Source organism: Algoriphagus resistens (genome assembly GCF_001442615.1).
In the GTDB taxonomy this organism is placed as follows: Bacteria; Bacteroidota; Bacteroidia; order Cytophagales; family Cyclobacteriaceae; genus Algoriphagus; species Algoriphagus resistens.
In genome coordinates, this window is record NZ_LMXN01000014.1 from 57,672 (window position 1) to 115,342 (window position 57,671).

General features: G+C 41.8%; 51 protein-coding genes (2 of these 51 cut by a window edge). 31 read left to right on the forward strand and 20 right to left on the reverse strand.

The window, feature by feature from the left end:
* The 4 genes from AS141_RS20725 to AS141_RS20740 form a co-directional block, all read left to right on the forward strand.
* A protein-coding gene (locus tag AS141_RS20725) for a ThuA domain-containing protein (protein ID WP_057939618.1) crosses the window boundary here: on the forward strand, positions 1 to 111 show its end. Its footprint begins 624 nt before the window's first position; only the last 111 of its 735 coding nucleotides appear in the window; its start codon lies off the left edge, out of view; it ends in the stop codon at positions 109 to 111.
* A gap of 160 nt (positions 112 to 271) precedes the next feature.
* Positions 272 to 853, forward strand: coding sequence for a NifU family protein (locus AS141_RS20730; RefSeq protein ID WP_057939619.1), 582 nt, complete (start codon positions 272 to 274; stop codon positions 851 to 853).
* Between the two features lie 11 nt (positions 854 to 864).
* Complete coding sequence (locus AS141_RS20735; RefSeq protein ID WP_057939620.1) at positions 865 to 1,938, forward strand: DUF3810 domain-containing protein; 1,074 nt, start codon at positions 865 to 867, stop codon at positions 1,936 to 1,938.
* Positions 1,939 to 2,137: 199 nt separating this feature from the next.
* On the forward strand, positions 2,138 to 2,965 hold the full coding sequence (locus AS141_RS20740; protein ID WP_057939621.1) for a M23 family metallopeptidase: 828 nt from the start codon (positions 2,138 to 2,140) through the stop codon (positions 2,963 to 2,965).
* Between the two features lie 3 nt (positions 2,966 to 2,968).
* On the opposite strand, the gene AS141_RS20745 is transcribed toward AS141_RS20740, so the two are convergent.
* Together AS141_RS20745 and dusB are read right to left on the reverse strand one after the other, a co-directional pair.
* Positions 2,969 to 3,868 (reverse strand): DMT family transporter, encoded by a 900-nt coding sequence (locus tag AS141_RS20745; RefSeq protein ID WP_057939622.1) that lies wholly within the window; start codon positions 3,866 to 3,868, stop codon positions 2,969 to 2,971.
* 415 nt (positions 3,869 to 4,283) lie between these two features.
* Positions 4,284 to 5,273 carry a tRNA dihydrouridine synthase DusB gene (dusB, locus tag AS141_RS20750; RefSeq protein WP_057939623.1) on the reverse strand — a complete coding sequence of 330 codons (990 nt, stop codon included), beginning with the start codon at positions 5,271 to 5,273 and terminating at the stop codon, positions 4,284 to 4,286.
* A 37-nt stretch (positions 5,274 to 5,310) separates the two neighbouring features.
* Between dusB and AS141_RS20755 the strand changes: the two genes are divergently transcribed.
* The 6 genes from AS141_RS20755 to AS141_RS20780 all read left to right on the forward strand — a co-directional run bounded on the left by AS141_RS20755 (position 5,311) and on the right by AS141_RS20780 (position 9,930).
* On the forward strand, positions 5,311 to 6,261 hold the full coding sequence (locus tag AS141_RS20755) for a CPBP family intramembrane glutamic endopeptidase (RefSeq protein WP_057939624.1): 951 nt from the start codon (positions 5,311 to 5,313) through the stop codon (positions 6,259 to 6,261).
* Positions 6,236 to 6,442, forward strand: a complete 207-nt coding sequence (locus tag AS141_RS20760; RefSeq protein WP_057939625.1) for a putative signal transducing protein — start codon at positions 6,236 to 6,238, stop codon at positions 6,440 to 6,442. Before AS141_RS20755 ends, AS141_RS20760 begins: the two co-directional genes overlap by 26 nt.
* Positions 6,426 to 7,265 carry a phosphatidate cytidylyltransferase gene (locus AS141_RS20765; RefSeq protein WP_057939626.1) on the forward strand — a complete coding sequence of 280 codons (840 nt, stop codon included), beginning with the start codon at positions 6,426 to 6,428 and terminating at the stop codon, positions 7,263 to 7,265. The genes AS141_RS20760 and AS141_RS20765 overlap by 17 nt, the downstream gene beginning before the upstream one ends.
* Positions 7,266 to 7,335: 70 nt before the next feature.
* A complete protein-coding gene (locus AS141_RS20770) occupies positions 7,336 to 8,613 on the forward strand; it encodes a Glu/Leu/Phe/Val family dehydrogenase (protein WP_057939627.1) in 1,278 nt (425 codons plus the stop codon).
* A 72-nt stretch (positions 8,614 to 8,685) separates the two neighbouring features.
* Positions 8,686 to 9,354, forward strand: a complete 669-nt coding sequence (locus AS141_RS20775) for a phosphatidylserine decarboxylase family protein (protein ID WP_057939628.1) — start codon at positions 8,686 to 8,688, stop codon at positions 9,352 to 9,354.
* A 78-nt stretch (positions 9,355 to 9,432) separates the two neighbouring features.
* Positions 9,433 to 9,930, forward strand: a complete 498-nt coding sequence (locus tag AS141_RS20780) for a hypothetical protein (RefSeq protein WP_057939629.1) — start codon at positions 9,433 to 9,435, stop codon at positions 9,928 to 9,930.
* A gap of 63 nt (positions 9,931 to 9,993) precedes the next feature.
* Here AS141_RS20780 and AS141_RS20785 read toward each other — a convergent pair whose 3' ends face one another.
* The 4 genes from AS141_RS20785 to AS141_RS20800 form a co-directional block, all read right to left on the reverse strand.
* Entirely contained in the window at positions 9,994 to 10,467 is a 474-nt protein-coding gene (locus tag AS141_RS20785; protein ID WP_057939630.1) for a hypothetical protein, read from the reverse strand.
* 179 nt (positions 10,468 to 10,646) lie between these two features.
* A complete protein-coding gene (gene mnmD / locus AS141_RS20790; RefSeq protein ID WP_057939631.1) occupies positions 10,647 to 11,330 on the reverse strand; it encodes a tRNA (5-methylaminomethyl-2-thiouridine)(34)-methyltransferase MnmD in 684 nt (227 codons plus the stop codon).
* On the reverse strand, positions 11,327 to 11,809 hold the full coding sequence (gene ispF, locus AS141_RS20795) for a 2-C-methyl-D-erythritol 2,4-cyclodiphosphate synthase (protein WP_057939632.1): 483 nt from the start codon (positions 11,807 to 11,809) through the stop codon (positions 11,327 to 11,329). The genes mnmD and ispF overlap by 4 nt, the downstream gene beginning before the upstream one ends.
* Positions 11,806 to 13,047: a M16 family metallopeptidase gene (locus AS141_RS20800; protein ID WP_057939633.1), complete on the reverse strand. Its 1,242-nt coding sequence runs from the start codon at positions 13,045 to 13,047 to the stop codon at positions 11,806 to 11,808. Before AS141_RS20800 ends, ispF begins: the two co-directional genes overlap by 4 nt.
* Before the next feature lie 203 nt (positions 13,048 to 13,250).
* Here AS141_RS20800 and bshC point away from each other — a divergent pair, with 203 nt between their 5' ends.
* The 3 genes from bshC to AS141_RS20815 are packed head-to-tail and all read left to right on the forward strand — an operon-like array spanning position 13,251 to position 15,899.
* On the forward strand, positions 13,251 to 14,816 hold the full coding sequence (gene bshC, locus AS141_RS20805) for a bacillithiol biosynthesis cysteine-adding enzyme BshC (RefSeq protein ID WP_057939717.1): 1,566 nt from the start codon (positions 13,251 to 13,253) through the stop codon (positions 14,814 to 14,816).
* A complete protein-coding gene (locus tag AS141_RS20810) occupies positions 14,806 to 15,378 on the forward strand; it encodes a 5-formyltetrahydrofolate cyclo-ligase (RefSeq protein WP_057939634.1) in 573 nt (190 codons plus the stop codon). The genes bshC and AS141_RS20810 overlap by 11 nt, the downstream gene beginning before the upstream one ends.
* A gap of 23 nt (positions 15,379 to 15,401) precedes the next feature.
* Positions 15,402 to 15,899, forward strand: a complete 498-nt coding sequence (locus AS141_RS20815; protein WP_057939635.1) for a hypothetical protein — start codon at positions 15,402 to 15,404, stop codon at positions 15,897 to 15,899.
* A 542-nt stretch (positions 15,900 to 16,441) separates the two neighbouring features.
* Here the strand turns inward: AS141_RS20815 and AS141_RS20825 are convergent.
* Entirely contained in the window at positions 16,442 to 17,275 is an 834-nt protein-coding gene (locus tag AS141_RS20825; protein WP_232424973.1) for an IS3 family transposase, read from the reverse strand.
* Positions 17,276 to 17,747: 472 nt separating this feature from the next.
* On the opposite strand from AS141_RS20825, the gene AS141_RS20830 reads away from it, so the two are divergent.
* The 4 genes from AS141_RS20830 (at position 17,748) to AS141_RS20845 (ending at position 24,565) form a co-directional block, all read left to right on the forward strand.
* A complete protein-coding gene (locus tag AS141_RS20830; protein ID WP_057939638.1) occupies positions 17,748 to 20,540 on the forward strand; it encodes a 2-oxoglutarate dehydrogenase E1 component in 2,793 nt (930 codons plus the stop codon).
* A gap of 88 nt (positions 20,541 to 20,628) precedes the next feature.
* On the forward strand, positions 20,629 to 22,164 hold the full coding sequence (odhB, locus tag AS141_RS20835) for a 2-oxoglutarate dehydrogenase complex dihydrolipoyllysine-residue succinyltransferase (protein ID WP_057939639.1): 1,536 nt from the start codon (positions 20,629 to 20,631) through the stop codon (positions 22,162 to 22,164).
* A 147-nt stretch (positions 22,165 to 22,311) separates the two neighbouring features.
* Positions 22,312 to 23,709 (forward strand): dihydrolipoyl dehydrogenase, encoded by a 1,398-nt coding sequence (gene lpdA, locus AS141_RS20840; RefSeq protein ID WP_057939640.1) that lies wholly within the window; start codon positions 22,312 to 22,314, stop codon positions 23,707 to 23,709.
* Between the two features lie 82 nt (positions 23,710 to 23,791).
* Positions 23,792 to 24,565: a Rossmann-like and DUF2520 domain-containing protein gene (locus tag AS141_RS20845; RefSeq protein ID WP_057939641.1), complete on the forward strand. Its 774-nt coding sequence runs from the start codon at positions 23,792 to 23,794 to the stop codon at positions 24,563 to 24,565.
* 248 nt (positions 24,566 to 24,813) lie between these two features.
* Here the strand turns inward: AS141_RS20845 and AS141_RS20850 are convergent, their stop codons facing one another.
* Positions 24,814 to 25,812, reverse strand: a complete 999-nt coding sequence (locus AS141_RS20850; RefSeq protein WP_057939642.1) for an acyl-ACP desaturase — start codon at positions 25,810 to 25,812, stop codon at positions 24,814 to 24,816.
* Positions 25,813 to 26,128: 316 nt separating this feature from the next.
* The gene (locus tag AS141_RS20855; protein WP_057939643.1) at positions 26,129 to 27,010 is read right to left on the reverse strand and encodes an SMP-30/gluconolactonase/LRE family protein; all 882 of its coding nucleotides are present in this window, start codon (positions 27,008 to 27,010) and stop codon (positions 26,129 to 26,131) included.
* A gap of 334 nt (positions 27,011 to 27,344) precedes the next feature.
* On the opposite strand from AS141_RS20855, the gene AS141_RS20860 reads away from it, so the two are divergent.
* A complete protein-coding gene (locus AS141_RS20860) occupies positions 27,345 to 28,604 on the forward strand; it encodes a dipeptidase (protein ID WP_057939644.1) in 1,260 nt (419 codons plus the stop codon).
* A gap of 285 nt (positions 28,605 to 28,889) precedes the next feature.
* Here the strand turns inward: AS141_RS20860 and AS141_RS27450 are convergent, their stop codons facing one another.
* A complete protein-coding gene (locus AS141_RS27450; RefSeq protein WP_394331083.1) occupies positions 28,890 to 29,126 on the reverse strand; it encodes an ORF6N domain-containing protein in 237 nt (78 codons plus the stop codon).
* Between the two features lie 314 nt (positions 29,127 to 29,440).
* Between AS141_RS27450 and clpB the strand changes: the two genes are divergently transcribed.
* Positions 29,441 to 32,056, forward strand: coding sequence for an ATP-dependent chaperone ClpB (clpB, locus tag AS141_RS20865; protein WP_057939645.1), 2,616 nt, complete (start codon positions 29,441 to 29,443; stop codon positions 32,054 to 32,056).
* Positions 32,057 to 32,411: 355 nt separating this feature from the next.
* On the opposite strand, the gene AS141_RS26920 is transcribed toward clpB, so the two are convergent.
* Entirely contained in the window at positions 32,412 to 32,723 is a 312-nt protein-coding gene (locus AS141_RS26920; protein ID WP_057939647.1) for an ATP-binding protein, read from the reverse strand.
* 138 nt (positions 32,724 to 32,861) lie between these two features.
* Here AS141_RS26920 and AS141_RS20880 point away from each other — a divergent pair, with 138 nt between their 5' ends.
* Entirely contained in the window at positions 32,862 to 33,062 is a 201-nt protein-coding gene (locus AS141_RS20880) for a CPXCG motif-containing cysteine-rich protein (protein WP_057939718.1), read from the forward strand.
* Between the two features lies 1 nt (position 33,063).
* On the opposite strand, the gene AS141_RS20885 is transcribed toward AS141_RS20880, so the two are convergent.
* The 8 genes from AS141_RS20885 to AS141_RS20920 form a co-directional block, all read right to left on the reverse strand.
* Complete coding sequence (locus tag AS141_RS20885; protein ID WP_057939648.1) at positions 33,064 to 33,465, reverse strand: carboxypeptidase-like regulatory domain-containing protein; 402 nt, start codon at positions 33,463 to 33,465, stop codon at positions 33,064 to 33,066.
* Positions 33,466 to 33,528: 63 nt separating this feature from the next.
* A complete protein-coding gene (locus AS141_RS20890) occupies positions 33,529 to 35,763 on the reverse strand; it encodes a S9 family peptidase (protein ID WP_057939649.1) in 2,235 nt (744 codons plus the stop codon).
* A gap of 143 nt (positions 35,764 to 35,906) precedes the next feature.
* Positions 35,907 to 36,185 (reverse strand): carboxypeptidase-like regulatory domain-containing protein, encoded by a 279-nt coding sequence (locus AS141_RS20895; protein ID WP_157243545.1) that lies wholly within the window; start codon positions 36,183 to 36,185, stop codon positions 35,907 to 35,909.
* A 177-nt stretch (positions 36,186 to 36,362) separates the two neighbouring features.
* Positions 36,363 to 38,540 (reverse strand): DUF5916 domain-containing protein, encoded by a 2,178-nt coding sequence (locus tag AS141_RS20900; RefSeq protein ID WP_057939651.1) that lies wholly within the window; start codon positions 38,538 to 38,540, stop codon positions 36,363 to 36,365.
* A 102-nt stretch (positions 38,541 to 38,642) separates the two neighbouring features.
* Complete coding sequence (locus tag AS141_RS20905; RefSeq protein ID WP_057939652.1) at positions 38,643 to 41,042, reverse strand: outer membrane beta-barrel family protein; 2,400 nt, start codon at positions 41,040 to 41,042, stop codon at positions 38,643 to 38,645.
* Positions 41,043 to 41,211: 169 nt separating this feature from the next.
* Positions 41,212 to 43,359, reverse strand: a complete 2,148-nt coding sequence (locus AS141_RS20910; protein ID WP_057939653.1) for a cation:proton antiporter — start codon at positions 43,357 to 43,359, stop codon at positions 41,212 to 41,214.
* Positions 43,360 to 43,386: 27 nt separating this feature from the next.
* Positions 43,387 to 44,343, reverse strand: a complete 957-nt coding sequence (locus tag AS141_RS20915; RefSeq protein ID WP_057939654.1) for a calcium/sodium antiporter — start codon at positions 44,341 to 44,343, stop codon at positions 43,387 to 43,389.
* Between the two features lie 199 nt (positions 44,344 to 44,542).
* Positions 44,543 to 45,826, reverse strand: a complete 1,284-nt coding sequence (locus tag AS141_RS20920) for an OmpA family protein (RefSeq protein WP_057939655.1) — start codon at positions 45,824 to 45,826, stop codon at positions 44,543 to 44,545.
* Between the two features lie 175 nt (positions 45,827 to 46,001).
* On the opposite strand from AS141_RS20920, the gene AS141_RS20925 reads away from it, so the two are divergent.
* From AS141_RS20925 to AS141_RS20965, 9 genes are all read left to right on the forward strand, one after another.
* A complete protein-coding gene (locus tag AS141_RS20925; RefSeq protein WP_057939719.1) occupies positions 46,002 to 46,910 on the forward strand; it encodes an aminopeptidase in 909 nt (302 codons plus the stop codon).
* Between the two features lie 9 nt (positions 46,911 to 46,919).
* The gene (hpt, locus tag AS141_RS20930; RefSeq protein ID WP_057939656.1) at positions 46,920 to 47,465 is read left to right on the forward strand and encodes a hypoxanthine phosphoribosyltransferase; all 546 of its coding nucleotides are present in this window, start codon (positions 46,920 to 46,922) and stop codon (positions 47,463 to 47,465) included.
* An 8-nt stretch (positions 47,466 to 47,473) separates the two neighbouring features.
* Positions 47,474 to 48,046 carry an adenylate kinase gene (locus AS141_RS20935; RefSeq protein ID WP_057939657.1) on the forward strand — a complete coding sequence of 191 codons (573 nt, stop codon included), beginning with the start codon at positions 47,474 to 47,476 and terminating at the stop codon, positions 48,044 to 48,046.
* A gap of 76 nt (positions 48,047 to 48,122) precedes the next feature.
* Positions 48,123 to 49,118 (forward strand): GTPase ObgE, encoded by a 996-nt coding sequence (gene obgE, locus AS141_RS20940; protein ID WP_057939658.1) that lies wholly within the window; start codon positions 48,123 to 48,125, stop codon positions 49,116 to 49,118.
* A gap of 77 nt (positions 49,119 to 49,195) precedes the next feature.
* Positions 49,196 to 49,771 carry a nucleotide exchange factor GrpE gene (locus tag AS141_RS20945; RefSeq protein ID WP_057939659.1) on the forward strand — a complete coding sequence of 192 codons (576 nt, stop codon included), beginning with the start codon at positions 49,196 to 49,198 and terminating at the stop codon, positions 49,769 to 49,771.
* 4 nt (positions 49,772 to 49,775) lie between these two features.
* Entirely contained in the window at positions 49,776 to 50,885 is a 1,110-nt protein-coding gene (gene dnaJ, locus AS141_RS20950; protein WP_057939660.1) for a molecular chaperone DnaJ, read from the forward strand.
* A 416-nt stretch (positions 50,886 to 51,301) separates the two neighbouring features.
* Positions 51,302 to 52,189, forward strand: a complete 888-nt coding sequence (locus AS141_RS20955) for a hypothetical protein (RefSeq protein ID WP_232424976.1) — start codon at positions 51,302 to 51,304, stop codon at positions 52,187 to 52,189.
* 17 nt (positions 52,190 to 52,206) lie between these two features.
* Positions 52,207 to 53,100, forward strand: a complete 894-nt coding sequence (locus tag AS141_RS20960) for an ABC transporter ATP-binding protein (protein WP_057939661.1) — start codon at positions 52,207 to 52,209, stop codon at positions 53,098 to 53,100.
* Positions 53,093 to 54,403 carry an ABC transporter permease gene (locus AS141_RS20965; protein ID WP_057939662.1) on the forward strand — a complete coding sequence of 437 codons (1,311 nt, stop codon included), beginning with the start codon at positions 53,093 to 53,095 and terminating at the stop codon, positions 54,401 to 54,403. Before AS141_RS20960 ends, AS141_RS20965 begins: the two co-directional genes overlap by 8 nt.
* 87 nt (positions 54,404 to 54,490) lie before the next feature.
* Here AS141_RS20965 and AS141_RS20970 read toward each other — a convergent pair whose 3' ends face one another.
* Positions 54,491 to 54,961, reverse strand: coding sequence for a Dps family protein (locus tag AS141_RS20970; protein WP_057939663.1), 471 nt, complete (start codon positions 54,959 to 54,961; stop codon positions 54,491 to 54,493).
* A gap of 146 nt (positions 54,962 to 55,107) precedes the next feature.
* Here AS141_RS20970 and AS141_RS20975 point away from each other — a divergent pair, with 146 nt between their 5' ends.
* Together AS141_RS20975 and AS141_RS20980 are read left to right on the forward strand one after the other, a co-directional pair.
* Complete coding sequence (locus AS141_RS20975; RefSeq protein ID WP_057939664.1) at positions 55,108 to 56,343, forward strand: sensor histidine kinase; 1,236 nt, start codon at positions 55,108 to 55,110, stop codon at positions 56,341 to 56,343.
* 270 nt (positions 56,344 to 56,613) lie between these two features.
* Positions 56,614 to 57,671, forward strand: the 5' portion of a protein-coding gene (locus AS141_RS20980) for a peptide chain release factor 3 (RefSeq protein WP_057939665.1). The gene runs 523 nt beyond the window's last position; only the first 1,058 of its 1,581 coding nucleotides appear in the window; its start codon is at positions 56,614 to 56,616; its stop codon lies beyond the right edge, outside the window.

Consider the following 57,671-nt stretch of genomic DNA (forward strand, 5'->3'; position numbering starts at 1 on the left):
GTATTCTATACGGCACTTGGCCATGTGGAGGCAGCTTGGGAAGATCCTGATTTCTTGAAGCACCTTTATGGAGGAATCTGGTATGCTGCTACAGGCGAGCCTTACAAGTAGTAATGAAAACCTATTATCTCTAATAGTGGGTAAAAGCTACATTTGCTAACAGTCAAATCCGATTGCTCAGCTGCTGTGAGGGAAGTGATAGGAATGAAAATCCGATTTGCCGGAACTTAATCCCGATAAATGGGATTGCTAAACAAAAATCAAGAACACCATGCTACAAGCACAAGCAAGACCTGTACACCTCTATATGGAGGCCAATCCAAACCCGAATTCCCTGAAGTTTGTCGCCAATTTCATGCTGGTGGATGAGGGTGTAAGTTTTGATTTTCCGGATGCTGAAGGTGCTAAAATAAGTCCGTTGGCGCAAGAACTCTTCAATTTCTCTGCTGTAGAGCGCGTATTTATAGCTTCCAATTTTGTGACTGTCACCAAATCAGAAGAAGTGGAGTGGGCAGAGATCCAAGGTATCGTAAGAGATCACATCAAGCAGTATCTGGAAGCAGGCAAAGCACCTGTTCCGGTTGGCTTTGATAAGGATCCTCTTTTTGATGAGAATGATTCTGAAGTAGTGAAGAAAATCAAGGGAATACTTGACGAATATATCCGACCTGCTGTAGAACAAGACGGTGGAGCCATAGTTTTCCATTCATTTCACGATGGTGTGGTAAAAGTTCAGCTCCAGGGCTCATGCTCCGGCTGTCCTTCGAGTACAGTGACTTTGAAAGCCGGTATCCAAAACCTTCTTACCAGAATGCTTCCTGAGGTGAAGGAAGTGGTGGCGGAAGGAGTTTAAGCTGGATTTATATGGGTAAAAGAGATTGGTCCTGGGCGATTCTTGGAGTTATTGCTTTAGGAATACGTTATTTGGCGGCTCAAAACCCTGAAGCTACTGATGAAATTTATTCGAGAATTTTCTTTCCAGGTATTCGGAACGTCATAGATATTACGCTGGGAATGTTGCCTTTTCCCAGCGTTTATTTATTTATAGTCACTGTACTGCTGGTCATTGGCATTTATTCTTGGAGGCTTAGCAAAAAGGCAGGTTGGAAAAGCAAATGGCTTTATTCTCTGCAGGCATTGGCCAATGGACTAGGTGCATTGATATTCTTTTTCCTGGTGCTATGGGGCTTCAATTATCAGCGTACGCCTATAGTGCAGCAGCTTGGACTTCAGCCCAAAGCCATGAATCTAGAACAGGTAAAAAGGGAGGTGCAGATCACGTATCGTCTGGCACAGCAGCATAGAAATGCTGTCACGCGCGACACCGCAGCAATAGATAAAATATTGCCCTATCCTGAACTGGAAAAGCTCGTGCGTTCAAACATTGCCGAAAATCTTGATATGCTTGGGTTAAATTTTACAGGAAGACCCAGAACCAAACTCTTTCCCCCGCCGGGTTTTATGCGGAAAATGGGAATCTTGGGGATTTATTTCCCTTTTACCGGAGAAAGCTACATTGACCCCACCTTGCATGCATTGGAGAAGCCATTTACAGTTGCCCACGAAATGGCCCACAGTTATGGAGTGACAGATGAGGGCGAGGCCAATTTTATAGCTTGGGTGATCTGTACCAATTCGGATGACCCCCTATTGCGTTATTCCGGACAATTGAGGCTGCTGAACTATCAGCTGACCGATTATTATAGAATGGCTCCCGAGGAATATAGAGATTGGGTGAAAACACTGGATAAAGGTATTAGAAACGACATGATCTCTATCCGAAAAGCCAGCGAGGCAATCAAGCCATATTCATTGGAACTGAGTCGTAAAACCAACGATGTATTTCTGAAAACACAAGGGGTGAAAGCCGGAGTCAACAGCTACCAGGAATTGCCGAAGTTGGCTTTTGCGTGGAGGGAAAGGATGAAAGATTTTTAAGGAATAGGGCAGACACTATGGAAACCTGATTTTTTTGTATGTAGGGTTTTTAAAAAAATAGTATTTTAGTTTTTGAACTGGGGGCTGGTTCATTGTGATTTTCTCCAGATGATTTAATTGTTTCTCAATGCGAATTATTCTTTTCTTTCTAGCTATCCTTTTTTTCTGTCAAACTAGTATAGCCCAGATTACTATAAACATGGAGCATAAGGATGATGGGAGCATAGAGCTCTATGCAACTAATCCCGAAAAGGTGCCTTATACCATTTTAATTGATGTTACAGAACATACGAACCTCCTTCCTATCGGGTCTTCAGGGCTAGTGGTAGCCCGTCCGGGTAGATCTAAGGTGTCAACTTTGAAGCGTAGAACAGAGGGACAGAGTACTAATTTACGCTATACCTATTCATACATTGGAGGAGATTATTTTGCGAAATCCAAAGGTAAACCTATATACCTCATTCCGCTTCCGGAGGGTACAATAGCTACTGGAATACGCATGACACATATTCAAAATCGCCTTCAGCCTGAGGAGGAGAATACAGACTATGTGGGAATTTCATTCAGGTTTGATTTGCCTACGCAGATACTTGCCCCACGGAAAGGTGTGGTCACGGCGGTCAGTATGGAACAGTATGACGAGCAGCAAAATCTGGATTTTGACAGCTCAGAGAATTACATCGAGTTATTTCATGAGGATGGATCTCTCACCAAGATCATGGTTTTGAGAGCAGGGAGCCAAAAAGTGAAAGTCGGTCAAGTGGTGTTCCCTGGAGACATACTTGCTGATTCGGCCGGTGAGGAATATAATTCAGGTTTGCATGTAAGGCTAGTTAATATGAAACCAGTGAAGGATGGCACAAACAAGCTGAAATACTTGCATGAACCAATGACATTTATTTCAGAGGAAGGAGAGTCAGACTTTCCTGAAATGCAGAAAGTAGCGGTGATTTATCCCGAGGAGATTGTCACAGCTGAAATGAGCAAAAAGGAATTGAAGGCTTACAAAGCAAATGAGCCAGATTGAAAATCACTTTTTCCTATTCCCAAACCAAACGCCTAAGATCACCGCTATGATTCCAATATAGTGGCCCAAAAGCAAAACTTCCCCATCAAGTACTCCCCAAAAGATGGCCACAATAGGTATAATGTAGGTCACAGAGGCGGCAAAAACAGGTGTTGCAGTCTTCACCATAACATTGAAAATAATCAGTGCGATAGCTGTCCCCATCACGCCAAGCAGTGTGAGATATCCCAAAGCAGGCAAAGCGCCGTCTATATTTACAACTTTGTAGGAAAACTGTGTACCGGCCATCAAATAGATCAGTGCTGCCGGCAAAACCATGACCAGGGAAATCGCAGTGATTTCTATAGGTTTAAGCTTTTGGAAGCGATATTTGATAATATTCAGATTGAAACCATAGCATATACAGGCTAGGATCACATAAAAAGCATACGAGTTGATATCCGCAAAAGCTCCGAATCCACTACCTTCTTTGACAGTCACTAAAATAAATACCCCTATAAATGCAATGGCAAGTCCAATCCCATTTCTTCGGGTGATTTTCGAGCTGAAAAATAAGGCACCAATCACCACTACTGATAGTGGGGTCAGGGCATTAAGCACCCCAGTAAGTGAGCTGCTGAGCTGAGTCTGGGCTTTGGCAAATAGAAACGCAGGGATAAAACTCCCAACCAATCCAACAATAATCAGGTTTTTGATCTGGGATTTATCGAGATTCTTAATTCTCGGGATAGATAAGGGGAGCAGGAAAGCTGCGGCGGCCACAATTCTATATGCTCCCACTTCCCCGGGGGAAAATACTTCCAGCCCTCTTTTGATAAGAATAAAGGAACTGCCCCAAATCAGGGACAATAGAATAAGTAACCCCCAGTTTTTGAGATTACTGTCATTGGTGGTAGTGGACATTGGCTATGGCGGAAAATTGCCCGCATCACAAAGGAAGTAAAACCAAAGAAAAACTTCTTACCAAGTAGGGGGAAAATTGTAAGTTAGACATCAACTGACAGATTTCTACAAATTGGAAAAGTGAATGGGTTATAGTAGTTGTGTAGCAAGTCTTTGCCCATTTAATTTTATTGGAAATCCGCTAATCCCGATTTTACCGTGTCAAATTGTATGGTGTCATCTGCCAACACTCGGAACCATTTTTTAAATCCAGTTTATCATTATCTAATGCCATTGATTTCAATATAATATCAAAGGGAAGGAGATTTTGAAGGCCAAGGAAAAATTCTATTTAAGTAATGCGGGCATACTCTATGATGGATTATCAGGATAGAATGATTTCTGGTTCTTCCAACTTTTACCACTTTTCAACAATTCAAAAGACGTGATCTGCATATACATCAGAGACTTGCTCTAATATATCACAAACATGCTCGTAAGTCTCCGCGGTCACCATTTCGGCTCTGTATTGCTTGAAATTTGGCATACCTCGGAAATAATTCGTGTAGTGTCTCCTCATTTCAAGTATCCCAAGTTTGGGTCCTTTCCACTGCACAGAGAAATCCAGATGCTTTTTTGCGACAGCGATTCTTTCTTCCAATCCGGGAGCGGCAAGCTTTTCTCCCGTGGCTAGAAAATGCTTGATCTCATTGAAAATCCATGGGTACCCAATAGATGCTCTGCCGATCATCATGCCGTCCACGTTATATTTAATCTTATATTCCTGCGCCTTCTCGGGTGAATCGATGTCTCCGTTTCCAAATACAGGGATATATAGGCGTGGATTTTCTTTCACTTTGTTTAGGTAACTCCAGTCCGCCTCACCTTTATACATTTGTTTTCTGGTGCGTGCGTGTATGCTGATGGCTTGGATTCCTACATCCTGAAGCCGCTCTGCCACTTCCACGATGCGGATGGAGTCATTGTCCCATCCCAGGCGGGTCTTAACTGTCACAGGAATATTTACCGCTTTTACGATTTCTGCAGTCATAGAGACCATTTTGTCGATGTCCAAGAGAATCCCCGCTCCTGCACCTTTACATGCGACCTTGTTTACAGGACAGCCATAATTGATGTCCAGAATATCAGGCCTGGCTTCTTCTACAATGGCTGCAGCTTCACGCATCGAGTCTATTTCGTTTCCGAAAATCTGAATCCCTATCGGCTTTTCGTAATCGAAGATATCAAGTTTGGCCACGCTCTTTGCAGCGTCGCGAATCAAACCTTCTGAGCTGATAAATTCTGTGTACATAAGGTCTGCACCGTTCTGTTTGCAGACTGCTCTGAACGGTGGATCACTCACATCTTCCATCGGTGCAAGCAACAATGGGAAGTCCCCTAACTCCAAGTTTCCTATCTTAACCACTTCTTATTTTAAATTTGCGCGTAAATTTACCCCAATTATGGAGATATACGAAACGGATTCAGAAATTGGTAATAGGAAGAGTTGGCTTTTATCACTGATAGTCATTGTTTTAGTCGGGCTGGGAGTTTTGATTGTCCTTCAAGTAATTGCTCTTGCCGTCGCGCCTTTTCTGTTTAATATCTCAATAGAAGAGATAATGGCATTGATGACAGGAGATTATTCCCCTGATAATGGGCGGATGGCCATGCTTTTTGTTCAGGGAATAGGGTCAGGGATTGGTTTTTGGGTGGCGGCTTATGTAATCATGCATTTCATTGATAAAGCCGACTTACATTGGGAAATACAAATACCTCGATTTAATGCCCAAGGTGCTGGCTTGGTTTTGTTAATTACTTTAGGGGGAATGCTCTTCAATGGTTTGCTGGTCTATTTAAATTCCCAGCTGGTGCTGCCGGAGTCTATGTCGGGCGTTGAGTCTTGGATGAAGGAAATGGAGCAACAGTTGCTTGAACTTACTAAGTTTCTTACTGATTTCCAGACGATTCCAGAGCTTTTGATGGGGCTTCTGGTGATTGGAGTACTTGCAGGAATAGGCGAAGAGATGTTTTTCAGAGGACTTATTCAGCCCAAGATGCATTTATACACCGGCAATGGCCATGCTGGGGTTTGGATTACGGCTTTTATTTTCTCTGCCATCCATGTTCAATTTTATGGCTTTCTCCCACGATTGTTTTTGGGGGGGATGTTTGGTTATTTATACCTGTATTCAGGTAGCATGACTTATCCCATATTGGCCCATATTGTCAATAATGCATTTACTGTATTGATGGTTTATGCTTCAAATCAGGGAATGATAGATTTTGATATAGAATCCACCGATGCAGTTTCATATCCCGCTGCTATCCTCGGTTTATTGGTTCTTATGGCGGGAATCTTTTACTTTAAGAAAATAAATAAACCCAATGGAGAACTGGAACAAGGTGTTTGATAGTCCAATGCAAGTTAGAGCTGAGATCGTCAAAGGGGTGTTGGAAGAGCATCAGATACAAGCAGTAGTGTTAAATAAAAAAGAAACCATATATCAGATTTTTGGAAACTACGAGGTACATGTACAGCGCGGGGATATGATGATGGCAACTAACATAATCCAGAATGAGATCTCGTTTTAGTATAAACAATTACAGTAATCTGGGGCAAAGGGCCATCACCGCATTATTCGGGGCATTGATAATAGTGGGGGGGTGTATTTATTCTGACTACACCTATTTTTTGGTTTTTGCAGGAATCCTCGGCTTTTCCCAAATGGAGTTTTACAAATTGAGTGGTCTTGATGGGATGCTCCCGCTGAGGAGTTTTGGGACATTTCTCGGACTGATGATATTCTGCCTCACCTTTCTGGTGGAGAAGGAGCATCTGTCCGATAAATATTTCTATTTCATCTTTCCTATCGTCTCTCTCACTTTCTTTATCAAGCTTTACAAGAAAACTGATAAAAAACCTTTCACTGGCGTTGCCTATACTTTTTTGGGTCTATTTTATGTGGCAGTGCCCTTTTCATTACTAAATCTTGCGGTATTTTCAGTAGATGCCACTTATAATTACGAGATCATCATTGGTTGCCTTTTGATTCTATGGGCCAGTGATACTGGGGCTTATTTTGCTGGAACAAAATTTGGTAAGACTAAGTTATTCGAACGGGTTTCCCCAAAGAAGTCTTGGGAAGGCTTTTTGGGCGGGGCTTTTTCAGCAATTGGAGTAGCGTTCATTTTGACAAGATATTTTCATGTGATTGAAGATTGGAAATGGTTGGTGATTGCCGGGATTATCATTATTGCGGGAACCTATGGAGATCTGATTGAGTCGCTTTTCAAGCGATCCATTGAGATCAAGGATTCAGGAAAAGGTCTTCCCGGCCATGGGGGATTTATGGATCGTTTTGACGGATTGTTACTTTCGGCCCCATTTATTACGGCCTTTTTGAAAATATTCTAATTTGAGGCTATGCTGATTGAAAATCTGCTTAATATTGCATCGCATTTGAATAACTAAATCAAACCCGAATATGGCTTACATTGAACCGGCTCCGATCAAGGATAAAGAGAATCCTTTGGAGTCAATGATGGAAAGATTCAACATTGCAGCTGAAAAGCTCGGCCTCTCAGACGAGGTGTACAATGTTCTGAAAAATCCTGCCAAGCAAGTAATCGTATCCCTTCCTATCACAATGGATAATGGTAAAATCCAGGTCTTCGAAGGCATACGGGTAATCCACTCCAATATTCTTGGCCCCGCGAAAGGCGGGATTAGATTTGCTCCCGATGTACACATCGATGAGGTACGGGCGCTGGCCGCTTGGATGACCTGGAAATGCGCTGTAGTGGATATTCCTTATGGCGGTGGTAAGGGAGGCGTGAGATGTAATCCTAGAGAAATGTCCAAGGGTGAAATCGAGCGTTTGGTCAGAGCTTATACTATGGCAATGATCGATGTCTTTGGTCCAGACAAGGATATTCCTGCTCCCGACATGGGAACGGGGCCAAGAGAGATGGCCTGGCTGATGGATGAGTACTCCAAAGCAAAAGGAATGACTGTAAGCTCGGTTGTAACGGGGAAACCATTGGTACTTGGCGGATCTTTGGGAAGAACAGAAGCTACCGGTCGAGGTGTAATGGTCTCTGCTTTGGCAGCTATGCAAAAGCTCAAAATCAATCCTTTTCAGGCAACCTGTGCAGTACAGGGATTTGGAAATGTAGGCTCTTGGGCAGCAAAACTTTTGGAAGAAAGAGGATTGAAGATCGTAGCAATCTCCGATCATACTGGTGCTTTCTATAGTGAGAAAGGAATTGATATTGTGAAAGCGATTGAATTCAGAGATGGCAATGGTGGACATCTGGGTGGTTTCAGCGGTGGTGACAGAATGGAAAATGCCGCTGATCTGCTGACATTAGAGGTAGATGTTCTGGTGCCTGCCGCGGTAGAGGATGTGATTACTATCCATAATGTGAATGACATCAAGGCTAAGCTTATCGTGGAAGGGGCTAACGGCCCGACTTCGGCAAAAGCTGATGCCATTATCAACGAAAAAGGGATCATGGCAGTGCCGGATATTCTGGCGAATGCCGGTGGCGTAACCGTTTCTTATTTTGAGTGGGTTCAAAACAGATTGGGATACAAGTGGACAGCTGACCGCGTCAACCGCCGATCTGATCGAATCATGAAAGACTCGTTTGAAATGGTTTATCAGGCATCTCAGAAATACGATGTTCCGATGAGAATTGCAGCTTATATCGTGGCAATCGATAAAGTAGCGAAGACATATACGTACAGAGGTGGGTTCTAACCCTATTCTATCGAAAGAATATTTTATCTTTGAGGCGTGGAGTAAAATCCACGCTTTTTAGTTTTGAAGCTTATGACCATACACAGAGAAGGACGGGTTTTGTTATTTTGGCTGCTGATTATTTTGGTAGCCGGGAATTACTTGATTATCTATTTCCTACCGGATGCCAGGGTGCTTTCCAATGTTGCAGTTTTAGGAAGTACAGTGTTGTATCTGATAATTCTTCAGTTTTTCAGAAGTCCGATAATCAAACTTCCGTCGGATGAAAGATTGGTATACGCGCCCGTAGATGGGAAAGTAGTGGTGATCGAGGAGACTTTCGAAGGAGAATATCTGAAGGAAAACCGAAGACAAGTGTCGATTTTCATGTCTCCTATCAATGTGCATATTACCAGATCTCCCATCAAAGGCCTAGTGGAGTTTTTTCAGTATCACCCGGGTAAATACCTGGTTGCCTGGCATCCTAAGTCAAGCACGGAGAATGAACGTACTACCATGGTAGTAACACATAAGAATGGCACCAAACTGCTCGTAAGGCAAATAGCCGGAGCATTGGCCAGAAGAATAAAATGGTATGTGAAACCGGGGTCTAAATTGGAACAAGGAGGAGAATTCGGATTTATCAAATTCGGTTCCCGGGTAGATGTATTTCTTCCTTTAGATGCGGAAGTACTTGTGGGACTTGAGGAAAAGACCAAAGGGGGAAGAACTCCTATTGCGAGACTGAAACTGAAGGCATAGGATTTATTATGGATTAAAATGTAGCAAATTGAAGTCTATCGCCGTCTTAGGATTTGTAGACCAAATCACTTATTAACCATGAAACTACTTTCTTTAATTTCTCTCCTCTTGGTTTCCATCAGTTTTATCGCCTGTGACAAGGATGAAGATGAACTTCCAAAACAGTTGTCAGGTATATGGGAAGAGCGCTTTTACGTAGATTCAGTGGGTTATTGGGTGGTGAATACACTGGAATTTAAATCTGATAACGAATACCAATTTAGAACCACCGTCAGAGAAGTTGAAGCTGGTCCGGATTTAGGCTATCGCTTTTATTACGATGATAGTTATACATGGGATGGAGAGACTTTCAGCTATTCCCCGGACCTGGCCAGCTGGATAGACCATCGTGAGGAGAATTTTTATGTTCCCAAGGAAGAATTGAATGCTGGGATAATAGATTATGTCCGGATGCCTACCGCTTCCCTTGTTTTTGAGGCGAATAATACCAAAATGATTTTTCAAGAAATTTGTCCTGAAGACATCTTGCCCTGTGAAGATCCTTTTGAAGTAAAAGAGTATACCCGCGCTGATTAGAATTTTTACTTTTCGTTGGGCAGGCAGAACCAGAACGGCTCAGCCTGTTTTACGTAGTAAGAACTAGGCCTTGAATACCTTTTTATAAACGATTATTCCAAGTCCTAAACTCACAAAAAACAGGGTCAGACTAAGCCATTCGAATGTCCGTCTTTCGGATAATTTTTCTTTGAGCTGTTTATCACGGTCTGCTACAGCTCTTTTAAGCGCTTGTATATCTTTTTCTTGCTTAAAGACGATTGTTTTGTAATCTTCTCCAGTCTGAGTGGCAGAAGTGGTTTCTATATCGCCGATCATTCTCAGCTCATCCATGATGAGATTGTCCTTTTGGATGATCCGTTCCAGCCATTCGTTCGTTTCGATCATGTCCTTTTTGGTGCGATTGCCAAAGATTCCTGATTTTTTGCTCTCTGATTCTTTCCACTGCTGGGTGAGCACATCGCGATCCTGAACCATTTTTTCCAGTTTTGCTTGCCCCGCTTCTGTGAATTGTGGTGTCACAAGCTTTAAAAGCAATAGAATTATTCCTAAAGTCATTTTTGTGGTCTGGATAAATTACTGAACACCTCTGTCATTCTGGAGAGTTTACGAATTAATTGCTTCCAATAAAGGAATACGATGATTGATACACTTACAACAAAAATGCCAAGGCTGTAAGGAATTTCCACCTTAAAATTTATGAACAGGCTTGTGAAATTGATTTTAGGGCTGACTGCTTATTTTTTCCAGCCCCTTGTCATTTCTTTCTTGCCTGGAGGCCCGGGCAAAGTTTCTACTTCTAAACCTAATTCCTTCAGATCTCTTTTGAGTTGGCCTGTGGCACAGTAGGTTGTGAAAATTCCACCAGGATTCAATGATGAGCAAACTTTATTAAGTACTTCCTTTTTCCACATTTCAGGCTGTTTGCTCGGCGCAAAAGCATCATAGAAGACGACATCGGTAGGATAAAGAACCACATCCTGGAGGCTGGTTTTTTCCTTCTTCATATTGAAATATTCCGACATAATGATGCCTTTGCCCCAATCAGCTTTGTGCAAGCGTTGCAAATATGGTTTGTAATGGAAAATAGCATCATCCATATCTCCGTAGTTCAACTGGGAATAAATATCTTCTGTCAGCGGAAACGGCTCAATGCTATGATAAAGTACAGGAATTTGATTTTGCTCTGCCCAAACTAAAGTAAGCCATGCATTGAGGCCTGTTCCGAATCCAACTTCAAAAATCCTAAGGGGCTTTTTGTTGGGGTTATTTATAATCCAGGAGTCCAGCCCGTAGAGCATAAATACATGGATTGATTCTTTGAAAGCCCCATGAAAACTGTGGTAGGTTTCTTTCAACTCTTCATTGTATAAAGAATGGGAACCGTCCTCAGTGGTGATGATTTTCAGATTTCCACTCATATCGAATATATTAAAGCCGAGCAATAGGCCGATACGCCTTCCTCTCTTCCTACAAACCCCAGCTTCTCGGTGGTTGTAGCTTTGATAGAAATGTCATTTTCTGACACATTCATCACCTCCGCCAGGCATTTTTTCATTGTGGGGATATGTGGATTGACTTTTGGTAATTGCAGACAAATGGTTGTGTCCAAATTGCCTACTTCATATCCTGCTTCGCGCAGGAGAACCATTACCTCCGCAAGTAGAATTTTACTGTCTATCCCCTTGAATTTTGGGTCTTGGTCAGAAAAATGATATCCTATATCGCGCAGATTGGCAGCACCGAGTAGTGCATCGCAAATGACATGGATCAAAACATCTGCATCGGAATGGCCGACAGCACCTTTTTCATGTTCTAATTTGATCCCGCCTAGCCAGAAGTCGTATCCTTCTTTAAGTTGGTGGACATCGTAGCCGAAACCTATTCTGAATTTGTTCATGCAGGTACAGATTTATAGTACAATACTGAAGAGTTTTCTTCCCGGATCAGGCGATTTGCCCAGGTCATGATTTCATCTCCTTTTATTTTTGATTTATTTTTGAATTCCTCGTAATAAAGATCGGGGTTTCCAAGGTGTGCATAATTTGCCAGATTCATAGCCCGATTGAGCACTTGTATAGATTCATAAGTTTTCATTGCCTCTCCCTGATTTTTCACTTTCTGAAGAGTATAGTCAGAAATTTCGGACGACAGGAACTTTGAAACGACTTCATCCAATGCTTTTTCAGCTTCCTGAGCAGCTACACCAGCTTCCATTTTTCCAGAGAAAATCAAAAGCCCCGGATCCACTGAACCTAAAATATATGCTCCCACTGAAGCAAATAGCTTCCCGTTTTTTACCAAAGTTTGCTCTAGCAGAGAAGACTTGCCAAATCCAATGATATCGGTAATCAGATCTGCCTCCAAATAACCCTTAGCGAGTTTTGCGGGCATTTTGTAAGCTTTATACAATGCATCCGTAGGTACGGGAGCTTCTACAGTCTTAATTTTTTTGATGTGCTGGGCAGGCTCGGCTGGAATCCGGTGAGTTGGTTTGGAGAGATTTGGGATCGGTTCAAACCATTTCTTCGCCAATCTTTCTATTTCTGCCTGTGTCACCGCACCGGCAACCACTAGCACAGCATTGTCTGGTCGGTAATTAGCCTGATAAAAGTCCCACACATCCTCTTGGGTATAGTTGACAATGTCATTCAGATTCTGGCCAATAGTTGGCCATCGATAAGGATGTGTGTCGAAGGCGAGGTCCCGTAAATGATGGAATACGTCACCATAAGGTTGGTTCAGGTACCGCTGCTTATATTCCTCCATTACCACTTTTCGTTGAGTCTCGATGGTTTTTTCACTAAGCGTCAATTGCAGCATTCGGTCGGATTCCAGCCAAAATGCAGTTTCCAGATTTGCTGCTGGAATGGTAATGTAATAATTGGTAATGTCAGGGCTGGTAAAAGCATTGCAGGCACCACCGACACGCTCCAGTTCGCGGTCAAAGACAGGTACATTGGCCGAACTTCCAAACATCAGATGTTCGAAAAAATGGGCAAGTCCGGTCTTGCCGGGTTTTTCATTTCGGGATCCGACTTTATAAAGCAGGTTGAAAACAGCGATTTTGCTGCCTTGATCCTCATGGACGATTACTTCAAGTCCGTTATCTAGGAAAAATCTTCGGTAGGGTAGCATAATTGTAGCTTGCAAAGCTAAGATAATTGGCAGTTTTGGCTAATCTGAAGAAAGAATTTTAAGTAAACCTTCCTACTTACTCATCAGTTTAACCACAAGTCGGCCCTTTGATGTAAGCATTCCTGAATTTTTGGAAAAAAAAGCGAACTTTAGCAGGCTAGTCAAAGTTAGTGCTCCAATATAACCTTCAGCTAAATTCCCCCATGAAAAAACATTGCGTTGAACTCCACCAAACCGGACAGTTTTCACAATTTTTTTTAGATTACATAGGAGGGAAAGAGGAGCTGAGGGCATTTTATTCTTATTCCCCTAAGTTGGAAAACTTCAAACAAGCCATTGAAAATAAAGTTTTCTCAGAGGATCATCGCCATGTTCTGGTAAAGGCACTTCAGCATCAATATGCCAATCTGGAGGTAAGCCGCGCTGTGTCGGCCAATATTGATGCACTGGCTTCTGAGCGTACATTTACAGTAACCACCGGACATCAACTCAACTTATTTACCGGTCCGCTTTACTTTATTTATAAAATTGTCTCAACGATCAACCTTGCCAAGAAGCTCGCTAAAACATATCCGGAGTTCAAAATTGTGCCTGTATACTGGATGGCTACAGAAGATCATGATTTCGATGAGATCAATTACTTCAGACTTGACGGGAAAAAATATCAATGGAATTCAGAACAGACAGGTGCGGTAGGGAATTTTAGGCTGGACGGCAGTTTTAAGGAATTTCTAAAATCTGTTTCCTTTGCCCCTGATGTTTTTACAGAGGCATATTCTTCGTCAAAAACCTTGTCTGAGGCTGTTCGCAAGTATGTCAATTCTCTATTTGAAGAGGAGGGGTTGGTGGTAGTAGATGGCGATGACCCTACGTTAAAAAGGGAATTTAAAGATGTCATTCTTTCAGACCTGTTCACCCATACGCCTTATGAAAAAGCAGCTGAGACCACAGAGGCGCTGGGGAAATTGGGATACAGTAGCCAAATATTTCCCCGGGAGATCAATTTTTTTTATTTGGATCAAGGTGTCCGGGAACGAATAGAGAAAATGGATTCAGGCTTTGGTATTGTAAATACTGACTTGAGGTTCACCGATGAGGAAATGGAAAAAATGGTGGAGGCCCATCCGGAGAAGTTCAGCCCAAATGTAGTGTTGCGCCCGCTGTATCAGGAAGTGATTTTGCCAAATCTCGCATACTTAGGAGGTCCGGCCGAGGTTGTATATTGGCTACAGTTGAAAGGTGTCTTTGACCATTTTGAAATTCCCTTCCCGGTGCTGTTGCCACGTAATTTTGCCTTGCTTATCAGTCCGCAAGTTCAGCGGAAAATGCAGCAGTTGAATTGGAGCGTGGAAGATCTTTTTGTTGATATTGATCACTGGAAAAAGACTTTTGTGAAGACTGAGGCATCCATTGATATTGAATTGACTAAGCAAAAAGAAATAATTTCCACACTTTTTGATGCGAAGGGAAAGGAAGCGGCACATTTGGAGAAAAGCTTAGAAAATGCTTTTGAAGCGGGGAAAGTTCGATCATTGAAGATTATTGACCAGATGGCCCGGAAGCTTCGCAAAGCTGAAGAACGCCGATTGCACACCCAGATAGCGCGAGCGTGTTGTATCGAAGATCAGGTGAAGCCTGGGGGGAGTCCTCAGGAACGGGTTGTAAATATGATGCAGTTTTATTTGGAGAATCCTGGTTTGATCTCAGAGCTTCTGGATTGTTTTGATCCTCTTGATTTCAGAATGATGGTATTGGAAAATGAATTTTGACAAACATCAATTAAGAATTTTTTATAAGGAGTTGCGAGCAGCCCTTTCGGATGAAGAGCTTGAGGAAAAGTCCCTTCAGATAGCTAACCGGGTGAAATCTTTTTTAAGCCAGAGAAATGAGCTTGTTCATTTTCACCTATTTTTCCCTATTCCCAAACAACGGGAAATCAATACTTATCCAATCAAAGATTTTTTAGAAGCTAAAGGGGATTTTATCTACACATCTCTGGTGGAGCCAGACACGCTTCAAATGAAAACATTGTTTTTAAAGCCAAAAACTGGTTTTCAATTGGACAAATGGGGGATTCCTGTTCCAAAAGATTTTGAGTTGGCTTCAAATGAACCTATTCAAGTCGTATTTGTGCCCTTGTTGGCTTTCGACAAGAGCGGACATAGAATAGGTTTTGGAAAAGGATATTATGATGTTTTTTTGAATACCTTGGATCCTGAGGTATTGAAAATAGGATTGAGTTTCTTTCCTCCAGAACTAAGTATTCCATCGGAATCACATGATATCTCACTCGACTATTGCATTACACCAGAAAATATGATTACTTTTTGATCAGTAATTAAATTGATCCTTTCATGCGATTTTCTCTTTTAGTGGCTTTTACTGCTCTTTCCTTTGTGTTTTTATCTGCCATAGAATCAAACGCCCAAATGAGAGACTATAATACGATGGTTGGGGTGACAGCCGGAACAAACATAGGAGGAACCGTAAAACAATTTATTTCAGAACCTGGAGCTGTTGATCTTCTGGTCTATAGAAGATGGAAGGGCTGGGTTGCGGCAGCTTTGTATGAGCATCACCTGGATATCAGGGGATTCAGGGGGTTAGAATGGTATTTTGGTGGCGGAGCTCACTATGGAATGTGGAAGGACGGGAAGGGAGAGCCTCCATGGGTTGACAAAATAAATCAAGATTACAGTGCATATGGGATTGACGCGATTGTTGGGTTAGAATACAACATCAACCGAAGCAGTTTTTATGTGGGGCTTTACTGGAAACCCGCTTACAATTTTACCGATTTTACGAAGTTTTGGGAAGATGAAGCTGCCTTTACGCTAAGGTATGCATTATAGGAATGAATTGGGAGGTGGACTGGGAGTCGGCAACGGGTCCCGGCCGTCTTGTTAAATACTTACATTTTTTGTAGCAGCATTGAGGTAAAGCTACAATTGAATTTACTTTTTACTGTCCCAAAGAATGCATCGGTCTCCAATCCTTGATCTTTCGTTTTCGATAATAGAGGTACTGACATCCATTGAGGAACACCAAGTTTATGTTTAAAGCGGCATTTTGGGATGTCGAATGGGATCCTAGCAGTCAATTTTGACTGAATTATCATTGCAGTCTCAGCTTTACTTCAGCTGCTAAAGACCGGGGAATGTCAATTGTTCACTAAATGCAATTTTTGGTATAAAAAATACAATTTAACCTCATTTTTTCACTTGCGATGCGAAAAGGTGTGATCGGTAAATAACAATGCACCACTTTCGGTAAATAAGAATATGTCTCGTCCTGAAAAAAGTTGACACAATTTAGTCAATAGTCCTGAATGTTCTTGACAGGTTTTATTGTTCGTCCTGAAATTATTTTACACCCCAACATTGCACTTTGGTTTTCACTGATCCTCCCAACCTGAAACAGGTTCCAGAACAGATGGCTTGGCGTACTTCTTATAAACTTTCCACCTTTTACTCAGTTTCCCTTCCATGAGGTGAGCCTGGTCTGGGGTCAGGTAGTCGATGCTAAGATGCGGCCGTTTCTGATTATAAGCCATTACAATTTTGTCGATAGCTTTCTTGGCTTCCCGGTGATTGAGGTAGAGTTTGTTAGGAAAAAACTCATTCTTAATTGTCCCGTTTACCCTTTCTGCCAGCGCATTATCATAAGGGTTTCCTGATTGGGTCATGCTTATGGCAATGCCTGCTTCCGCTAATAACCCAACATATTTTTCCGAACAATACTGCACGCCCCTATCTGAGTGATGGATCAGGTCAGCGGGCCTCCTCTTGTCCGGCAGGGAATCCAGGGCCATTTCCAGGGTCTCCATACAGCCTGCCGCCTCCAGGCTATCGTGCAGGCAATGCCCTACCAGCTTTCTGGAATACGCATCTGTGAGCAGGCTTAAATAGCTGAACCCTTCTGCTGTACGTATATAGGTGATATCGCTTACCCATAACCGGTTGGGACATTCTACTACCAGCTGCTTGATCAGGTTAGGGTATTTTTTTAACCAATGCGCTGATTGGGTAGTCCTAACTGATCTTATTCTTCTTTTCACCAGCAATCCATGAAAACCCAACAGGCTGAACAACTTGTCCCTTCCCATTTTGATTTTATGCTCCTCTAATTTGTAATAGAGCATTTTAAGGAGTTTCCGTACCCCTATACCGGGCAAATCTTCACGGAGTTCATGTTGTATCGCCCAGAAAAAAGTTGATACTTTCCGCAAGAAAATCCTTACATAGGTTTACAGCTCTGTATCAGTTCCCGTAACTCTGTTTTGGTTAATTTATTGCATTTCCAATTTATTTTTAAAGTAGTTTATGGTCTGATAATATTTGTATATTTGGAAAGGCAAATAAGCATTGAACAACTTGTCCCTTCCCACTTTGATTTTATGCTCCTCTAATTTGTAATAGAGCATTTTAAGGAGTTTCCGTACCCCTATACCGGGCAAATCTTCACGGAGTTCATGTTGTATCGCCCAGAAAAAAGTTGATACTTTCCGCAAGAAAATCCTTACATAGGTTTACAGCTCTGTATCAGTTCCCGTAACTCTGTTTTGGTTAATTTATTGCATTTCCAATTTATTTTTAAAGTAGTTTATGGTCTGATAATATTTGTATATTTGGAAAGGCAAATAAGCAGTTTTTTATTATAGATTTAAGACCTTAGCTTTGGTTCATTATTAAGAATCAATTATGGATAAGTTTTCTTATATCGCTAATGCTCACGTGTCCTACATAGATGAGCTTTACTCTTCTTACAAGAGTGACCCAGAATCAATTGACCCAAGCTGGAAGGAGTTTTTTGATGGCTTTGACTTTGCACTAACCAATTATGGTGACGAAAAAAATACTTCTTCTTCAAATGGGAAGGGTGCCGCTCCTGCGAAAAACGGGGCATTAGCTACTCCCGGTACCATTATGGATATGGAGCAGTTGCCAAAAGAAATCAAGGTAAGGGCCTTGATTCATGCATATCGCTCCAGAGCCCACCTTAGATCCAAGACCAATCCGGTAAGAGAACGTCGTGATCGAAAAGCATTGATAGATCCTCAGGATTTTGGTTTGGGGCAAGAAGACATGAATATAGAATTCCAAGCTGGAAATGAGATTGGAATCGGCTATGCAAAGCTGTCAAAGATTTTAGATTCGCTGAAGTCCATTTACGAAGGATCAGTGGGATTCGAATATTTATATATCCGGGATCCGGAGATGTTGGACTGGTTTAAAACCAAAGTTGAAAAAGAAGCTTTGGCTTTTAATCCCACCCACGAAGAGAAAAAGAGAATACTGTCTAAACTAAACCAGGCAGTGGTATTTGAAAACTTTTTGCACACCAAATACCTTGGGCAAAAGCGTTTTTCCCTTGAGGGGGGAGAAAGTACTATCCCCTTTTTGGATGCTGTGATCAACACATCCTCCCAGCTTGGGGTAAGGGAGGTAATGATAGGAATGGCCCACAGAGGCCGTCTGAACGTGCTTGCAAATATCATGGGGAAAACATATGAGCAGATTTTCTCTGAATTTGAAGGTACTGCAAAGCCTGATTTGACTATGGGGGATGGAGATGTGAAATACCACATGGGCTATTCCAGCGATATCGTGACACACAGCGAAAACAAAGTTCATTTAAAACTGGCTCCAAACCCTTCTCATTTGGAAGCGGTGGATCCTGTAGTAGAGGGCTTTCTTCGTGCTAAAATCGATTCTGAATACAAAGGTGATTTCAAAAAAGCTCTTCCAATTTTGATTCATGGCGATGCTGCCGTTGCTGGGCAGGGTATTGTATACGAGGTGACTCAGATGGAAGGATTGAAAGGCTATAATACAGGAGGAACAATCCACTTTGTCATTAATAATCAGGTTGGTTTTACAACTGATTTTGATGATGCCCGCTCTTCCATTTACTGTACTGACGTAGCTAAAATCATAGATGCGCCGGTAATCCATGTAAATGGTGATAACGCCGAGGCTGTTGTATTCGCGGCCAAGTTAGCTGCCGAATTTAGACAAAAGTTCAGCCGTGATATTTTTGTGGATATGGTCTGCTACAGACGCCATGGCCATAATGAGTCTGATGAGCCTAAATTCACCCAGCCAGAACTTTACAATATTATCTCCAAGCATCCGAATCCAAGAGAAATCTATGTGAAGCGATTGACGGAGCGTGGGGATGTGGAGGCCAAATTGGCTTCACAAATGGATGAGGAATTTAGACAATTGCTCCAGGATCGTCTGAACTTGGTGAAAGAAAAGCCGCTTCCGTACCAGGCTACCCGTTTTGAAGAGGTTTGGAGCAGCCTGAGAAGATCAAAACCTGAGGATTTCGACCAGTCTCCGGAAACTGGAATTAGCCCCGAGTTGATTGAAAAAGTTGCTGAAGCACTGACCGTGGTCCCGCAGGGGTTCAAACCGCTTAAACAGATTGAGGCACAGTTGAAGCAGCGTAAAGAAATGTTCTTTCAATCCAAGACATTAAACTGGGCTGCTGCGGAATTGCTTGCTTATGGTTCTTTGACGCTGGAGGGAAAAACAGTTCGCTTGACAGGTCAGGATGTACAAAGAGGAACTTTTTCTCATCGTCATGCGGTACTTCATGATGCCAATACCAATAAAGCTTACAATTCGCTGAAGGAAATGAAGGATAGAAAAGGTGAGTTTTACATTTACAACTCGCTTCTTTCAGAGTATGCCGTGTTGGGTTTTGAATATGGATATGCCATGGCAAATCCAAATGCTTTAACTATCTGGGAAGCGCAATTTGGTGATTTCGCCAACGGTGCGCAGACGATGATTGACCAATTTATTACTTCTGGAGAATCTAAGTGGCAGAAAATGAACGGATTGGTGATGCTCCTTCCTCATGGCTACGAAGGTCAAGGTCCAGAGCACTCCAACGCTCGTCCGGAGAGGTTTCTTCAACTGGCGGCAGAGTATAATACCGTAGTTGCAAACGTGACTGAACCTTCTAATTTCTTTCATTTGCTTAGACGACAGTTGGCTTGGGAATTCAGAAAGCCATGTATCGTGATGTCACCTAAGTCTCTTTTGAGACATCCAAAAGTAGTTTCTCCACTTTCAGAGTTTACCGCAGGTTCCTTCAGGGAAGTGCTTCCTGATACCACTGTGAATGCAAAAGAGGTAAAGCGAGTGGTACTTTGCTCGGGCAAAATCTTCTATGATCTGGATGAAGCAAGAGAAAAAGAGAAAGTGAAGGACGTAGCCATCGTGAGAATAGAACAGTTGCATCCACTTCCTAAAAAGAAAATGATGGAAGTGCTGGCCGGTTATCCGGAAGCAGAAGTAGTTTGGGTTCAGGAAGAGCCTTCAAACATGGGTTATTGGAATTACATTCTAAGACTGCTTTACAAGGAATTACCTATGGAAGTAATTGCTAGAAAAGCCAGTGCATCTCCTGCAACAGGTTATAACAAAGTCCACGTGGAAGAGCAAAAGAATATTGTTGCTCAAGCGCTTAAATTGAAATAATTACAGCTCTTTTTAGAAAGACATCCAAAATAATCTTATCATTTTGTTCCTCTCTTTTTGACTACAAAAGAGAAAAAAAGAAAAACGTATGAGCAAAGAAATTAAAGTTCCGGCTGTAGGAGAATCCATCACAGAGGTGACAATCGGCCAATGGTTTAAAAAAGACGGAGATGAGGTTCAGATGGACGAAGTTCTATGTGAATTGGAATCCGATAAAGCCACATTTGAGTTGCCGGCAGAAGCTGCAGGCATACTTAGAATTAAAGCCCAAGAAGGTGACGTGTTGGAAATTGGTGCTGTGATCTGCGAAATAGACGAGGCAGGGACTCCCGGTAAATCAGAACCTTCACAATCTGTTGAAGCGTCTGCCAAGTCGAAAGATGAGTCAAAACCTTCAGCTTCCCAATCCACGGGAGAAGTGAAGGAAATGATTGTACCTACTGTAGGGGAATCCATTACCGAAGTTACTTTGGCGAACTGGCTTAAAGCAGATGGAGATTATGTGAAGTTGGATGAGATTATTGCTGAAGTCGATTCAGATAAGGCGACATTTGAATTGCCTGCTGAGGCGTCAGGGATTCTTCGTCATGTAGCGCAAGAAGGTGACGTGCTTGAGATTGGCGGAATGATATGTAAGATCGAAGTGACAGAGGGTGAGCCGGCTGCATCAGGTTCTTCGGAAGAATCTTCTTCCCCAGGGTCAGCTGTTGGGTCTGGAAATACAAATTACGCGACGGGACATGCTTCTCCTGCCGCATCTAAGATTTTGGCTGAAAAAGGCATGTCTGCCGAGTCTGTAAAAGGAACAGGCAAAGACGGTAGAATTACCAAGGAAGATGCGCAGTCAGCTCAAAAGCCAGCTGCTCCTGCAAAAGCAGAAAACAAATCCGCTGAGACTGCTGCCCCTGCTCCTGTGTCAGGTTCCAGAAACGAGCGCAGAGAGAAAATGTCTTCCCTGAGAAAAACTGTAGCCAGAAGATTGGTGTCGGTGAAAAATGAAACAGCAATGCTCACTACATTCAATGAAGTGAACATGAAACCAATAATGGATTTGAGATCCAAATTCAAAGAGCAATTCAAAGAAAAGCATGGTGTAGGACTTGGATTTATGTCCTTCTTTACCAAAGCTGTGTGTGTGGCACTTCAGGAATGGCCATCTGTAAATGCTAAGATTGACGGAAACGAGATTGTTTTCAACGATTTCTGTGATATTTCAATCGCTGTTTCTGCACCAAAAGGACTAGTCGTTCCTGTAATCAGAAATGCTGAAGCCATGAGCTTTGACCAGATAGAAAAAGAGGTCGTAAGACTTGCCGGCAAGGCCAGGGATAACAAACTTTCTATTGAGGAAATGACCGGTGGAACATTCACTTTGACAAATGGCGGGATCTTCGGTTCAATGATGTCAACACCGATCATCAATGCTCCTCAATCTGCCATTCTGGGAATGCACAACATTGTGCAGCGCCCTATGGCTGTGAATGGCGAAGTGGTCATTCTTCCGATGATGTATGTGGCACTTTCTTACGATCACCGAATCATCGACGGTCGTGAGTCAGTTAGCTTCTTGGTAAGGGTAAAAGAATTGCTTGAAGATCCTACTAGACTTCTTTTTGGAGTTTGAAAAGTATCTAGTCATTAGTACAAAGTATCAAGAAAGGGGCATTTTCAAATGCTCATTGCAGATGCTCCCTTTCTTGATAGTATAGTATTTCAATTCTAAGTAAGGGTAAGTCTTGATGCTTGCTTCTCACTACTAAAATCTAAAAACATGTATGACGTTATAGTAATTGGTTCCGGTCCAGGTGGATATGTGGCGGCGATTCGCTGCGCACAGCTTGGGTTGAAAACCGCCATTGTTGAAAAATATCCTACGCTAGGAGGGACTTGTCTTAATGTGGGTTGTATTCCATCCAAAGCACTTTTGGATTCATCTGAGCATTACCACAATGCAGCTCATACATTCAAAACCCATGGAATAAACCTGAGCAACCTGAAAGTAGATCTGAAGCAGATGATCACCAGAAAGGATGACGTGGTAAAACAAAATACAGATGGTATTCAATACCTGATGAAGAAGAATAAAATTGACGTTCATCAAGGAATTGGTTCTTTTGTGGATAAAACCACTGTGAAAGTGACCAAAGACGATGGGTCATCTTCAGATATTCAGGCTAAAAACATCATTATTGCTACTGGGTCCAAGCCTTCTTCTTTGCCATTTATCAAACTGGACAAAGACCGGGTGATTACCTCTACGGAAGCGTTGAACCTAAAAGAAATCCCTAAGCATCTGGTCGTAATCGGCGGTGGTGTAATAGGTTTGGAATTGGGCTCTGTCTATGCAAGAATGGGAGCGAAGGTTTCTGTGATTGAATTTATGGATTCATTGATACCTACGATGGATCGTACCATGGGCAAAGAACTTCAGAAGTCTTTGAAGAAAATTGGCTTCGAATTTTACCTAAAGCATAAAGTGACTGCTGTAGAGAGCAAAGGCAAAGAAGTAACTGTCAAAGCTGAGGATCCTAAAGGAGAAACTATCGAAGTAAAAGGGGACTATGTATTGGTTTCTATCGGTAGAAAACCTTATACAGTGGGCTTGAATGCTGAGGCTGCCGGTGTAAAGATCACCGAAAGAGGTCAGGTCGAAGTCAATGATCATTTGCAGACTAATGTGCCGAATATCTATGCAATAGGAGACGTGATAAAAGGCGCGATGCTAGCCCACAAAGCGGAGGAAGAAGGGATATTTGTGGCTGAAACTATTTTGGGCCAAAAGCCTCATATCAATTACAACCTGATTCCCGGGGTAGTTTATACCTGGCCAGAGGTGGCAGCTGTTGGTTTTACTGAAGAGCAATTGAAGGAGAAAGGGATTAAGTATAAAACAGGAAAATTCCCTTTCATGGCATCTGGCCGTGCGAGAGCATCCATGGATACTGATGGATTGGTGAAAGTATTAGCTGATGCGGGGACGGATGAGATCCTAGGCGTGCATATGATTGGCCCAAGAACTGCCGATATGATAGCCGAAGCAGTGGTAGCAATGGAATATAGAGCGTCAGCCGAGGATATTTCCAGAATGTCCCATGCACATCCGACTTATACGGAGGCCTTCAAAGAGGCGTGCCTTGCAGCCACAGATAATAGAGCACTACATATTTAAGTAATAATATGATTGTACTAGAGACCATTCGGAGAGATTCGAATGGTTTTTTCTTTTTCGGGAAAAATAGTTTACTTCCATTATGAAGTTTAAAATTGCCATTCTGGGTGCTGGAAATGTCGCGTGGCATCTGGCTCCAGCTTTAGAAGATGCCGGACATGTGATTACGGAAGTTTACGCCCGAACTATCAAAAGTGCCGAGCAAATCACGGATAGGGTATATGCGGGTGAGCCTAAAGATGACTTGGATTTCTCAGCCAGTGAAGCAGAGATTTTTATAATGGCAGTCAAAGATTCTGCAATTTTAGACCTTGCCGATGAAATTATTCTGCCGGAGGAAAGCATTTTGGTGCATACTTCAGGAACCGTTGGATTGGATATGTTGAATTATAGCTCTGCAACCTACACTGGTATTTTTTATCCATTACAATCTTTCACTAAAGGGAGGAAAATTGAATTTGATGAAGTTCCTTTTTTGTTGGAATCTGACGATGAAGAGACCTTGCAAAAACTAAAAAAGCTGGCTAAAAGTTTGTCCCCGCTGATCTATACTGTAAGATCAAAAGACCGTAAGGCTATGCATATTGCAGCAGTATTTGCGAGCAATTTCTCCAATCACATGATTAGAATCGCTGAAGAAGTGATGCGGAGGCAGGGATTGGATTTTGATATGCTCAAACCACTGATAATAGAGACCATTTCCAAAAGTCTGCAGTTGGGCGCAAAAGCAGCCCAGACAGGCCCGGCCATACGCGAGGACTATGAGACCCTGGAAGACCATCATCGATTTTTAAGTTATAATGAAGGAATTGCTGAAATCTACCGGTTGATTTCCCAGGATATTATTGACAGCTGAACAACATTGGGAGAAAGCCACCGGCTCTTTACTTGCTGCTCCGATTATCAGATCCATTAAATCGTTGCAGTGAATTAAGCGTGTCTGTATGACAATTACTATGTGGGGTGTTTTTTTTGATCAAAGCAGTTCTACGGTCTCTTAGATTTTGAACATTGCCAATTAAGGAGCAGTTATTTAGATAAACATGCTGAGTACAATCAAAAAATCCTTTCCATTTTGGAAAGGATTTGAGATGATAGTTAGGCTTATTTAAGCCATGCTAATTTTACTTCCTCAGGAGCTTTCATCCTATCGGCTAATCTCATATATCTATCGGATAGTTTCACCAGATAATCTTGTGCCTTGGAGGCAACGTCATTCAGTCCTGTCAAGCTTTCAATCTTCCAAAGGCTTACCAAGTGTTCAATGATTCTTGCGTAATCCCAACCCGTATAAATACCTACTTTCTGGGTGACTTCAGAAAATTGGGTGAATAAGGAAGGGTTAGACCCACCTTTCCCCATCAATACTGCAGGCATTACAATTTGCTTTCTCATAAGTTTCTCAAAAGCAAGGATAGCTCCATTTGGGTCAATGTCAAATATGGCTGACATAAAGCTTTTATAAGCTTTCTCATGTCTTGCTTCGTCTCCGGCGATTTGTTTACATATTCTTCCTAACACTGGATCTCCTGCGATATCTGCAAGTTTCCCGGTATTTACGTGAGAGACTTTAGTGGCTCTTTCCTGAAAAGAAGTATAGACGATTGCCTGATACGGGTCATTGCCGGAATTGGGATCGAATCCATTCATCAGCAGTCTGTGGATTGTTTGTTCTACAGCTTTCATATCCACTCTTCCTGTCATGTAGAGGTATTTATTCAAAAGATCCCCGTGGCGATTTTCTTCGGCAGTCCAGGATTTTGACCATCTTACCCAGCCTGACTCAGATAGTAGGCTTCTCTCAGGATTGATGCCAGGAAGTAAATTGAAATAGGTTTGATAACTAGGAAGGGCTTCTTCGGTAATCATATTTCCTACCAGAGATGTCAAAACAGTATCTGGAATTCCTTCCGATCTTTTTTGAAGGAATTTAATTTCATCATGAATATCGGGATTTCCAAAATCGGGCAGGAAATCTGAAGGTTGCCAACACTTATCTGGATCCACTAAGATATTATCTACAGCCTCTCCAACAAGATTATCCAATTGAGAAATGACCTCAATATTCTTTTCTAGTTCGTAATCTATTTCAGCTGATTTCATCTTTGATAAATTTATTTCCGACTTTAATCGGTCTCGGGTTGATTTTGATTTAGGGCAAATTTACTTACAAATGAGAGAATAAGTGATAGAATTAGACTATCAATCATCAAGGATTCTAAATTAGTCTAAGTTTCGATTAAGAAACTAGCTCTTTTTCCTGAAAGAGCAATGTACTATTTCAACGGAATGGATGACTATATAGATTCCTAAGTAAGTTGCTTTACTAGTATAAGGCCTAATATGGGCACTAGGTTCAATATATTTTAAAAAAGCCCCCAATTGGAGGCTCTCAATATTTTACGATCGCAAACCAAGATCAATAGTCAAGCTTGTAGGCGACTACTTTATTCTTGAAAAAAGTAGGAACCAAAAGTATGTTTTCGCCGGGAATGAATCCGATATCCGCGGTATTTGATTCTACGTCTTTGGTGTCTAAAAGCAAGCTTTCACCCTCCTCTGTTACAAAGTAGATTTCTCCAGCCCATCTAGAGGCCACATAGTTTCCATCGCCCAAGATGATCAGTCCGTCGCCGCCTGTGACAGTTTTATTCAGAATATCAGAAGTTCCATCAGTATTAAGCATCTTCAAACCTGACTTGTCCAGTCCGTAAAGGGTTCCGTTGTCTGCGATGGCGACCCCGTTGATTGATTCGTGGCCTTCTGTCACAGTAGATATTTTTCCTTCTTCGAGCAAATGTATTTTACCTGTATTCATATCTGTGAAATAAACCTTGCTGTCTTTGGTGGCTAGATCATTCAAAAACCCAGCTCCTTCCACAGGATATTTTTTGCTGATTTTACCTGATTCCAAATTTATTTCAATGAGCTGGTCAATATCCGTGACATACAGGTTGCCATTGGCGATCCCCATCCCTTTAGGAGCATTCAGGCCGGTTACCCATTCTTGGGTGACGATATTTCCCTCCTTGTCGATTATAGAAATTGATCCTTTGCCGTCTTTCCCTCTGGGATCCCCTTCAATATTAGATACATATATTTTTCCTGAAGTGCCGTCATATAGCACAGATTCATTGGTCATTAGTGTAGTGTCAGTTTCCCATATTTTAGTCAGTGTTGGGGTTTTTGCTTCTTCTACTGCTACCACTTCAGTGGTTTCTTCAGCTTTCTGTGGGTTACATTGAGAAAAAAGCAAGGTGGCTGAGATACCTAGCAGAAATAATTTTGATTGGTTGTTCATGGTTCTGTTTGTTTAAATTGTCAAAAGTTGATTGAGTAAGTCTTATTTCAATGATTTTCATTCCTTAGAGAGGATAAAATACTGCCGATTCATTCATTGTTTTATAAAGGTCTAAATTTTAACTTAAATACTGAAAATGATTTTATTTGGGAGTGAATAGCTTTCGTAGGTAGAATTAGCAGATGAAATTCAAAAAAAATCTGTAAAAGTTAAAATCTAGGGTTGTAATCTTTAATTATCCGTCTAAAATTCCTTCAGAAATGCCTTTGATGGATTATTTCGGGAAGCGTTGATAAATCCGATTATCTTACGGATAAATATAAACCACCAACTTATGAGGACATATCTAAATCTAACATTTCTTGTCGCCTTGGCTTTTGCCTGCTCTCCTAAAGAACAAGAAGAAACCCTAATTGATTATACTACACTTTCCGATGAGGAGCGATTGGAAATCGCTAAAGAAATAGCACAAGAAACGATTATTGTAGACGGGCATGTAGATTTGCCTTATCGAATGAAAGTAGGAGGATTTACTCTTCAGCGGGAAGTTTTGGATGTCTCGGTGCGAACTCCTGATGGTAATTTTGACTTTCCTAGAGCCAAAGAAGGAGGGCTTGACGCTCCTTTTATGTCAATTTATATACCAGCGGGTCTCCAGCAGACCCCGGGCTCTTCTAAGGCACTAGCGGATTCTTTAATACGTATGACAGAACGATTGGCTGAAACTTTTCCGGATAAGTTTGCTATGGCTTATAGTCCTGCTGATGTGGAAGCTAATTTTTCCGAAGGTAAAATCTCCTTGCCGATGGGAATGGAAAATGGTTCTGCGCTTGAAGATGATATTGCCAATGTGGCTTATTTTCAGGAAAGAGGAATACGCTACATTACTTTGACCCATGGCAAAGCCAATTTGATTGGGGATAGCAGTTATGATACTGTCAGACTGTACAATGGTTTGAGTGAATATGGCGAACAAGTAGTTGCTGAGATGAACCGGGTCGGGATTATGGTTGATCTTTCACACGTTTCAGATGATACATTCAAAGATGCTTTGGCCGTTACGAAAGTTCCTGCGATTGCATCGCATTCCTCTGTGAGAGCCATTACTCCTGGTTTTGAGCGGAATATGAATGATGGGCTGATTCAGGGTTTGGCTAAAAATGGAGGCGTGATGATGATCAATTTTGGTGGGACTTTTATTGATTCTGCCTATGCGGCGGGAGCTGATAAAGTGCGTGAACATCTGATCAATTATATGGCAGAAAATAATCTGAGTCGGAGTGATTCTTCTTTTAAAGCATATGCCTCGGAATATACGCAGGCCAATAATCCTTTTCCAACAGTGCAAAGAGTAGCGGACCATATCGACTATGTGAAAAACCTGGTTGGAATTGATTATATCGGTTTAGGGTCAGACTTTGATGGAGTAGGTGATTCCTTGCCTACTGGCCTGAAAGATGTGTCGATGTATCCTAATTTGATCGCGGAGCTTCTGAAGAGAGGCTACACAAGAGAAGAGATCGAGAAAATATGCTATAAAAATGTATTTAGAGTTTGGAAGGCTGTGGAGGATTATGCTGCGAGCCAAAAGTAATTTTTGTTAATTAGTTAAAAGTTTGAGCCCTGCCTTCTTGATTGAAGCAGGGCTTTATTTTGGAGCCAAATAGGCTTCCTTTCACCTGAGGCAAGCTTTAAAAAGTTCCTCTATCATTTGTTAAACATAGTTTATAAGTCGTTTTTGATTGGATTCGGAATCTTGTAATGCCTGAATTTTGTACTGTAGTTCGGGAAAATCCATAGCCGGCTCCTTCATTTTTACAAGGATTCTCATAATAGAGATATTGGCTTGAAACGCTTGATTCAATACGAGAGATAACCGCTACTTCTTGCTGAGTAAAAGCATAATGAGGGGTTCGTCTGCCTCCCTATCCTGAGGTCGCAATTGCGACTTCAGGTTTTTCCACTCCTGCTCAATCAACAGAAACTCTGCAGGGGACCAATGAAGATTTCTTTTTGTTTGCTCATATTGTCGTTTGGTAAATATCCCATACATTTCTGCAAAATCAGCGTCTAACAGGACTTTTTGATTTAGGATTTTATGAATGAGTAGTAAAATATCTTACGCTGCAAGGAGTGTGTTCATCGGTGTAAAAATATAAAGGAGAAATAATGCTTTAAAAAACTATAAATCTAAACGGACATATAAAAAAGTTAAGGTAAACGCGCATTATGTCGTGAAATAATTAAAATCAGAAGATAATTCTGTCAATTTTGCATAGTTAAGGAAGTTTCTTGTTGATTTTCAGTCATTTTGACCGAAAAAAGTAATTGGAGGTTGTTTTGATAATAGAGGGTTTGAAGCTATGGGATAGATTGAATCTCACTGTCTCAATCTGTAAATTTAGATACCACTGATAACCAACTATAACAATGGACTTTAAACAATTCACTATAAAATCTCAGGAGGCGATCCAAAAGGCATTGGAGATCGCCTCTGCTGCAGGGCAACCGGCGATTGAACCGACGCATCTTCTGAAGGGGATTCTTTCCGAGGATGAAAATGTAACGGATTTCTTATTTAAGCGATTGGGAACGAGCAAACAATTGATCAGCCAAAAGCTGGAGGATCAACTAGCTAAACTGCCTAAAGTAACCGGCGGTCAACAGCCGTATCTTTCCAACTATTCCAATCAGGTGCTAACCAAAGCAAAGGACTATCTTAAAACCTTTGGGGACGAGTATGTGGCAATAGAGCATCTGTTGCTTGCTATTTTGGCGAGCGGGGATGCAGCAGGGAATATTTTAAAAGATCAGGGGATTTCCGAGAAGCCTTTGATCGAAGCTATCAAGGAACTTAGAAAAGGTAATAAAGTGACCGATCCAAACGCAGAAAGCAAGTATCAGGCGCTGGAGAAATACTCCAAAAACCTGAATGAAATGGCTAAAAAAGGGAAGATTGATCCTGTGATTGGCCGAGATGAGGAGATTCGTAGGGTACTTCAAATTCTTGCTAGAAGAACCAAAAACAATCCCATCCTTTTAGGAGAACCTGGCGTAGGTAAAACTGCAATCGTAGAAGGATTGGCTCAAAGAATAGTGTCTGGTGACGTGCCTGAGAATTTGAAATCAAAGACTTTGATCTCTTTGGACATGGGGCTGCTCGTCGCTGGAGCCAAGTACAAAGGTGAATTTGAGGAACGATTAAAAGCTGTGATCAAAGAGGTCACCGACGCAGAGGGCGAAATTATTCTTTTCATCGATGAGATACATACACTGATCGGCGCAGGTGGAGGAGGTGAAGGAGCCATGGACGCAGCTAACTTGTTGAAACCTGCTTTGGCTAGAGGAGAGCTCCATGCGATCGGAGCCACCACGCTTAAAGAGTATCAGAAATACATTGAGAAAGACAAAGCACTTGAGAGGAGATTCCAATCTGTGATAGTAGATGAACCTGACGCTGCAGATGCGATTTCCATTCTTCGGGGAATCAAGGATAAGTATGAGCTTCACCATGGAGTGCGGATCAAGGATGATGCGGTGATTGCAGCAGTGGAGCTTTCGCAACGATATATTTCTGATCGTTTCTTGCCTGATAAAGCCATTGATTTGATGGATGAGGCCGCGGCTAAGCTGAGGATGGAAATTGATTCTTTGCCTCAGGAGCTCGATGAACTGAATCGTCGAATCATGCAGCTGGAGATCGAGCGAGAGGCTATCCGTAGAGAAAAGAACAAAGACAAAGAAACTGTTCTGAGTAAGGAATTAGCGGAATTGGCAGAAAAACGTGATAGCGTCAAAGCGAAATGGGAAAGCGAAAAAGCCGTTATTACGGGCATTCAACGTGAAAAAGAGCGGATTGATAATTATAAACTGGAGGCTGAGCAGGCTGAACGAGCTGGAGATTTCGGTAAGGTAGCCGAGATCCGATATGGAAAGATTGGAGAGGCTGAGCAAAAACTGGAATCTTTCAAATCTCAATTGGCTGAAATGCAGGCGGGCTCGCCATTGCTGAAAGAGGAAGTTGATCAGGAGGATATCGCTGCTGTGGTGTCCAAGTGGACGGGAATCCCGATGAACAAAATGATCCAATCCGAGCGGGAGAAATTGCTCCATTTAGAGGAAGAGCTTGGGAGACGGGTTGCTGGTCAGAAAGAGGCGATCACGGCTCTTTCTGATGCTGTGCGAAGAAGCCGGGCTGGACTACAGGATCCGAAGCGTCCTATTGGAAGCTTTATCTTTATGGGGACAACCGGTGTGGGTAAAACCGAGCTTGCGAAGGCTTTGGCAGAATATCTCTTCAATGACGAAAATGCCATGGTGCGGATTGATATGTCTGAATATCAGGAAAGACATGCAGTCAGCCGTTTGGTAGGCGCGCCTCCAGGCTATGTTGGATACGATGAAGGTGGTCAGTTGACTGAGGCAGTTCGAAGAAAGCCTTACTCAGTGATCCTGCTGGATGAGATCGAGAAAGCCCATCCGGATGTGTTCAATATTCTCTTGCAGGTCTTAGATGATGGTCGATTGACTGATAATAAAGGGCGGGTAGCAAATTTCAAAAACACGATAATTATCTTGACCACTAATATTGGTTCACACCTGATCCAGGAGAGGTTTGCTGAAATGGAAGAGTGGAATAAAGAGGATGTTTTGGAAAAGACCAAAACTGAAGTTTATGAGCTTTTGAAAAAGGCAGTACGTCCTGAGTTCTTGAACAGGATAGATGAAACGATCATGTTTGAGCCTTTGAACAAGCAGATTATCCGAAAGATCGTGGACATTCAGTGGAAGGAAATCCAGCATCGTTTGGCTGAATCTGGTATTGAGATCGAAGCTACTAAGGAAGTGTTGGATTACCTGGGTGAGGTAGGTTTTGATGCCAATTTCGGTGCAAGGCCGCTTAAAAGGACCATGCAACGGTTGGTATTGAATGAATTGTCCAAACAGATTCTGGCAGGCTATATAAAAAATGATTCTGCCGTCTTGGTGGATCTGGATGCAGATAAGCAGGTGTATTTCAAAAATGTGGAAACTGCAGAGTTGTAAACATTAGTATGTTTAACCATTAAAACCCTTGAAGCCGATAAAGCTTCATGGGTTTTTTTTTTCCAGATTCTTAAGCCCTAATCCAGTCCAAATAATTCCCCGTTTGTATGGTTTCATAACTGGCATCTGGATAGGCTTTCCCCAGGTTGCTGGAGATTTGGAGGGCTTACTTTTTTGATAATTGAATTCGTAAGCCCGAAGCAGATCACCTTCTTCTTCCACACAGTCGATTTCCTGCTGGTCGTATGTGCTCCAGAAATAATTGTTGCAGTGGACATGACATTTGGGCAAATTCCATTTGTGCCAAAGGATAAAGGAATAAGGTGTTTTTCCTTCCAACTAAGGGCTCGCCTACTTACTGGTGCACGTCAAAAGAAGAAGAAGCCGTTGCAATCACACGAATCCCGTCGATACTATCCACCATCAACTTCAGTATCATACCAATGTCAGGAATATGCTGCTCCTCGTCGACGACTAGCAAGTTTTTGCCAGCCAGTAAGCGACTGTAGTTCGCCACTGATCTTTCTTGTAAAAGCCCGGTATCGAGCACATCCTCTCCATTTAGTATCAAGCTTTTCTGGGGATCTACATTCTCGGTAAATTTGCGCACGAGCGCGGTTTTCCCAGATCTGCGCGGACCATGGATCATCAGTACCTTATTTGGCATGGGTTTCCGATTAAAATCGGCTTGTAATGCTCTGGGAATGTTTTGCACTATTTTTTTTTGAAATACATACAAAGTAACTCCTTGAGGAAAAAAGAAAACTGACGGTATTTACATTAATACCGTCAGTTGAAGATGATGATGTATTTCATTATCCTGAAGCTAGAACATTACTTTCAATGTCCCTGCTGCTTAGCAGAGACTTCTATGTTAATAGATTTCTCCATACCCACGCAACAGTACATCGAAGACTTCGGAATTTGCTGCAACCCGATCGAAGTCGGGGTTGCAGTTGAGGAAAATGAAATTGTTTCTTTCGAAGCAAAATCAATTGAGCGATAGCTTATTCAGTTTCCTTTTGTAAAGTGATTTTACCTAAGTCCTTTGGTAATTTGTTTGTCTTCACTACCACTTCCGTAGATTCGTATTCGGTCATGGAGATTGTTAAGGTTACACTTTCTTCTTCGAAGTATTGCAAATCCATGCTAAAAACTCCATCTATATCTGCCACTGTTCCGGTATCCGTATCCTTGACAATAATGACAGCGCCTGGTATAGGCTTTTTATCCGGAGATAAAATCAACCCTTTTACTGTTTTGTCAGATTTCAGTTCCTTTTCTGTAGCAGCGGTAAGTTGCGTAGCTGAAAAGATTACACCTCCTAAGAAAAGGATGAAAATGGACAAAATACCCATAGTTAACCTTCTTAGTTTTATTTTTTGGGATTCAATCAACGTTTTTTTCATAGATTTACTAATTTTTAATAGTAAGAAATATAAAATAGTTTATAAATCCTAATCTTTTGATAATTAATTAACTGGCGTGTGCTCTATTAAATAATTTGTCAATAATGTGTACAAGTGAAGGCTCGTTCCAACTCCTTCGTAGATACCATGGGAGCGGTTGGGATAAGGCATCATCTGGAATTGCTTATTGTGTTTTATCAGCTCGTTTATCAGCATTTCCGCCCCTTGGTAATGCACGTTGTCATCACCTGTGCCATGTACAATCAACAGATTTCCTTCCAGATTTTTGGCATACGTGATAGGAGATCCGTTTACAAAATCTTCCATATTTTCCTGTGGTAAGCCCATGTATCTTTCTTGGTAAATATTGTCATAGATCAGTTGATTCGAAACAGCAGCTACAGACATTCCTGTTTGGTAAACCTCTGGGAATTTAAACATCAGATTTAGCGTCATGGACCCTCCACCGCTCCATCCCCAAACGGCAACCCGGCTTTCATCCAGGTAAGGAAGTTTCAGCAGTTCTTTGGCTGCCTGACCCTGATCTAAGGTATTGATCACTCCGATTTTTCTATAGATACTTTTCCTCCATTCACTACCTTTGAGTGTTGGCGTGCCTCGATTATCCATATCGATAATGAAATAGCCTTTTTGGGCGAGCATAATATTGTAAAGACCGACCTGAGTATCTGTAGCAACGGTGCTCCAAGGCTCGCCATAGACATGGAAAAGGACAGGATATTTCTTTGACTCATCGAAATCAACCGGGTAAATCACTCTTGCGTCCAGTGTCACACCTTCCGAAGTGGTTACCGTGGTAAATTTGATATCGGGAGTTTTAAGTGAAGCCAGTTTGGCTTTGTAAGCTTCATTTTCTACTAAGTTCTTTACTGTTTCATGGGCGGGCAAGGAAACAAGTCTTGTGGTTAAAGGCTCACTTGTGCTTTGATGATTATGAATAGCTACTTGACCATTTGGAGCAATATCGTATGTATTAACTCCATCAAAAGCTTCCGGAGTAACACGTCTAAGTTTTCCTTTGCCTTCCAGGTCAATGGCATAAAGGTAGCGTTGAGTGGCATTATTAGGAGAAGCGATAAAGAACACTTCTTTGTTTGAAAGACCTCCAAATGAAGCAACATCAAATTCTCCAGGTGTGATTAAAGTCTTCATACCCGTAGCTATTTCAACTTTGTAAATATGTCTCCAGCCATCATTTTCCGTCATTCTGAGAAAGGCTTTTCCATCATCCACTAGTGTGAGACTATTGTCGCTCCAGCCATATCGGGAAAGATCAGGATATGCCAAATCCACCCAAGTCTTCTCAGTTTCCACGTAAATTTTTTTTAATTCTGCATTCGAAGGCTTGTAAGTCCAGATAGTCAATTGGTTTTGCTTACGATTCATCTGCTGAATCAATAGCAGATCAGGATTGATCCATTGCATCCCAGGCAAGTAATTTTCCTTTTCTCCTCCTGGAATCAGAATCCACTTGGTTTTTTGCGAAGCCATATCAATAAGGCCGATTTTAGCTCCGGCGGGTTCTTCCCCGACTTTGGGATATTGCAATGGAATAGGTTTGGAATAAACAGAATCCGTATTGTTGATCATGTAAAATGTACCAATTTTCGAAGCATCAATCTGCCAGAAAGCAATGTGCATGGCATTCGGACTCCAGGCAAAACCATCCCGCTTTCCAAATTCTTCCTCATAAGCCCAATCGAAGGTTCCGTTGATGACCTTGTCGGTGCCGTCCTTGGTAAGCTGTGTGATTTCCCCTGTAGAGAAATTTTCTTTGTACAGGTTGAATTTTTGGACATAAGCTACGTATTTGTTGTCATCCGAAAATTTTGCAAACATCAGCGAGGAGGGCTCAAATTCTTTTCCCAATTGCTTTAATTCTTTGCTTGCCAGATCATAAACCCAATAATCACCTTTGGTATTGGACCTCCAGACACGGCTGGAATTAGTGAAAATCAATACTTTGCTGCCGTCATCGGAAAGGCTGAATGATTCGATCCTGAAAGGCTTTCCATTACTTTGCAAAGCCGAACCAGGGACAAAAATGCTTTTCTCTAAACTTTGACTATCCCATCTTGTCAATTCATTCCCGTTTTCTACGGTGACATAAGCCTCACCGTTTTCAATCCATTGGATGGGCTGTAGTCTTTCCTGAGCAAACTCACTTGAAGCGTAGATCTGTTCTAAAGAGAGAAGATCTTCTTGTTGAGCAAAAGCGGAACCTGCAACTAGCACGAATAGAAAAACTATGCAATAGAATTGTCTTGGAAAATGCATGAACAATTGGGTTTAAACTGAAGTCTTCAAAAATAAGGGAATATCCCAAGACTTTTCATTAGAGGTCAATGCAAAAGAAAAACAAGTCAATTTGACCTGTTTTATGCTTTTCCTGATTAGGTGAATTTCCTGTTTTTGGATAGCTACTTTAAAAGGGCATCTTTCAATTTGATCTGGCCAAGGGACTTTGGCAGATCTATAATTTTCAGGTCCACTGATTTGGTTTCCTTTCCAATATAGTGCAACATTAAAGTAACACCTTTTTTGGTGAAAAGGCTTAGATCTAATTCGAAAAAGCCATTTGCGTCGGAAACAGTACCCGTAGTTGTGCCCTCCACAATTACGGTGGCGCCGATTATTGGAGAAGCATCCTTGTTAATAATTTGACCTCTCACAATAGGTGTTGCTGTCGGTTTATCCATTTTTTGGGCAATAGATTCTTGGCTGAGACTAAGGCAGCAGAAAATTCCTATAAAAAAGAAAATGCGAGGGAAATTCGATGCTGAAGTATCCATGGATCTGAAAAGTAAAAATCAATGAAATGAATTAACTATAAATCTTGGTCTAAATCAAGTTTATGAATGTTATTAGCTTATTTTTTACAGGTTCCACCAGTAAGTAAATTTCAGGACCAACGAGCGGTTTTTGGTATAAAAAGGAGCTGGAAGGTAATTGTCAGTATAAACCAAAAATAGATCGGAAGCAGGTTTGAATCTCCACTGAAAGCGGGTGTTTAGGTTGATGTTTTCGATCTGTTCATTGTACTGGATAAAAGCCGTAAAAAAAAGTGTGTTTGTCATCGTCACATCTACTCTGGGGCCAACCAGCCAAAAGCTAGTGGTGTTCCAAGGTTCAGGCAAATGGATTTCATTGTATCCGGCATTCATAGTGATGCTTACATAGGGCTGGAATCGATACCCAAGCTCTGCCGTAAAATTGTATCTTTCTCCATCTGCATAATATCCACCCAATCGGGTGCTGAAGGCATAGGTGAAAACGCGTTGTGGTTTGGAAGTATATTCTGCACCCATCGCATACCATTGATGCTCCGTACCCGTGGTAAGGGTGTCTCCACTATAATTTGTAGGGTCAAAAGGTTGCTGTAATTTGACGTAGTCCGTACTCGTCCAAAGCATGAATGTGCTCTGGCTTCTCCATTTTAGATTATATGCTAAATACGTAGTGTTGTCAGTCTTTTCCCTATCTGTGTTGAAGTAGAAAGTGGAGCCTACATCCGGGCCGTGACTTAGGATTTTGTCACTTTTTGGAAACCAGCGATAACCGATCTCGGGGTCAATTTTCACATAACCTCTTCTCGGCACGTATCCTACTTCGGCGGTGTAGTTTTCAGAAACATACTCGTGCTGCCAGTTCCAGGTAAGATTTCCGGAAGCGTATTTCAAATTGGCGGCATGAACAAATCCATTTCCTTCATTGTCAGGCCCAAAGCTTTGAAGCATCATTGCCTTTCCTGTCCAGAGATTATTGGACGAGGCAAGATTGTACTCCAGACCTACATTCCTGTTGAACTGGGAGTAAATAGGGTTTTCTGATTCTGGATCAGGGTTGTAATTCAGTGACTGCTTATTGATAAACATCCCCGTGATATTGGAGCGGGCACCTACTTGTCTTTGTAGTGCCAAAACAGTAAAGTTCTGTGCAGGCAAAGCATCTTCTTCAACTTCACCGGTCTGCATAGTCATAGCACCTATTCGCCAGTTTTTGTTGATTTTCCCACTAAGTCTAGCACCAAATTGGATTGGGGCGTTTAATCCTATCCTTCTGGAGAAAAAGGGGCGGATCGTGTTGTAACCAAAACTTGCAAACAAGTCTCCGTTTTCTAGAAAGAATTGCCTTCTTTCAGGGAAGAAGAGTTCAAATCTATCCAAGTTGGTTACTTGTCGGTCTACTTCCACTTGCGAAAAATCCGGATTTACCGTCAGATCTAGATTAAGTGAGGAGGTCAAACCGATTTTAGCATCCATTCCCACTTCTTTTCGGTATTCTGTATCGCCTCCAGAAGATACTTCCTTACTAAATCCGCCCAAAGCGTAAGGAATCACAGAAATATTTGCTCCAGTCTGCGGAGGGGGCTGATCCCAAACAAGAATGCCAGTGTAAGCCAATGAAGCTGATGGAAATTGGCGCGGGACTGGTGCCCACCCTGATTTTTCTGTGGTCTTTAGATCAAGACGGGAAAAGTTAATCCCCCATTCTGTAATTCCCTTTTTGTAGCGGATGGATTTGAATGGGATTTTTGCTTCAAAAACCCACTTGTCATCATAATTGATGACTTTTGAAGACCATTTATTGTCCCAGCTGAGATCCACACTTCCTCCATTGTACATGATTCCATCCCATTGTGCACCGGCTGCGTTGGCACCAAAAGAAAATCCATTGGTCTGATCATCGAATGGATCCATGAACAGAAGGAAGTTATCGTTCTTGCCAAAGCTGAAATCCCGGCGAAGCGATTCCACCATATATGGTCCTTCTACTGCATGGAAATTCTCCACGAGCAGGTATAGATTTTCATCATCGTAGGTCATCCGTACATCCGTTCTCACCTGGGCGAAGCTCGTGTCCATAGGAGTAATCATGAAAAAATCAGTTGCGATTTCCGCATCAAGCCAAGCTTGCTCGTCAAGAGCTCCGTCGATCAGGATTTCTGAACTGGCTTTCTGAATGTGGAGTCGATAGGAATTGTTGATTTTTTGCGCAGAAAGTAGTGTTGCATTTGCCATACCCAACAGCAAAATAAGGATGAGTTTACGCATGGGTTACACTACTTGAAAGGCAGATTGAGGGTTTATCCAGTTCAAATTAGCTTAATTTTTATTTAATCTTTCAAGAAGTTAATGAAAAAAATCCATAAACATTTATTGCTTTAACCTGTAGCTTAATGTTAGAATTAACTGCCGTCTCTGGTATTGGGAATTCCCTTCGGTATAGAAATTCATGCCTTCACTGATGTATCTATTTCTTCTGGAATTGAAAATGTCCGTAGCGTTGAAAACTAAAGTTCCTCTGTCTTGGAATATGTTTTTGCTAGCCGAAAGATCCATGAAGAAAATGCCTTTTCTGACTCCCTGGACGGTTTTCTGCCTTGCATCATAATTGGCTCTTAATTGGATATCTAATCCCTCTGCCACAGTAAACCTGGAAGTCTGTCGGAAAAGCCAGGAATACGTCTTGGTTTGGTAACCGTTTTGAATATTTGTCCCATCGATATCAGAATGGAAAAAATTGGCATTGAAATCCAGTTTCCACCAGTCGTATAGTTGATAATCACTACTCAGTTCCACGCCAAATGAATTTTCGCCAGTCAGATTGTAAGGTAAGGTTGTAGAATTTCCTTGGTCATCTACAGAACGTAACCGTTCGATTTTGTCATCTGTACTGCGATAGTAGACCGTAGTAAAAAGTGTTCCCTTGTCAAAATATTTAATGTGGCCCAGCTCGAATGAATTTGTGTATTCTGGGTTCAGATCAGGATTTCCACTGAAGAAATTTCTGGAATCGGAAAGTGTAACATATGGGCTTAAATCGTTATAAACGGGGCGACGGACACGACGGCTGTAGCTGATTTGTAAGGCATTTTCCTGGGTGATATTATAGGTGAGGTGTGCGCTAGGAAAGAGATTCGTGTATTTTCTTGGGTTCACTTCATTGGTTTCTTCCAAGGTGGTTTTCACATCTGTATATTCTACCCTCAACCCACCTTGATAGCTCCATTTGTTGGAAGTGTTACCCAGAATTCCGTAGGCAGCCAGTATATTCTCATCATAAAGAAAAATGTTGTCCAGCCCGGGAATAGGTTCAAAGTCACCATTCGCATTTTCTTGCTCAACGATGTAGTCATTTTTCATCCGACGAAAGCTTGTACGAAAACCAGTTTCAAATTTCCCCTCTTTTGCAAAAGGCTTCACATAATCCAGCATGGCCAAATACTGATTTTCATATTCATCATTCAGGGAGGTTTGTACAACAGATGAACCTTCGATTGGACTGTCCTCGGGGGTGAAAGAATATTGCGTAAAAAGCTGATCGGAATTTTCCCAGTAATTCAAATAAGTCAGTGTTCCGGTTAATTCGTGGCCTTTGCGCTCGAAACTCTTTTTGTAATTCATCGAGATTTCAGAGTTTGGCTCCTCCTCTGTTTCATCTTGTTTTCTCAAGGTATAGCTTTGCAGATTATCAATACTATTCCAAGAGTCTTCATAGCGGATATCAGTAATTCGATGTGCATCACTTCTTCTCCAGAGGTATGAAAGCGTAAGAATACTGTTTTCACTGAAATAATAGTCCAGTCCACCACGAATGTTATTATTCAGACTTTTTACCACCCCTTCGTTGCTTTGGTTTAAAATAAAAGTGGTGTCTTCTCCATACGTTTCCTGGTAAAGTTCTCCGACATTGGGGGATCTACGGTGCGTAAGGCTGTAGTTGATAAACCAATTTATTCGCTTATGTCTGTAGTTAAGATTAGCTGTGAAACCTAAATTTGTCGGAACTCCACCAACCAATTCGAAGGATCCGTTAAAACCCTGGTTATTGTCTTTTTTCAAAATGATATTGATTACTCCGGCCATGCCTTCAGCTTCATAACGAGCTGATGGATTGGTAATGACTTCCACCCGCTCGATCATATTTGCAGGCAATTGACGGAGCCCTGCACTACCTTTGAAACTCACCAATCCAGAGGGTTTTCCATCGATCAGAATCCGGACATTGGCCGAACCCCGTAAACGAACATTTCCTTCTGGATCTACAGCAATTGAGGGGAGATTCATCAGGATGTCACTGGCATTGCCTCCAGCATTTGCAAGGTCTTTTCCTACATTGAAAATCCGCTTATCCAGTGAAAGCTCCATGATAGTTTTCTCGCCCCGGACAACTACCTCGTTCAGATTTTCAGCACTGGTTTTCAGCTGGATTTGCCCCAAATCATAAGAAGGGGACGCTTTGGATATAGTGAAAATGTTGGTTTGGAAAGGTTCATACCCCATGAACTCTATCAAGGCATAGTACTCTCCATTTGGAATATCGATCTGAAACTTGCCATTATCATCCGAAAGACCGCCAGAGATCAGGCTGTCAGAAGAAGAGTAAATACCGATGGAAGCAAAGGGCAGCGGAGTGTCCGTGCCTTCTTCGGTAACAATTCCGGTGATTTTGTCCTTGGGTGTTTGCTGAGCAGCTAGGGAGAGGCAGAGAAATACACTTAACAGAAGCGAAATAGAAATTTTGCTATATAGGTTCGGGGAAACAGCAGGCATCACAGGTCGGTTTAGGTTTTGGGTTGAGCGATTTTTTTACCAAAGTAAATCAGGCAGTTGTTTAAAACCCTGAAAAGATATTCTGATTTTTGCGGAATATCAGTTAAAAAATGATCAAAGGTGAAATCCTGCGGACGGATAGAAACGGGACTTGCACTATTGGCAGAGCTTATTTTCTTTTCAAAAGACTGGTCAAGATCCTGCCTATCCAGTCCAAACGCTCTATTGGTCCAATCAGCGAGCCATGCATCATGTCCATCACTGGCATCCCCCCGGCTTTTGGCTGATTAGGATAGATGAGAATAAAGCTGTGGTTTTTCAGCCAGGCATTGATGAGCAGAGGTACACGTTCTAAGCTGGGATGATAGGAAGCTTCACCTTTTCGGCTGAGCACCATGATGAGATTGTCGTCAGGCTTTAGGATGATATTTAGGTTTCCGAGTTCATTCCATTCCGGAAAAGGTCTGAATTCTACGCGTATAGGATGTTTTATAAGGATTTCCTTTAAGTAATGTTTTGTTTCGGGAGCTAAGTAAAAAATCATTCGGGCTCCTGAGTTCCGTGCGATGTTCCAGACTTTCACCAGCCAGAAAGGAAAGCCAAGCTCCTTTTCTGCATGGGGAGGAATGAAAACCAAATGACGTCTATGCGTATCAACAGGCTGATGGGGCTTGTAAATGAAAGTGGTCGTATTACATTTGCTAAGAAGCCCTTCGGTCAGACTTCCCAAAAAACTGTCATCTATTTTGGTTTTTTCGTGTAATCCGAGTACCAGATCAGTGATTTTGTTTTCATGGATGACGCTCGAAATTCCGTGCTCCACATGGGTATCATAGCGTAGCAACTCGTAAAGAAAATGATCTGTGGCGCCTGCGGTTTTACTGGCTTGGTTCAATGTCTTCTGTGCTTTCATTTCTGCATTTGCATCTTCCAGATTTGGGTTAATAATGCTGAGTGCATAGAGACTGGACTGTTTTTGGGCCGATTTCAGCATAATGCTGAGGTGAATGAGCTCGTCAGAGGTCTCTTGGTTCCTTACTGGAATCAGGATGCGTTCCGGTACCTCTTCACTGCTATCTTCATGCAGAGGAGAATCAGCCAAAGCGATTCGTTTACCACTTTTCTGGGCTACCAGAGAAGCAATCGTGCAAGTAACCAGGATCATGATGATGGTCCCGTTTAGCACGTATTCTGAGAGTAAACGGACGGGGTCTCCATTTTCATCTGTACCCAAAATGATTCTATAGCCAACCGTTACCGCTGCCAAAGTTGCCGCCGCCTGCGCATTGCTCAGTCCGAAAATCACACTGCGCTCATCCTTTGAGAATCCATAGGTTTTTTGTGTAGCCAAGGCAGCGAGATATTTTGCCAGTGTGGCCACAACAGTCATGACTATCGCGACGGTAATCGTTTCCCATCCTGTGATGAAGGCTTTGAAATCAACCAGCATACCTACCCCTATCAAGAAAAAAGGAATGAAGATGGCGTTGCCCACAAATTCAATCCTATTCATCAAGGGAGAGGTGTGGGAAATCAGGGGATTAACTGCCAAACCTACGAGAAACGCACCAATGATGGGTTCGACTCCGGCAATTTCGGCCAGTGCTGCACCTAAAAATACCAATGTAAGGCAGAAGACATATTGGGATACATTGTCTTCGTATTTCTTCAAAAACCAACGGGCGATCTTTGGCAGCAGAAAGACTACAATGCAGGTGAAAACAGTTAATGAGATCACTAATTTTATCCAGAAGAAAGCATTTACTTCACCTTTTGTAGCTCCAACGACAACAGCCAGTACCAGCAATGCCAATGTATCAGTGATGAGCGTGCCTCCTACAGTTATGTTGACCGCTTTGTTTTTTGCAATTCCCAATTTAGAAATCATGGGGTAGGCTATCAACGTATGAGAAGCAAACATACTAGCCAAAAGGATCGAGGTCATCATCCCAAAATTGAGAACATAGAGGCCGGCTATCATTCCCAGGGTCATGGGAATAAGGAAGGTATATAATCCAAAGACTAAACTCTTTTTGCTGTGTTTGCGAAAGTCAGCCAGGTCAATTTCCAATCCTGCCAAAAACATGATATATAGCATTCCGGCAGTTCCTGAGAGGATAATTCCGCCGTCACGCTCTACCAAGTTTAAACCGGTGGGGCCCATAATGGCTCCTGCAATGATCAATCCGAGCAGAGGAGGGATTTTCAGCCTATTGAGTGTTATAGGGGCAAGAAGTATGATCAATAAGATCAATAGAAATTTGAGCACCGGATTCTCTATGGGCAATTCAAGTGCGGAAAGTTGATCCAAATGCATAATTCCGTATTTTATATAGCGATAGTCTTACATTTCTCCGTTTACCAAATAAACCGTATATCCTAGATATACCATGAGCAAAAGGGCCGCTTCCCAGCGGTCTAATCTTCTTCTTTTTCCGGTAAACATGGCCAGAAATAAAAAGATTGTTCCAGCGCCAAGAATATATAAGTCAGTGTTAAAAGCTGCAGAATAATCCAATGGTCTTATCAGGGAACTAACGCCTAGGATCAGGAAAATATTGAAGATGTTTGAGCCAATAATGTTGCCGATTGCGATGTCATTGTTTTTTTTCATAGATGCGACTACCGAAGTAGCAAGTTCAGGTAATGAAGTGCCGGCGGCTATGATGGTCAGCCCGATGATTTTTTCACTTATACCTAAGGATTGTGCCATTGCTACGGCATTGTCCACCACGAGTTTACCTCCTAAGACAAGTCCTGCCAAACCTGCCAAAATCAATACCCAAATCTTTAGATTGGAATAGTCCTTCTGAAAAAATTCCGCCACATCCGGTTCTGATTTGAGCTGTGTGAAGACGTAATACAGGAAACTAGCAAAAAAGGCTAAAAGGATAATACCGTCTATTGCTGATAAGGAGGACTGATCAGTGCTGAAGTAATTATTTGCCAGAAAGAGCAAAATAATCACGGAGAGAAATGAAAAGGGGATTTCCTTCCAAACTGAACTTGACTGTATGGAAAGCGGGGTGATCAGTCCTGCTATGCCCAAGATCATAAACAAATTAAAATTATTGGATCCGATAACATTGCCAAAAACAATGTCTGGATAATTCCCCATAGAAGCGACAGAGTTGACAACCAACTCAGGGGCAGAAGTGCCAAAAGCCACGATTGTCAAGCCTATAGCTAGATCGGATACGTTGTGTTTTTTTGCCAAAACTGAGGCACCATCTACAAGCCAGTCGGCTCCTTTTACTAGTAATAAAAGTCCAACAATCACTAGAATACTTTGAAGAATCATAAGGTGGTAGATTTCAATTTGAAAACTAGCTGAGTACAGAAATCCATCAAAAGTAGATTGAAAATAGTTTGAAAATCAAACTGTATCAATAATTATTTCCAATAGCATTTGGATGGCCAAGTCATAAAAAAAAAATAAAATCCAGAGCAAAAAAAAAGCCCGGAATCTCCGGGCTTTAAATTTAGTATGAGAAGTAAGATTATTTTACTTCGAAGCTAGCTCTTCTAGCCATTTGTCTTGCGTCAGCAGAAGATTTGTCAACGCTGGTGTCTTCACCATATCCTTTGTAAGATAATCTTGATCCATCTACTCCAGAAGCAACTAGAATGTCGTAAACAGCTTTAGCTCTTTTTTCTGACAGTTTCATGTTATAATCTTCAGGGCCTAATTCATCAGCATATCCTTTGATTTCAACACTTACGCCTGGATTTTTCTTCAAGAAGTTAGATACATAATTAGCTGCGCTAGTAGAATATCCAAGTGGCTTGGAGCTATCGAAAGCATAATAAACGTTTACATAACCATCATTGATAGCTTTCTTGAAGAAGTCTACCTGCTCTTCTACTTCTTCAACAGGACATCCGTCGGTAGAAGCAGGACCAGGAAGGAATGGGCATTTGTCCATATGATCAGGAGTACCATCACCGTCAGAATCCAAAGTCATACCTGAAGAATTAACTCTTGCTCCAGCTGGAGTATTTGGCTCTTTGTCCAAGTAATCCGGAACACCATCTCCGTCAGAATCTTTCAACATGTCTTTGATGCCATTGATCTGAGTAGCAAGTTCTTCTTTTGTAGCATATTTATCAGCAGCGATGTACCAGTCAGCATGCTCCTCATTTTTACCTAAGTAGAACTGAAGTCCAATCGAACCTGTCCACCAGGTGCTATTTGCTCCAAAAAAGCCTGGATCAGCTGGGCCTATAGCAGAAGCTCCGTCCCATGTGATAGATTGACGTCCATTGATGATAGTACTGATGTCACCGACTAAAGCAACACTCTTGCCTAATTTCAACTGAGGAGTAAGTCCCACAATGAAGTTGTAGACATCATCAGTTTCACCACTGTAAAGATTTTCTTCCGGCTTCACGTTCCCGATACCTGCACCAAAATGACCCAATAGGCCGAATGATCTGGTGAATGATTCGAAGTTCATGATTCTGCCAAGGTTAGAAATCATCTGAAGATTAAGACGATAATACTTGGTGTCAAAATTACCAGTAACAGCATCATCAGCTCCGGCTTCTTTCATAGATCCAAAGCCATAATCCACTTTAACACCGAATTTCTCATTGAACATGTATCTAGCCCCTACTTCCATATGGCCTAGGTTCAAAGAAGGAGAAAGAAATCCAGGGGTAATAGGAGCCATCGGTTTGTTAAAACCTCCTCCTACCTCAAGAGAGAATTTGTCGAATTCCTGGGCATTTGCTCCAATTGCTAGAGCGCCAGCCATAATTGTTGATAGTATTAGTTTTTTCATAACAAAAAATTTTTTGTTCAAATTTTAAGTGTTGATTGATGTGAATACAAATTTATAAACTTTTAATTTACTACAAATCTAGCTGAATTATTTAAAACCCCATTCAAGGGTGAAAAAAATAATTCCTGACTTTCTTCAAATTTATCAGTGGAATATTAACATAATTTATGCCAAAATGAAATTTTTATTTGAAATCCTCAAACGATTTAGTGTTTCGGGTGATGAATCTGCGATGTCAGATTTTCTTTTACAATATATAGACCAACGAAAGAATTATTGGAATGTTTTACCTGAAATCTATTTTGGTGAAAATTTTCATGATTGTATTCTCTTGAAGTTTGGACAGCCTAGAACTGCTGTTTTTGCTCACATGGATACCATCGGTTTCATGTCAAGGTATAATAATCAGCTGATTAGCGTAGGTGGTCCGGAAATAATCGAAGGTACTAAATTGGTGGGAAAGGACTCGCTCGGGGAAATTTTCTGTAATTTAAAAGGGGATGAAAATGAAATTTCCCATGATTTCCCGAGAGGAATTGATCCCGGAACCCGACTTTCATTCGCCCAAAATGTAAGAATTGATGAAGAATTTATTCAAGCGGCTTATTTAGATAATAGATTGGGCATGTACGTGGCGATGAATTTGTGTGAAAATATTACCGATGGGTGGGTTGTTTTTTCCACTTATGAGGAGCATGGTGGTGGAAGTATGCCTTTTCTGCTAAAATTTATTCAGCAAACCGCCCCGATAAAGCAGGCTTTGATCGCAGATATTACTTGGATTACAGAAGGTGTACAGTTTCATAATGGGGTTGTAATCTCTATTCGTGATAAATTTGTTCCCCGCAAAAAGTTTATTGATAGGATTCTCTCTCTTTTGGAGGGGAGTGGAATACCTTTTCAACTGGAAGTGGAAGAATATGGAGGGAGCGATGGGCGAGAGGTTCAGATGTCACCTTATGCCATTGATTGGTGTTTTATCGGTGCTGCCGAAGAAAATGTCCATACGCCTGATGAAAAAGTCTCCTTGGTGGACCTAGAAGCGATGCTGGATATATATCCCTATTTAATGGAAAGACTGTAAAATTTTAGAATGAAAATAAAAGTAAAGGATAAGGAATTCGAAGTTTATCTGACTGCTGAGGAAATTAGTCAACGGAATTCTCAGCTTGGGCAAGCAATCGCGCAGGATTTTGCAGGAGAAGAATTACTGGTAATTGGGATATTGAATGGCTCATTTGTTTTTATGGCGGATCTATGCAGGAGCATTGATTTGCCTCTTTCTGCCACGTTTATTAAAGTAAGCAGTTATTCAGGCACAGAATCTACAGGCGCAGTTCGTTCCATACTCGGTATGGAAGAAAAAATTGAAGGTAAAAATGTACTTGTTGTAGAAGATATAGTTGACACTGGAATCAGCATGGATTATTTAATAAAGGCACTTTCTGAATTAAATCCAGCCAGGATTTCCATTGTTACTTTGCTGCACAAGCCGGAAGCTTTTCAGTTTAATTACAAATTGGATTATGTGGGTTTTGAAATTCCCAATAAATTTGTGGTCGGTTACGGCCTTGATTACGATGGGTTGGGCAGAAATTTGCCCGATATTTATCAACTCAGTACTCCTTTAAATCAATAGACTTACGAATGTATAATATAGTATTATTTGGCCCTCCGGGTGCAGGCAAAGGCACTCAAAGTGAAAAACTTATAGAAAAATATGGTCTTACACACCTATCTACGGGAGACCTTTTCAGAAAGCACCTTGGCGAAGGCACGGAGCTCGGTCAGTTAGCAAAGAAGTACATGAATGAGGGAAGATTGGTGCCCGATGAAGTTGTAATCGGTATGGTGGAGGACAAAATCAACGATACCAAAGATGCACGAGGGTTTATTTTTGACGGATTTCCGCGTACGACAGCTCAGGCAAAAGCGTTGGATGAAATGTTATCACACCATAATCTTGAAATCAATGGGATGATTGCTCTTGATGTACCTGAGGATGTACTGAGAGTTAGGATTAAGGAACGGGGCAAAACATCCAATAGAGCGGATGATCAGGATGATGAAAAAATCAATACACGTATTAAAGTGTACTTGGATGAAACCCTACCTGTGGCAGATTACTACGCTTCCCAAGGTAAATTTAAGAAAATCAACGGTGTAGGAGAAATTGAACAAATCTTCTTAGACATCACTTCGGTCATCGATAGCTACTGATTCCCTTTATTTTCCTAAATTTGCAATTCATATAGTTGGCTAGGCTTTTAAGCTTGGCCTTTTTCTTTATCAAAAAATGGCTGATTCAAATTTCATAGATTATGTAAAGTTCTGCTCCAGATCAGGTGCAGGAGGACCTGGATCAACACATTTTCGAAGAGAAAAGCATGTTCCAAAAGGAGGTCCAGATGGCGGTGACGGAGGTAGAGGTGGACACATTATAGTAAGAGGAACCACCCAGGTGTGGACTTTACTCCATCTGAAATATAAGAAGCATGTGATCGCTGAAGCTGGTAAAAGTGGTGAAGGTGGGAGAAGAACCGGGGCAGATGGCAAGGACGTACTATTGGAAGTTCCATTGGGAACTATCGCAAAAGATGCAGAGACTGGTGAGAAGCGTTTTGAGATCACTGAAGATGGACAGGAAATAATTCTTACTAGGGGAGGCAGAGGGGGGCTGGGAAACGACCATTTCAAGACTTCCACCAATCAAGCTCCCCATTACTCCCAGCCTGGGGAGGAAGGAATCGAAGAATGGATTATCTTAGAGCTAAAGCTTCTCGCAGACGTAGGGTTGGTTGGATTCCCAAATGCGGGGAAATCCACGTTGCTTTCCTCTATTTCGGCAGCCAGGCCTGAAATAGGGGATTATCCTTTTACCACACTCGTTCCGAATCTGGGCGTAGTAGCTTATCGTGGAGATCAATCCTTCGTAATGGCAGATATTCCCGGTATCATTGAAGGTGCTGCTGAAGGGAAAGGCTTAGGTATCCGATTCCTCAGACATATCGAGCGAAACTCTATATTATTGTTTATGGTGCCAGCTGATGCTTCAGACATAGCTGAGCAATACAGGATTTTGCTGGGAGAATTGGAGAAATATAATCCTGAGCTTCTGGATAAACGAAGACTTCTTGCCATTACCAAAGCTGACATGCTCGATGAAGAACTTATGAAAGAAATGGAAAAGGAAGTTCCGCCGGGAATTCCTCATGTGTTTATTTCTTCAGTGTCGCAGTACAATCTTGACAGGCTCAAGGATCTAATCTGGCAGGCTATCCAAGAAGGCTAAGGTGTCAGATTGTCAGAGAATGCTTAATGGCAACAATATTGATAAAGCCATTGTGCCAATTATTGTCTATTTCAATTATGAATAATAAAGAACAAGTCGATCAAGATATGAATCTTCAGGATGAGAATTTAAACGAAGAAATGACTGATAATTCTGCTTCTTCGGAAACGGATTTTGATGATGCAGAATCCAAGGTGGAATCAGAAGAGAATAAACTGGAATATGAAGTGGCTGATCTGAAGGATAAATACCTTCGTTTGTACTCTGACTTCGAAAACTATAGAAAAAGAACCGCTAAGGAGCGGTTGGATCTGATATCCACGGCTTCTGAAGAGGTGATTAAGGATTTAATTCCTGTGGTGGATGATTTCGAGCGTGCCTTTAGAGCTAGCGAGAATGAGGAGGAAGGAGCAAAAGTGAGAGAGGGTAATCTTCTTATTTTTCAAAAATTGGTGAAAATACTAGGATCAAAAGGGCTGAAGCCAATGGAGGATTTGATTGGTAAGCCATTTGACGCTGAAACCCAGGAGGCGATCACGCAGATTCCTGCCCCAAGTGAAGAGCTAAAGGGGAAAGTGGTAGATGTAGTTGAGAAAGGTTACATCTTAGGAGATAAAGTAGTCCGCTACGCAAAAGTGGTGACAGGAGCATAATATTATGGCGAAGAGAGATTATTACGAAGTACTTGGAGTAACGAAGTCCGCATCTGCGGATGAGATAAAGAAAGCGTACAGGAAACTGGCAATTCAATATCACCCGGATAAGAATCCTGACAACCCTGAAGCTGAGGATAAATTCAAAGAGGCCGCTGAGGCATATGAAGTTCTGAGCAATCCAGAGAAAAAACAGCGATACGATCAATTCGGACATCAAGGTGTAGGTGGTGCCGGAGGATTTGGCGGAGGTGGAATGAACATGGAAGACATTTTCTCCCAATTCGGCGATATATTCGGTGGAGGGGGAGGTTTTGGATCTTTCTTCGGAGGCGGAGGCGGAGGACGACGTACCAAGAAAGGGACTAACCTTCGCGTGAAGATGAAGCTGACCCTCGCTGAGATCGCTAATGGGGTAGAAAAGAAAATTAAAGTGAAGCGTCATCTGATTGCCGATGGAGTGACATTCAAATCTTGTTCCGCATGCCATGGATCGGGGCAGGTGAAAAAGGTAGTTAACACCATGCTTGGCCAGATGGTATCTGCCAGTACTTGCGGTGTCTGTGGCGGTAGCGGTCAGATAGTAGATAAAAAACCAGCAGAGGCCGATTCAAGAGGCTTAGTGGTGAAAGAGGAAGTCATTTCTATCAATATCCCTGGTGGAGTGGCGGAAGGAATGCAGCTTAGCATGTCTGGAAAAGGGAACGAGATTCCCGGCGGAATTGCAGGTGATTTACTCATTGTAATAGAGGAGATTGAAGACAGCGTGCTTCAAAGAGACGGTAATAATGTGATTTATGACTTGTATGTTTCTTTTGTTGATGCAGCGCTCGGTGCATCTATTGAGGTGCCGACTATCGAAGGGAAGGTTAAAATTAAAATTGATCAGGGGACTCAAAGTGGTAAAATGCTGCGCCTGAAAGGAAAAGGTATCAAGGATATCAATGGGTATTCCAAGGGAGACCAGCTAATCATGGTAAATGTATGGACTCCTACGCATTTGTCGCGCGAGGAAAAAGATGCACTGGAAGCTCTTCGGGACTCTGAGAATTTCAAACCTGATCCGGGAAACAGTGAGAAATCATTCTTCGATAAAATGAAAGAGTTCTTTTAATGTGAACTATCACCTAATACAGAGCCGACTGGTCGGCTTTCGGGGGGCATAGGCTCACCCAATGGCAAGGCCTCACCCCGTTTTTGTGTCCGGATGCATCCCCTATGTTGAAAACCAAGGTAAAACAAGGATTCGTCAATTAGGGTTATTTCATCCGAGTACGTTACATCTATAGTATGGGTATCATTATTATCCCGGGGCGATGGGTTCTTTGTTTGTCCACTAGGTGAAGTATCACCGGAAACTATCGTCAATATATCTTTTCACTAGGCCAGTTATCTTTATTCCTTACATCTCATCCACGCTAAAGCGATGAAGGGGTTTTATGGAACACAATATAAATTTAGCCGGAAGCAATTCTGGCTTTTTTTATATTTTTAAAAAACCTTTTTAAAGTCGCCTCGTAACCTTACCGTATGCTTAGAAAATTGTGTCTGCTTTTTCTGATGATGATTGGATGGGTAGCTGTGGGTAAGGCGCAACTAGTCAAGGAATTTAGAACGACAGAAAAAGAAGGTTTTGATATGGTTGCTCTTGAATTTACTAGTTATAAGAGCGCCACTCAACTGAGAAGAACCAGATTTTCAGACCCAGTCTATATTCATGGGCACCTTGATAAAACAAATATTCTTCCTGTTTTTTCGCAAAAAATATCCAATCGGGTCCTCCAGACTTCACTGATTCATAAAAATATTGAGTCTGAAAACTTAGGGAAAAGTATCACTTCAAAACTTTTTTCCGGATCATCAGAAGATTTTGATCATAGTTGGAATGTAGGGCTAAGTACCAATTACCTTTACCACCTTGATTTTAATTTAGGAATGGGAAGGGCTGATTTTGATCTGGCGAGCCTGACCATTAACCAGCTCAAGGTGAAAAGTGCAAGTGCTGACGTGATGATACATTATAGTAGTGATTCGCCAAACCAGGTTCAGATGGATACACTTTTGGTGACCCTGAATATGGGGACCGTACTTGTTGATAAGGCCAACTTTACCAACGCAAAAAAGATGATTTTTGAGGTGAACTACGGGAAAATTGATTTGTCCTTCTCTGAAGGAATGCCCAATGCCAGTCACGTGATCGCCGCAGTGGGTGCAGGATCTCTCCATCTGCATTTACCCTCGGATACTTTTCCTATCAGGATAAAAATGAGAACCACGGCAATGTGTAAAACTTCTTTACCAAAATATTTAAAAACATTAGAAAAAGGAATCTATGTAACCAAAGGCTATAATGCTGCCGATCCGAGACTAATGGAATTGATCATCGACGTCGGAGTGGGGTCTTTAACTGTAGATTAATCCTTATTTTTTGGAATATGCTAAAAATAGAAAAGCTTTATAAATCCTATGGTACCAATAAGGCGCTTACCGATGTAAACCTGGACGTGTCTGAAGGTATTGTATTTGGACTTCTTGGCCCAAATGGCGCTGGGAAGACCACCTTAATACGTATTATCAATCAGATAATTGATGGGGATAGTGGTGAGGTATATGTAGGAGGCGAGCTCTTGGCTCCTAAGCATATCGAAATGATCGGTTACTTACCTGAAGAGCGAGGTCTATACAAGAAGATGAAGGTATGGGATCAGATGCTTTACTTCGCCAGGCTCAAAGGGCTTTCGTCTCATGAGGCCAAGGCAAAGATTAACTACTGGCTGGAAAAGCTTGAAATGGAAACTTGGAAAGACAAGAAAATCGAAGACCTTTCCAAAGGAATGGCGCAGAAAGTCCAGTTTATTTCCACGGTGATCCACAATCCCAGACTTTTGATTCTTGATGAACCGTTTTCAGGTTTTGACCCTATGAATGCGGAGATTATCAAGAATGAGATTTTGGAACTCAAGGCTAAAGGCACGACAGTCATTCTTAGTACACATAGAATGGAATCCGTAGAACTGCTTTGCGATCAAGTGGCGATGATAAATCGCTCGAAAAAAATTCTGGATGGGACTATTAAGCAGGTGAAATCCATTTATAGACCCGAGGTCTATTCTATTACGCTGGATCATCTTACCAAAGATCTGCCAGCTGAATGGATATCAAAAGAGGATGAAGGGAGCTACAGCTTTACGCTACCGCTGAGTGGTAAGCATCCAAATGAACTTTTGAGTGAATTAATGCAATACGGGCAAGTGAATCGGTTTCAGGAACTAATCCCCAGCATGGAAGAAATTTTTATACATCAGGTAAAGTCAACCGGGAATGAGTAAGATTTGGTTAGTGATTCATCGAGAGTATGTGTCGCGTGTCAAAAAGAAATCATTTTTGCTCGTTACCTTATTGACTCCATTGATTTTCCCTGCTATCATGGGGCTCTTTGTGTGGATAGCACTGGAAGAAGAGGATAATCAAGCACTACGTATCATCGAGGTTGTGGATGATAATAAGCTGTTTTTCTTGGAAAGCTCGGAGCAATACGCTTTTTCATTTTCAGACGCAAGCCCTGGCCAGGCAAAGAAGCTAGTGCATGAAGGCAGTCGCTACGGTTTTCTGCATATCCCAAAATTCGACATAAAAAATCCTACAGGGATATCATTCTATGGCGAAGAAAATCCAAGTATGAGTTTGATTAGCTATCTGGAAAATAATCTGCGAAAGAAAATTGAAGAGCAACGGCTTTTTGAAAGTGGCATTGATCCTAAAATTATCAATGATGTCCGGACAAAAGTTTCGATTAAATCAATAACATTGGATGAGGAAGGTACAGAAACAGTCAGCGATGCAACGGTAAACTATGCAATCGGTTTTGTTGCGGGTATTCTGATTTACATGTTTATTTTCATCTACGGAAATCAGATCATGCAGGGTGTAATTGAGGAAAAATCAAGTCGAATTGTTGAAATACTGGTTTCCTCACTTAAGCCTTTCCAATTGATGTTGGGCAAAATCATTGGTATCGCTGGAGTGGGACTCACCCAGCTTTTGATCTGGATTGTCCTTATCGGTACGCTGACCACGATTGTAACTGGTTTTCTGGGAATGCAGATGCCGCAGCAGCAAGCTATGGAATTGGCCAATCCAGAATTGGCACAGAGCCTAGGCCAAAACACAGAGATGGGAGAGATTCTTCAGGTGATTGCGGGCATTAACTATGTCCAGATTGTTTTCAGCTTTGTATTCTATTTCCTGGGAGGGTACTTATTGTATGGAGCGTTGTTTGCGGGTATTGGATCTGCTGTAGATGCTCCTTCAGATGCACAGCAGTTTATGTTGCCAGTGACTATCCCTTTGATAGTCGCCTATATGGGGTTGTTTGTTTTTGTGCTGAATGATCCAAACAGTACTACCTCATTTTGGCTTTCGATAATCCCGCTGACTTCTCCTATCGCGATGATGGGAAGAGTGAGCTATGGTGTTCCTTTCTGGGAACTTGCCTTATCTATGGGGCTATTAATTCTAGGGTTTTTATTCACAACATGGGTGGCAGGAAAAATCTACAGAATAGGAATCCTCATGCATGGTACAAAGCCAAGTTATAAGACACTTTGGAAATGGATCAAAGCTAATAATTAAGAACCAAGAACCTAAAGCCAGGAATCCGGTATTAAAAATCCCGACCAGGTATGGATCGGGATTTTATTGCGGAACTCCTATTCTCTTTTACTTTAGGTAGGCAGTAAGCATCCAGACAACCTTTTCTTTGGCTGTGATATAATCACTCATTAGAGATGCCGTCCCTTCGTCATTTGAAGCTTCTGCAGCTTCCAGTGTTTCTCTTTCCAACTGCAAAAGCGTGTTTATATTGGATTTCACTGTTTCCACCATTTTTAGAGGATCTTTAATTTCTTTTGCCTCTTTGATCGTTGCAGTGTCAATGTATTCTTGATAAGAAGAAAGGGGCCTAGCTCCCAGGGTCAAGATACGCTCCGCAGTTTCATCCACCGCTAGATTTGCGGCATTGTATAATTCTTCGAATTTTGCATGAAGCTCAAAGAAATTTGGTCCGGTCACATTCCAATGAAAATTTCTCAGATTTTGATAGTATACTTGGTAATTCGCAAGCAAGTCATTAAGCTTTTCCACCAAAACCTTACTTTCTTTGATTTCTAATCCGATGTCGTTCGTTTTCATATTTCAACTGTTTAATTTTCTCTGCTTGATTTAAAGTATAAATTTACGCTATAGCCCGCTACCTTCCCAACTGATTAAATCTATCCCCAAATCATACTATCTATATGATTAGGAAGTTAGTAACGGTAGTAATTCATGTGTATAAAATGAAAAAAAGATTCCAAGACCTTACCTCCTTAGATTTTTATACGAATAAGAAGCAAGTTAAATGGATTGTTGTGGCTGCTTCATTGGTGATAGGAGCCGGCTCAATCTGGTACACAAATAGCTTGGTTGAGGAGTTGCGTGAGCGGGAGAGAAGGCAGATAGAGCTGCTGTCCAGTGCTTTAGAGTATGCTGCTACGACAATGGAGAATCTCACATTTATCAATCAGGAGATTATCCAGCAGAATTATTCCATTCCTATTATTATGGTGGATGATTCGGTTAACCCGATAGAGTTTAGAAATATACCTTTTGCCAATAATGCGAGTGCGGAGGATTCTGTAGAAACGCTGAAAAGGGAACTCGCCGAGATGCGTGCAGAATACGAACCAATCTTACTTCCTGAGGCAGATATTCAGGTATTTTACAGAAATTCCGAACTGCTGATTAATTTGAAATACTACCCTTATGTTCAGCTGGGGATTATTCTGATTTTTGGGGTCTTGGCTTATGCACTTTTCAACCAAAGTAAAATCGCCGAGCAGAACCGGGTCTGGGCTGGACTGACCAAAGAAACCGCCCATCAATTGGGAACGCCTATTGCCTCGCTTATGGCCTGGATAGATTACTTGAGGAATTCGCCTGTTTGGGAAGAGAATAAGGAAATCATTACCGAAATGGATAAGGATGTGGTCAAGTTACGGATGGTGACCGAGCGATTTAGCAGTATAGGAAGTAAGCCGGTAATCCAGTCTGAAAATATCTATGAAGTGATAGAAGAGACAATAACGTACCTGCGACCTAGGATTTCCACCAAGGTGGATCTGAATATCTATGCCGATTCGAAGGATCTGGATGCCATGATGAATAAGCCTCTGTTCGAATGGGTGATAGAAAATATCTGTAAAAACGCGGTGGATGCCATGCGTGGAAAGGGCAAGATAGATATAGAGATCCTTCAGGACAGTGACAAGTTTGTAATCGTGGACATCACTGATACAGGAAAAGGGATGGAGCGACGAATGTATCGACGGGTATTTAATCCTGGATTTTCTACCAGGCAACGGGGCTGGGGACTGGGCCTGACGCTGGCCAAAAGAATCGTGGAAGGTTATCATGGAGGTAGAATTTTTGTCAAGCATTCCGAAGTTGGCAAAGGAACAACTTTCCGGATTTTGCTCCATGGAAGCCATGAAGGTGCCTCGCAGTTTATTACCGAAGGAATATTGGAGTATTGATGAGTTACGATTTTTGAGGTACTTGATATTCTCCCATAATTTTCACCAAAGTGTACAGCTTTTAGCTATATCAATGAAATTGATTGGCTTGGATCTTCGGGCTTTGCGCATAATTTTATTAGTGAACAGAACTTAGGGTTGTAGCAAACAGTTAAAACAAATGGGGGATCTCATAAATCGTACTTGGTAAATCCGAAATGCCTCTTTAAAACTCCGGCCTCATTTTTAGCGGTTTTTCCCTACCTTTGCAGCCTTAATTTGATGTCTCCCATGAGTTTGAAAGAAGAAATCCAGAAGCGTAGAACCTTTGCCATTATTGCTCACCCTGATGCAGGAAAGACCACTTTGACTGAGAAGTTGTTGCTTTTTGGTGGTGCTATCCAGACTGCCGGTGCCGTGAAATCGAATAAAATCGATACTGCTACCAAGTCAGATTGGATGGCGATAGAGAAACAAAGGGGGATTTCTGTGGCGACTTCTGTCATGGGATTTGAATACAAGGATATCAAGATCAACCTGCTCGATACACCGGGGCACCAGGACTTTGCAGAAGATACGTATCGTACACTGACGGCTGTCGATTCGGTAATTATGGTGATTGACTGCGTGAAAGGAGTGGAGATTCAGACGGAGAAACTGATGGAAGTTTGCCGGATGAGAAATACACCCGTGATCTGCTTTATCAATAAGCTCGATAGAGAGGGCCGTGATCCATACGAATTGATAGAAGAAGTGGAGCAAAAGCTGAACATTCAGTGCCGACCTCTTTCTTGGCCTATAGGCATGGGCAAAACCTTCAAAGGAGTTTATAATTTATTTGACCATAAACTCAATCTTTTTACTCCTTCGCAGCGAAAGCTAAGTGACGTTAGGAAATCCTTTGAAGATGTTAATGATCCGGAGCTGGAAGAGCTAATCGGGAAGAGCTATGCCAACCAACTCCGGGAAGATGTGGAATTGATCGAAGGAGTTTATCCTGATTTTGATCCTACCGAGTATTTGGAGGGAAAAGTAGCGCCAGTCTTCTTTGGCTCAGCAGTGAATAACTTCGGGATCAATGAGATGCTCGACACCTTTATCAAAATAGCCCCGGCACCAAAAAGCCGTAGAACAGAAGAGCGTGAAGTGAAGCCTGATGAGAAGAAATTCTCAGGTTTTGTGTTTAAGATCCACGCCAATATGGATCCAAATCACCGGAATAGAATTGCTTTCTTGAGAATTTGCTCAGGGACTTTTGAGCGGAATAAGCCTTACAATCATGTGCGCGGCCCAAAACCACTGCGCTTTTCCAATGTGACACAGTTTATGGCGCAGGATAAGGAAATGAT

Bases quoted from the DNA above. Each gene is read 5' to 3' on its own strand.
- AS141_RS20730 (WP_057939619.1), top strand. From the start codon at position 272: ATGCTACAAGCACAAGCAAGACCTGTACACCTCTATATGGAGGCCAAT.
- AS141_RS20735 (WP_057939620.1), top strand. From the start codon at position 865: ATGGGTAAAAGAGATTGGTCCTGGGCGATTCTTGGAGTTATTGCTTTA.
- AS141_RS20740 (WP_057939621.1), top strand. From the start codon at position 2,138: ATGGAGCATAAGGATGATGGGAGCATAGAGCTCTATGCAACTAATCCC.
- AS141_RS20745 (WP_057939622.1), bottom strand. From the start codon at position 3,868: ATGTCCACTACCACCAATGACAGTAATCTCAAAAACTGGGGGTTACTT.
- AS141_RS20755 (WP_057939624.1), top strand. From the start codon at position 5,311: ATGGAGATATACGAAACGGATTCAGAAATTGGTAATAGGAAGAGTTGG.
- AS141_RS20760 (WP_057939625.1), top strand. From the start codon at position 6,236: ATGGAGAACTGGAACAAGGTGTTTGATAGTCCAATGCAAGTTAGAGCT.
- AS141_RS20765 (WP_057939626.1), top strand. From the start codon at position 6,426: ATGAGATCTCGTTTTAGTATAAACAATTACAGTAATCTGGGGCAAAGG.
- AS141_RS20770 (WP_057939627.1), top strand. From the start codon at position 7,336: ATGGCTTACATTGAACCGGCTCCGATCAAGGATAAAGAGAATCCTTTG.
- AS141_RS20775 (WP_057939628.1), top strand. From the start codon at position 8,686: ATGACCATACACAGAGAAGGACGGGTTTTGTTATTTTGGCTGCTGATT.
- AS141_RS20780 (WP_057939629.1), top strand. From the start codon at position 9,433: ATGAAACTACTTTCTTTAATTTCTCTCCTCTTGGTTTCCATCAGTTTT.
- AS141_RS20785 (WP_057939630.1), bottom strand. From the start codon at position 10,467: ATGACTTTAGGAATAATTCTATTGCTTTTAAAGCTTGTGACACCACAA.
- mnmD (WP_057939631.1), bottom strand. From the start codon at position 11,330: ATGAGTGGAAATCTGAAAATCATCACCACTGAGGACGGTTCCCATTCT.
- ispF (WP_057939632.1), bottom strand. From the start codon at position 11,809: ATGAACAAATTCAGAATAGGTTTCGGCTACGATGTCCACCAACTTAAA.
- AS141_RS20800 (WP_057939633.1), bottom strand. From the start codon at position 13,047: ATGCTACCCTACCGAAGATTTTTCCTAGATAACGGACTTGAAGTAATC.
- bshC (WP_057939717.1), top strand. From the start codon at position 13,251: ATGAAAAAACATTGCGTTGAACTCCACCAAACCGGACAGTTTTCACAA.
- AS141_RS20810 (WP_057939634.1), top strand. From the start codon at position 14,806: ATGAATTTTGACAAACATCAATTAAGAATTTTTTATAAGGAGTTGCGA.
- AS141_RS20815 (WP_057939635.1), top strand. From the start codon at position 15,402: ATGCGATTTTCTCTTTTAGTGGCTTTTACTGCTCTTTCCTTTGTGTTT.
- AS141_RS20830 (WP_057939638.1), top strand. From the start codon at position 17,748: ATGGATAAGTTTTCTTATATCGCTAATGCTCACGTGTCCTACATAGAT.
- odhB (WP_057939639.1), top strand. From the start codon at position 20,629: ATGAGCAAAGAAATTAAAGTTCCGGCTGTAGGAGAATCCATCACAGAG.
- lpdA (WP_057939640.1), top strand. From the start codon at position 22,312: ATGTATGACGTTATAGTAATTGGTTCCGGTCCAGGTGGATATGTGGCG.
- AS141_RS20845 (WP_057939641.1), top strand. From the start codon at position 23,792: ATGAAGTTTAAAATTGCCATTCTGGGTGCTGGAAATGTCGCGTGGCAT.
- AS141_RS20850 (WP_057939642.1), bottom strand. From the start codon at position 25,812: ATGAAATCAGCTGAAATAGATTACGAACTAGAAAAGAATATTGAGGTC.
- AS141_RS20855 (WP_057939643.1), bottom strand. From the start codon at position 27,010: ATGAACAACCAATCAAAATTATTTCTGCTAGGTATCTCAGCCACCTTG.
- AS141_RS20860 (WP_057939644.1), top strand. From the start codon at position 27,345: ATGAGGACATATCTAAATCTAACATTTCTTGTCGCCTTGGCTTTTGCC.
- clpB (WP_057939645.1), top strand. From the start codon at position 29,441: ATGGACTTTAAACAATTCACTATAAAATCTCAGGAGGCGATCCAAAAG.
- AS141_RS26920 (WP_057939647.1), bottom strand. From the start codon at position 32,723: ATGCCAAATAAGGTACTGATGATCCATGGTCCGCGCAGATCTGGGAAA.
- AS141_RS20880 (WP_057939718.1), top strand. From the start codon at position 32,862: ATGTATTTCATTATCCTGAAGCTAGAACATTACTTTCAATGTCCCTGC.
- AS141_RS20885 (WP_057939648.1), bottom strand. From the start codon at position 33,465: ATGAAAAAAACGTTGATTGAATCCCAAAAAATAAAACTAAGAAGGTTA.
- AS141_RS20890 (WP_057939649.1), bottom strand. From the start codon at position 35,763: ATGCATTTTCCAAGACAATTCTATTGCATAGTTTTTCTATTCGTGCTA.
- AS141_RS20895 (WP_157243545.1), bottom strand. From the start codon at position 36,185: ATGGATAAACCGACAGCAACACCTATTGTGAGAGGTCAAATTATTAAC.
- AS141_RS20900 (WP_057939651.1), bottom strand. From the start codon at position 38,540: ATGCGTAAACTCATCCTTATTTTGCTGTTGGGTATGGCAAATGCAACA.
- AS141_RS20905 (WP_057939652.1), bottom strand. From the start codon at position 41,042: ATGCCTGCTGTTTCCCCGAACCTATATAGCAAAATTTCTATTTCGCTT.
- AS141_RS20910 (WP_057939653.1), bottom strand. From the start codon at position 43,359: ATGCATTTGGATCAACTTTCCGCACTTGAATTGCCCATAGAGAATCCG.
- AS141_RS20915 (WP_057939654.1), bottom strand. From the start codon at position 44,343: ATGATTCTTCAAAGTATTCTAGTGATTGTTGGACTTTTATTACTAGTA.
- AS141_RS20920 (WP_057939655.1), bottom strand. From the start codon at position 45,826: ATGAAAAAACTAATACTATCAACAATTATGGCTGGCGCTCTAGCAATT.
- AS141_RS20925 (WP_057939719.1), top strand. From the start codon at position 46,002: ATGAAATTTTTATTTGAAATCCTCAAACGATTTAGTGTTTCGGGTGAT.
- hpt (WP_057939656.1), top strand. From the start codon at position 46,920: ATGAAAATAAAAGTAAAGGATAAGGAATTCGAAGTTTATCTGACTGCT.
- AS141_RS20935 (WP_057939657.1), top strand. From the start codon at position 47,474: ATGTATAATATAGTATTATTTGGCCCTCCGGGTGCAGGCAAAGGCACT.
- obgE (WP_057939658.1), top strand. From the start codon at position 48,123: ATGGCTGATTCAAATTTCATAGATTATGTAAAGTTCTGCTCCAGATCA.
- AS141_RS20945 (WP_057939659.1), top strand. From the start codon at position 49,196: ATGAATAATAAAGAACAAGTCGATCAAGATATGAATCTTCAGGATGAG.
- dnaJ (WP_057939660.1), top strand. From the start codon at position 49,776: ATGGCGAAGAGAGATTATTACGAAGTACTTGGAGTAACGAAGTCCGCA.
- AS141_RS20955 (WP_232424976.1), top strand. From the start codon at position 51,302: ATGCTTAGAAAATTGTGTCTGCTTTTTCTGATGATGATTGGATGGGTA.
- AS141_RS20960 (WP_057939661.1), top strand. From the start codon at position 52,207: ATGCTAAAAATAGAAAAGCTTTATAAATCCTATGGTACCAATAAGGCG.
- AS141_RS20965 (WP_057939662.1), top strand. From the start codon at position 53,093: ATGAGTAAGATTTGGTTAGTGATTCATCGAGAGTATGTGTCGCGTGTC.
- AS141_RS20970 (WP_057939663.1), bottom strand. From the start codon at position 54,961: ATGAAAACGAACGACATCGGATTAGAAATCAAAGAAAGTAAGGTTTTG.
- AS141_RS20975 (WP_057939664.1), top strand. From the start codon at position 55,108: ATGAAAAAAAGATTCCAAGACCTTACCTCCTTAGATTTTTATACGAAT.